The sequence below is a fragment of the Burkholderia sp. COPS genome (genome assembly GCF_019425585.1).
GTDB classification, from domain to species: Bacteria; Pseudomonadota; Gammaproteobacteria; order Burkholderiales; family Burkholderiaceae; genus Burkholderia; species Burkholderia cepacia.
The window spans coordinates 1-56,444 of sequence record NZ_WIXR01000018.1 but is presented as its reverse complement, the minus strand read 5'-3'; the positions used below and the strand labels follow the sequence as shown (position 1 = coordinate 56,444).

54 protein-coding genes and 1 tRNA gene (1 of these 55 running past the window's edge) are annotated in these 56,444 nt (G+C 66.2%); 27 read left to right on the top strand and 28 right to left on the bottom strand.

Annotation, left to right across the window (positions count from 1 at the left end):
* The 3 genes from FOZ70_RS17740 to FOZ70_RS17730 form a co-directional block, all read left to right on the top strand.
* On the top strand, positions 1-1,044 hold the 3' portion of the coding sequence (locus tag FOZ70_RS17740) for an ABC transporter substrate-binding protein (RefSeq protein WP_059855421.1). 114 nt of this gene lie to the left of the window's left edge; the window shows 1,044 of its 1,158 coding nt (coding positions 115-1,158); its start codon lies off the left edge, out of view; the stop codon is at positions 1,042-1,044.
* Positions 1,045-1,140: 96 nt separating this feature from the next.
* A tRNA-Leu gene (locus FOZ70_RS17735) sits at positions 1,141-1,225 on the top strand.
* A gap of 147 nt (positions 1,226-1,372) precedes the next feature.
* Positions 1,373-1,540 carry a hypothetical protein gene (locus FOZ70_RS17730; RefSeq protein ID WP_175895369.1) on the top strand — a complete coding sequence of 56 codons (168 nt, stop codon included), beginning with the start codon at positions 1,373-1,375 and terminating at the stop codon, positions 1,538-1,540.
* Positions 1,541-1,568: 28 nt separating this feature from the next.
* On the opposite strand, the gene FOZ70_RS17725 is transcribed toward FOZ70_RS17730, so the two are convergent.
* Complete coding sequence (locus FOZ70_RS17725; RefSeq protein WP_042975787.1) at positions 1,569-2,471, bottom strand: LysR family transcriptional regulator; 903 nt, start codon at positions 2,469-2,471, stop codon at positions 1,569-1,571.
* Positions 2,472-2,588: 117 nt separating this feature from the next.
* Here FOZ70_RS17725 and FOZ70_RS17720 point away from each other — a divergent pair, with 117 nt between their 5' ends.
* Together FOZ70_RS17720 and FOZ70_RS17715 are read left to right on the top strand one after the other, a co-directional pair.
* Positions 2,589-3,326 (top strand): SDR family oxidoreductase, encoded by a 738-nt coding sequence (locus FOZ70_RS17720; protein WP_042975785.1) that lies wholly within the window; start codon positions 2,589-2,591, stop codon positions 3,324-3,326.
* Positions 3,327-3,366: 40 nt separating this feature from the next.
* Positions 3,367-4,266, top strand: a complete 900-nt coding sequence (locus FOZ70_RS17715; RefSeq protein WP_060049624.1) for an SDR family oxidoreductase — start codon at positions 3,367-3,369, stop codon at positions 4,264-4,266.
* 37 nt (positions 4,267-4,303) lie between these two features.
* On the opposite strand, the gene FOZ70_RS17710 is transcribed toward FOZ70_RS17715, so the two are convergent.
* The gene (locus tag FOZ70_RS17710) at positions 4,304-5,194 is read right to left on the bottom strand and encodes an alpha/beta hydrolase (protein ID WP_219706361.1); all 891 of its coding nucleotides are present in this window, start codon (positions 5,192-5,194) and stop codon (positions 4,304-4,306) included.
* Positions 5,195-5,300: 106 nt separating this feature from the next.
* On the opposite strand from FOZ70_RS17710, the gene FOZ70_RS17705 reads away from it, so the two are divergent.
* A complete protein-coding gene (locus FOZ70_RS17705; RefSeq protein WP_219706360.1) occupies positions 5,301-6,197 on the top strand; it encodes a LysR family transcriptional regulator in 897 nt (298 codons plus the stop codon).
* A gap of 98 nt (positions 6,198-6,295) precedes the next feature.
* On the opposite strand, the gene FOZ70_RS17700 is transcribed toward FOZ70_RS17705, so the two are convergent.
* The 4 genes from FOZ70_RS17700 to copC form a co-directional block, all read right to left on the bottom strand.
* Complete coding sequence (locus FOZ70_RS17700) at positions 6,296-7,225, bottom strand: LysR family transcriptional regulator (protein ID WP_048022592.1); 930 nt, start codon at positions 7,223-7,225, stop codon at positions 6,296-6,298.
* Between the two features lie 199 nt (positions 7,226-7,424).
* Positions 7,425-8,198 (bottom strand): SDR family oxidoreductase, encoded by a 774-nt coding sequence (locus FOZ70_RS17695; protein ID WP_219706359.1) that lies wholly within the window; start codon positions 8,196-8,198, stop codon positions 7,425-7,427.
* Positions 8,199-8,376: 178 nt separating this feature from the next.
* Entirely contained in the window at positions 8,377-8,877 is a 501-nt protein-coding gene (locus tag FOZ70_RS17690) for a DinB family protein (protein WP_021160769.1), read from the bottom strand.
* A 68-nt stretch (positions 8,878-8,945) separates the two neighbouring features.
* Positions 8,946-9,320, bottom strand: a complete 375-nt coding sequence (gene copC / locus FOZ70_RS17685; RefSeq protein WP_021160768.1) for a copper homeostasis periplasmic binding protein CopC — start codon at positions 9,318-9,320, stop codon at positions 8,946-8,948.
* Between the two features lie 114 nt (positions 9,321-9,434).
* Here copC and FOZ70_RS17680 point away from each other — a divergent pair, with 114 nt between their 5' ends.
* Together FOZ70_RS17680 and FOZ70_RS17675 are read left to right on the top strand one after the other, a co-directional pair.
* Positions 9,435-10,151 carry a 16S rRNA pseudouridine(516) synthase gene (locus FOZ70_RS17680; protein WP_219706358.1) on the top strand — a complete coding sequence of 239 codons (717 nt, stop codon included), beginning with the start codon at positions 9,435-9,437 and terminating at the stop codon, positions 10,149-10,151.
* Positions 10,152-10,257: 106 nt separating this feature from the next.
* Entirely contained in the window at positions 10,258-10,446 is a 189-nt protein-coding gene (locus FOZ70_RS17675) for a hypothetical protein (protein ID WP_021160766.1), read from the top strand.
* Here FOZ70_RS17675 and FOZ70_RS17670 read toward each other — a convergent pair.
* Positions 10,429-11,466, bottom strand: a complete 1,038-nt coding sequence (locus tag FOZ70_RS17670; RefSeq protein ID WP_021160765.1) for an NAD-dependent epimerase/dehydratase family protein — start codon at positions 11,464-11,466, stop codon at positions 10,429-10,431. The two genes, FOZ70_RS17675 and FOZ70_RS17670, sit on opposite strands and share 18 nt — an antisense overlap.
* A 107-nt stretch (positions 11,467-11,573) precedes the next feature.
* Here FOZ70_RS17670 and FOZ70_RS17665 point away from each other — a divergent pair, with 107 nt between their 5' ends.
* From FOZ70_RS17665 to FOZ70_RS17655, 3 genes are all read left to right on the top strand, one after another.
* Positions 11,574-12,605, top strand: coding sequence for a CDP-6-deoxy-delta-3,4-glucoseen reductase (locus FOZ70_RS17665; protein ID WP_021160764.1), 1,032 nt, complete (start codon positions 11,574-11,576; stop codon positions 12,603-12,605).
* A 293-nt stretch (positions 12,606-12,898) separates the two neighbouring features.
* On the top strand, positions 12,899-14,083 hold the full coding sequence (locus tag FOZ70_RS17660; RefSeq protein ID WP_027786679.1) for an acetylornithine transaminase: 1,185 nt from the start codon (positions 12,899-12,901) through the stop codon (positions 14,081-14,083).
* Positions 14,084-14,096: 13 nt separating this feature from the next.
* Positions 14,097-14,552: a GNAT family acetyltransferase gene (locus tag FOZ70_RS17655; protein ID WP_021160763.1), complete on the top strand. Its 456-nt coding sequence runs from the start codon at positions 14,097-14,099 to the stop codon at positions 14,550-14,552.
* Between the two features lie 24 nt (positions 14,553-14,576).
* Here FOZ70_RS17655 and FOZ70_RS17650 read toward each other — a convergent pair whose 3' ends face one another.
* From FOZ70_RS17650 to FOZ70_RS17615, 8 genes are all read right to left on the bottom strand, one after another.
* Positions 14,577-15,248: a DUF2278 family protein gene (locus FOZ70_RS17650; protein WP_021160762.1), complete on the bottom strand. Its 672-nt coding sequence runs from the start codon at positions 15,246-15,248 to the stop codon at positions 14,577-14,579.
* Positions 15,249-15,548: 300 nt separating this feature from the next.
* A complete protein-coding gene (locus tag FOZ70_RS17645) occupies positions 15,549-16,265 on the bottom strand; it encodes an ABC transporter ATP-binding protein (RefSeq protein ID WP_042975782.1) in 717 nt (238 codons plus the stop codon).
* A complete protein-coding gene (locus tag FOZ70_RS17640) occupies positions 16,265-17,041 on the bottom strand; it encodes an ABC transporter ATP-binding protein (protein ID WP_021160760.1) in 777 nt (258 codons plus the stop codon). The genes FOZ70_RS17645 and FOZ70_RS17640 overlap by 1 nt, the downstream gene beginning before the upstream one ends.
* A 24-nt stretch (positions 17,042-17,065) precedes the next feature.
* Positions 17,066-18,235 carry an ABC transporter ATP-binding protein gene (locus tag FOZ70_RS17635; protein ID WP_027786675.1) on the bottom strand — a complete coding sequence of 390 codons (1,170 nt, stop codon included), beginning with the start codon at positions 18,233-18,235 and terminating at the stop codon, positions 17,066-17,068.
* A gap of 18 nt (positions 18,236-18,253) precedes the next feature.
* Entirely contained in the window at positions 18,254-19,204 is a 951-nt protein-coding gene (locus tag FOZ70_RS17630; protein WP_021160758.1) for a branched-chain amino acid ABC transporter permease, read from the bottom strand.
* A gap of 211 nt (positions 19,205-19,415) precedes the next feature.
* Positions 19,416-20,159, bottom strand: coding sequence for an amino acid-binding protein (locus FOZ70_RS17625; RefSeq protein WP_196488519.1), 744 nt, complete (start codon positions 20,157-20,159; stop codon positions 19,416-19,418).
* A 204-nt stretch (positions 20,160-20,363) separates the two neighbouring features.
* Positions 20,364-21,344 (bottom strand): 4-hydroxy-3-methylbut-2-enyl diphosphate reductase, encoded by a 981-nt coding sequence (gene ispH / locus FOZ70_RS17620; protein ID WP_021160756.1) that lies wholly within the window; start codon positions 21,342-21,344, stop codon positions 20,364-20,366.
* A 2-nt stretch (positions 21,345-21,346) separates the two neighbouring features.
* Positions 21,347-21,802 (bottom strand): peptidylprolyl isomerase, encoded by a 456-nt coding sequence (locus tag FOZ70_RS17615; RefSeq protein WP_219706357.1) that lies wholly within the window; start codon positions 21,800-21,802, stop codon positions 21,347-21,349.
* A 135-nt stretch (positions 21,803-21,937) separates the two neighbouring features.
* On the opposite strand from FOZ70_RS17615, the gene radC reads away from it, so the two are divergent.
* From radC to nadB, 4 genes are all read left to right on the top strand, one after another.
* Positions 21,938-22,711, top strand: coding sequence for a DNA repair protein RadC (gene radC / locus FOZ70_RS17610; RefSeq protein ID WP_059709626.1), 774 nt, complete (start codon positions 21,938-21,940; stop codon positions 22,709-22,711).
* Between the two features lie 237 nt (positions 22,712-22,948).
* Positions 22,949-23,182, top strand: a complete 234-nt coding sequence (gene rpmB, locus FOZ70_RS17605) for a 50S ribosomal protein L28 (protein ID WP_004186391.1) — start codon at positions 22,949-22,951, stop codon at positions 23,180-23,182.
* 17 nt (positions 23,183-23,199) lie between these two features.
* The gene (gene rpmG / locus FOZ70_RS17600) at positions 23,200-23,367 is read left to right on the top strand and encodes a 50S ribosomal protein L33 (protein WP_006478046.1); all 168 of its coding nucleotides are present in this window, start codon (positions 23,200-23,202) and stop codon (positions 23,365-23,367) included.
* Between the two features lie 160 nt (positions 23,368-23,527).
* A complete protein-coding gene (gene nadB / locus FOZ70_RS17595; RefSeq protein WP_021160752.1) occupies positions 23,528-25,114 on the top strand; it encodes an L-aspartate oxidase in 1,587 nt (528 codons plus the stop codon).
* Positions 25,115-25,203: 89 nt separating this feature from the next.
* Here the strand turns inward: nadB and nadC are convergent, their stop codons facing one another.
* The 6 genes from nadC to purN all read right to left on the bottom strand — a co-directional run bounded on the left by nadC (position 25,204) and on the right by purN (position 32,197).
* On the bottom strand, positions 25,204-26,088 hold the full coding sequence (gene nadC / locus FOZ70_RS17590; protein WP_021160751.1) for a carboxylating nicotinate-nucleotide diphosphorylase: 885 nt from the start codon (positions 26,086-26,088) through the stop codon (positions 25,204-25,206).
* Entirely contained in the window at positions 26,085-27,221 is a 1,137-nt protein-coding gene (nadA, locus tag FOZ70_RS17585) for a quinolinate synthase NadA (protein ID WP_219706356.1), read from the bottom strand. Before nadA ends, nadC begins: the two co-directional genes overlap by 4 nt.
* Before the next feature lie 253 nt (positions 27,222-27,474).
* Positions 27,475-28,668, bottom strand: coding sequence for an acyl-CoA desaturase (locus tag FOZ70_RS17580; protein ID WP_027786669.1), 1,194 nt, complete (start codon positions 28,666-28,668; stop codon positions 27,475-27,477).
* Positions 28,669-28,889: 221 nt separating this feature from the next.
* Complete coding sequence (locus FOZ70_RS17575; protein ID WP_219706355.1) at positions 28,890-30,254, bottom strand: mechanosensitive ion channel domain-containing protein; 1,365 nt, start codon at positions 30,252-30,254, stop codon at positions 28,890-28,892.
* Between the two features lie 18 nt (positions 30,255-30,272).
* On the bottom strand, positions 30,273-31,538 hold the full coding sequence (locus FOZ70_RS17570) for an RsmB/NOP family class I SAM-dependent RNA methyltransferase (protein WP_060218357.1): 1,266 nt from the start codon (positions 31,536-31,538) through the stop codon (positions 30,273-30,275).
* Positions 31,535-32,197, bottom strand: coding sequence for a phosphoribosylglycinamide formyltransferase (gene purN, locus FOZ70_RS17565; RefSeq protein WP_021160746.1), 663 nt, complete (start codon positions 32,195-32,197; stop codon positions 31,535-31,537). The genes FOZ70_RS17570 and purN overlap by 4 nt, the downstream gene beginning before the upstream one ends.
* A gap of 122 nt (positions 32,198-32,319) precedes the next feature.
* Between purN and FOZ70_RS17560 the strand changes: the two genes are divergently transcribed.
* The 5 genes from FOZ70_RS17560 to dut all read left to right on the top strand — a co-directional run bounded on the left by FOZ70_RS17560 (position 32,320) and on the right by dut (position 38,536).
* Positions 32,320-33,312: a bifunctional riboflavin kinase/FAD synthetase gene (locus FOZ70_RS17560; protein WP_021160745.1), complete on the top strand. Its 993-nt coding sequence runs from the start codon at positions 32,320-32,322 to the stop codon at positions 33,310-33,312.
* Between the two features lie 102 nt (positions 33,313-33,414).
* Positions 33,415-36,252, top strand: coding sequence for an isoleucine--tRNA ligase (gene ileS, locus FOZ70_RS17555; RefSeq protein ID WP_219706354.1), 2,838 nt, complete (start codon positions 33,415-33,417; stop codon positions 36,250-36,252).
* Between the two features lie 2 nt (positions 36,253-36,254).
* A complete protein-coding gene (gene lspA / locus FOZ70_RS17550; protein WP_021160743.1) occupies positions 36,255-36,755 on the top strand; it encodes a signal peptidase II in 501 nt (166 codons plus the stop codon).
* Positions 36,756-36,822: 67 nt separating this feature from the next.
* On the top strand, positions 36,823-38,034 hold the full coding sequence (gene coaBC, locus FOZ70_RS17545) for a bifunctional phosphopantothenoylcysteine decarboxylase/phosphopantothenate--cysteine ligase CoaBC (protein WP_219706353.1): 1,212 nt from the start codon (positions 36,823-36,825) through the stop codon (positions 38,032-38,034).
* A gap of 55 nt (positions 38,035-38,089) precedes the next feature.
* Complete coding sequence (gene dut / locus FOZ70_RS17540; RefSeq protein WP_021160741.1) at positions 38,090-38,536, top strand: dUTP diphosphatase; 447 nt, start codon at positions 38,090-38,092, stop codon at positions 38,534-38,536.
* A gap of 52 nt (positions 38,537-38,588) precedes the next feature.
* Here dut and FOZ70_RS17535 read toward each other — a convergent pair whose 3' ends face one another.
* The 4 genes from FOZ70_RS17535 to clpS all read right to left on the bottom strand — a co-directional run bounded on the left by FOZ70_RS17535 (position 38,589) and on the right by clpS (position 43,592).
* Positions 38,589-39,359, bottom strand: coding sequence for a membrane protein (locus FOZ70_RS17535; RefSeq protein ID WP_042975795.1), 771 nt, complete (start codon positions 39,357-39,359; stop codon positions 38,589-38,591).
* A 138-nt stretch (positions 39,360-39,497) separates the two neighbouring features.
* The gene (locus FOZ70_RS17530; protein ID WP_219706352.1) at positions 39,498-40,877 is read right to left on the bottom strand and encodes an amino acid permease; all 1,380 of its coding nucleotides are present in this window, start codon (positions 40,875-40,877) and stop codon (positions 39,498-39,500) included.
* Between the two features lie 103 nt (positions 40,878-40,980).
* Positions 40,981-43,281: an ATP-dependent Clp protease ATP-binding subunit ClpA gene (gene clpA, locus FOZ70_RS17525; RefSeq protein ID WP_021160738.1), complete on the bottom strand. Its 2,301-nt coding sequence runs from the start codon at positions 43,279-43,281 to the stop codon at positions 40,981-40,983.
* The gene (clpS, locus tag FOZ70_RS17520) at positions 43,278-43,592 is read right to left on the bottom strand and encodes an ATP-dependent Clp protease adapter ClpS (RefSeq protein ID WP_006398529.1); all 315 of its coding nucleotides are present in this window, start codon (positions 43,590-43,592) and stop codon (positions 43,278-43,280) included. Before clpS ends, clpA begins: the two co-directional genes overlap by 4 nt.
* Before the next feature lie 545 nt (positions 43,593-44,137).
* Between clpS and FOZ70_RS17515 the strand changes: the two genes are divergently transcribed.
* Positions 44,138-44,341 carry a cold-shock protein gene (locus tag FOZ70_RS17515; protein ID WP_006488945.1) on the top strand — a complete coding sequence of 68 codons (204 nt, stop codon included), beginning with the start codon at positions 44,138-44,140 and terminating at the stop codon, positions 44,339-44,341.
* A gap of 182 nt (positions 44,342-44,523) precedes the next feature.
* Here the strand turns inward: FOZ70_RS17515 and FOZ70_RS17510 are convergent, their stop codons facing one another.
* Positions 44,524-46,131 (bottom strand): multicopper oxidase family protein, encoded by a 1,608-nt coding sequence (locus FOZ70_RS17510; protein ID WP_219706351.1) that lies wholly within the window; start codon positions 46,129-46,131, stop codon positions 44,524-44,526.
* Between the two features lie 672 nt (positions 46,132-46,803).
* Here FOZ70_RS17510 and FOZ70_RS17505 point away from each other — a divergent pair.
* Positions 46,804-47,028, top strand: coding sequence for a hypothetical protein (locus tag FOZ70_RS17505; RefSeq protein WP_006490888.1), 225 nt, complete (start codon positions 46,804-46,806; stop codon positions 47,026-47,028).
* A 123-nt stretch (positions 47,029-47,151) separates the two neighbouring features.
* On the opposite strand, the gene FOZ70_RS17500 is transcribed toward FOZ70_RS17505, so the two are convergent.
* Together FOZ70_RS17500 and icd are read right to left on the bottom strand one after the other, a co-directional pair.
* Positions 47,152-49,380 (bottom strand): NADP-dependent isocitrate dehydrogenase, encoded by a 2,229-nt coding sequence (locus FOZ70_RS17500; protein ID WP_059621138.1) that lies wholly within the window; start codon positions 49,378-49,380, stop codon positions 47,152-47,154.
* A gap of 280 nt (positions 49,381-49,660) precedes the next feature.
* On the bottom strand, positions 49,661-50,917 hold the full coding sequence (gene icd, locus FOZ70_RS17495) for an NADP-dependent isocitrate dehydrogenase (RefSeq protein ID WP_006478026.1): 1,257 nt from the start codon (positions 50,915-50,917) through the stop codon (positions 49,661-49,663).
* 277 nt (positions 50,918-51,194) lie between these two features.
* Here icd and FOZ70_RS17490 point away from each other — a divergent pair, with 277 nt between their 5' ends.
* The 5 genes from FOZ70_RS17490 to FOZ70_RS17470 all read left to right on the top strand — a co-directional run.
* The gene (locus FOZ70_RS17490; protein WP_021163328.1) at positions 51,195-51,773 is read left to right on the top strand and encodes a pseudouridine synthase; all 579 of its coding nucleotides are present in this window, start codon (positions 51,195-51,197) and stop codon (positions 51,771-51,773) included.
* A gap of 280 nt (positions 51,774-52,053) precedes the next feature.
* Entirely contained in the window at positions 52,054-52,269 is a 216-nt protein-coding gene (locus tag FOZ70_RS17485; RefSeq protein ID WP_011352970.1) for a hypothetical protein, read from the top strand.
* A gap of 160 nt (positions 52,270-52,429) precedes the next feature.
* On the top strand, positions 52,430-52,930 hold the full coding sequence (locus tag FOZ70_RS17480; RefSeq protein WP_059590530.1) for a DUF192 domain-containing protein: 501 nt from the start codon (positions 52,430-52,432) through the stop codon (positions 52,928-52,930).
* 237 nt (positions 52,931-53,167) lie between these two features.
* A complete protein-coding gene (fusA, locus tag FOZ70_RS17475; RefSeq protein ID WP_021163325.1) occupies positions 53,168-55,279 on the top strand; it encodes an elongation factor G in 2,112 nt (703 codons plus the stop codon).
* Positions 55,280-55,442: 163 nt separating this feature from the next.
* The coding region (locus FOZ70_RS17470) for a HoxN/HupN/NixA family nickel/cobalt transporter (RefSeq protein WP_219706350.1) at positions 55,443-56,444 on the top strand (1,002 nt) is incomplete at its 3' end.

The window sequence follows — 56,444 nt, the reverse complement described above, 5'->3', positions numbered from 1 at the left end:
GCCGCGATCGGCATCACGAGCAAGAACGCCATCCTGATGTGGCCGAAGACGATCGCCGGGCAGCCCGTGCAGGTGACGGTGCTCGACGATGCATCCGACCCGGGCACCGCGGTGCGCAATATCCGCAAGCTGGTCGACGAGGATCACGTCGACGTCGTGGTCGGGCCGAACATCACGCCGGCCGCGCTCGCGGCGCTCGACGCGGTCGCGGCCGGGCAGACGCCGATGATCACGCTGGTCGGTTCCGGCGCGATCGTCGAGCCGCAGGAAGGCGCGCGGACCTGGGCGTTCAAGATGGCGCAGAGCGACCGCGCAATGGCCGACGTGATGACGCGCTACATGGCGAACCACGGCGTGAAGACGGTCGGCTTCATCGGCTTTGCGGACAGCTACGGCGACAGCTGGCTCAACGAGTTCACGCGCTTCGCGGACCTGCGCAAGATCCGCGTCGTCGCGACCGAGCGCTACAACCGCACCGACGCGAGCGTCACGGGCCAGGCATTGAAGCTGATCGCGGCGAAACCCGACGCGATCCTGATCGCGGGCTCGGGCACGCCGGCCGTGCTGCCCCAGCGCACGCTGATCGAGCGCGGCTACAAGGGCCCGGTCTACCAGACGCACGGGATCGCGACGCCGGAATTCATCAAGCTCGGCGGCAAGGACGTCGACGGGACGCTGTTCCCGACCCAGCCGGTGGTCGTCGCGCGCACGCTGCCGGCCGATCATCCGGCCCGCAAGGCCGCGCTCGCGTTCGTCGACGCATACGAGGCGAAATACGGCGCCGGCACGGTCACGCAGTTCGCGGGCGACGCGGCGGGCGTCTACCCGCGCCTTGCCGATGCGGTCGGCCGCGCGCTGAAGGCCGCTCAGCCCGGCACGCCCGCGTTCCGTGCGGCGCTGCGGCGCGAACTGGAACGCGCGCACGAGCTCGTCGTGCCGAACGGCGTCGTCAATACCAGCGACAAGGATCATGTGGGGCTCGATCAGCGCGCGAGCGTGATGGGGATCGTCAAGCAGGGCCGGTTCGTCTACCTGAGCCAGTGACGTGCACGACCGGCACCGGGGCAGCTTGCCCGGCGTCGGGATTTCAGACATAATCCGCGTTTCGCCGCGCACAATCGCATGCGCGGCCAGGATCAAGCCCAGGTGGTGAAATTGGTAGACGCAGGGGACTCAAAATCCCCCGCCGCAAGGCGTGCCGGTTCGATTCCGGCCCTGGGCACCAGTATTTCGCAGCGTCGTGCGCTGCATCTGTCGAAACCCGCGCAAGCTCGCCGCTTCGCGGGTTTTTTGTTTTTGCCGCCCGCGCCGCAACGCGCGCCCCCGCGCAACAGTCCAAGCATCATGAGGACGCGCGGCACGGAGGCACGCCATGTCCATGCGCACGATTTCATCCCCGCTGCGCCGCCGCGTGCTCGCCGTGGCGCTGTCGCTCATGCTGGGCGGATGCGACGTCCTGACCGCGCCGCCGGTGCCTGACTGGCCCGGCCCGCACGCACCGTATCCGTTCCCGGACAACATCCCGCATCGCACCGAATGAAGCGCCGGCCGCCGGCCGTGCCTCGCGCTCAGGCCATCAGTTCGCGAACGAAGTCGAGAAACACCCTCACCTTCGCCGAGACGAGGTTTGACGCGTGGTGATACGCGTAAAGCGGGAACGTCTCGTCCGCCCATTCCGGCAACAGCAGCACCAGCCGCCCTTCAGCCAGGATGTCCCGCGCATAGAGTTCCAGTAATTGCGCAATCCCCACGCCGCCCAGGCACGCACCGAGCAGCATGCCCGTATCGTTGACCATCAGCCGGCCGGCGGCATCGAACGGCACCACTTCCTTGCCGCGATGGAATTCCCATTCGAATGGCCGCCCCGTCACCGGGTCGCGGATCAGCACGCAACGGTGCCCGTCCGCGAGGTCCCGCGGATGCCGCGGTTCGCCATGACGCGCGACATAGGCTGTCGACGCGCAGGTGAGCACGCGCGTTTCCAGCAGCAGCCGCGCACGATACGACGACGGCTCCGGAACGCCGAATCGCACGGCCACGTCGAACCCGTCGGCGACGAGGTCGCCCATCCGGTCGCGCACGCTGATCTCGACGGACAGGTCGGGGAAGCGGTCGAGAAACTCCGCCATCCTCGGTGCCAGCACGTAGTGGCCGAAGGTCGCGTCGACATTGACGCGCAGCCGCCCCCTGACACGCGCCTTCGACTGGCCGGCGTCGATCGCCGCCTCCTCGATGCCGGCCAGCAGCGGCGCGACCGCCTCATAGAAACGCCGGCCCTCGTCGGTCAGCGTGATCGCGCGCGCCGTGCGGTTGAAGATCCGGATGCCGACGCGCTCTTCCAGCCGGGCAACGGCACGGCTCACCGCCGGCTGCGTCAGCCCCATCGCCTCGCCGGCGCGCGCGAAGGTGCCCGCCTCGATCACCGCCGAGAGTACGCCGATCCCGCTCAAAAGCCTGCTGTCGAATGCCATAAGACATACTTTCAGTCATTCATGATCTTCCGATTATTCATTATTTTTATTGACCGAGGAAGCCTACATTAGTCCTGTCGCCGGATCGCACGGCACTCACAAACCAAGGAGCAGGACATGAGCACATCGGAACAGGTCGCCCTCGTCACGGGTTCGTCGCGCGGCATCGGCGCGGAAATCGCGCGCCAGCTCGCCCGGGACGGCTTCCGGGTCATCGTCAACTATGCAGGGAGCGCCGGCCCGGCCCGCGAAGTGGTCGACGCGATCGTCGCCGACGGCGGCCATGCCGTCGCGGTACAGGCGAACGTCGCCGACCCGGCGGCCGTGGCCGCGCTGTTCGACGCCGCGCAAGAGGCATTCGGCGGCGTGGATGTCGTGGTCAATTCCGCGGGCGTGATGAAGCTGGCGACCATCGCCGACTGCGACGATGCGCTCTTCGACGAAACGATCGCCATCAACGTGAAAGGCACCTTCAACGTATGCCGCGAAGCGGCCAGGCGGGTGCGCGACGGGGGACGCATCATCAACCTGTCGACCAGCGTGATCGGCATGCGCATGCCGACTTACGGCGTGTACGTCGCCAGCAAGGCGGCAGTCGAAAGCCTGACTCAGGTGCTCGCGCAGGAAATGCGCGGGCGCGGCATTCGCGTGAATGCCGTCGCGCCGGGACCGGTCGCGACCGAGTTGTTCCTGCAGGGCAAGAGCCCCGAACTCGTCGATCGGCTCGCGAAGCTGAACCCGCTCGAGCGGCTCGGCCAGCCCGACGACATCGCGCGCGTCGTCGCATTCCTCGCCGGCCCCGACGGCGCGTGGGTCAACGGCCAGATCCTGCGCGCCAACGGCGGCATGTGCTGACGGGCCGCCTGCCTCGCCCCTCGCTTACCGGAGAAAGATCATGAAGGAAGTCATTCTCGTCACGGGTGCGTCCAGCGGCTTCGGCCTGCTGACGGCCCAGGCGCTCGCCCGCGCCGGCCATACCGTCTACGCGTCGATGCGCGAAAGCAGCGGCCGCAACGCGCCGCGCGTCGCCGCCATTGCGGCCTACGCGCAGGAGCACGGGGTCGACCTGCGCACCGTCGAGCTCGACGTCGGCGACGACGCGTCCGTCGCTGCCGCCATCGATCGCGTGATCGCGGACAACGGCCGCCTGGACGTCATCGTCCACAATGCCGGCCACATGGTGTTCGGTCCGGCCGAAGCGTTCACGCCCGAGCAGATCGCCCAGCTCTACGACATCAACGTCGTATCGACCCAGCGCGTCAACCGCGCGGCGCTGCCGCACCTGCGCCGTCAGGGCCGCGGCCTGCTCGTCTGGGTGTCGTCGTCCTCCGCACGCGGCGGCACGCCGCCGTTCCTCGCTCCTTACTTCGCCGCGAAGGCCGCGATGGATTCGCTCGCGGTGTCCTATGCCGCCGAACTCGCCCGCTGGGGTATCGAGACGTCGATCGTCGTGCCGGGCGCCTTCACCCAGGGCACGAATCACTTCGCCCATGCGGGCAAGCCGGCCGATGCGGCCGTGCAGGCCGCCTACGACGACGGCCCCTATGCGGGCGTCGCCGGGCAGGCGCTGCAGGGCCTCGCCGCGCTCGAACCGGCAGACGCCGATGCCGGCACCGTCGCGACGGCGATTGCCGACATCGTCGCCGCACCCGCCGGCAAGCGTCCGTACCGCGTATTCGTCGATCCGTCGCAGGACGGCGCGGAGGAAGTGTTCCGCGTCGGCGATCGCGTGCGCCGCGAGATGTTCAGGAACATCGGCCTCGCCGACCTGCTGGCCGCCCGCGTCGGCAGTTGATCCGGTGCGCGCCCGGCGCCGGGCACGCCGACGCGCATCAGCGCGGCTCGCAGAACCCGAGGATCGCTTCCGCAACCGCCGCCGGCGCCTCGCGCTGCGGAAAGTGGCCGACACCGTCCAGCACCTGCCGCGCGTAGCGGCCCGTGAAGAAGCGCTCACGCCCGGCCGAGCTGTCCGGATGATTGCAGGTATCCGCGCCGCCGTGCAGCACCAGTGTCGGCAATGCCAGCACCGGCGCGGGATTCAAGCGCGCTTCGTCACCGGCGTGGGCCGGCGCGCCCGGCGCGAATCCCCACCGATGCCGATACGAGTGCAGGACGACATCGATCCAGTCGGGCCCGTCGAACGCGGCTGCCGCCGCCTCGAAATCGCCGTCGCGATACCAGCCCGGTGGCGACCACGTGTCCCACATCAAACGGGCAAACGCGCGGCGATCGTCGCGCAACGCCTGCTCGCCGCGCGGCGTCGCCATGAACCAGTGATACCAGTAATTGCGCGCCTGCTGCAGCGACAGCGGCTGCCCGGGGTCGTTGGTGCCGTATCCGACCGACAGCATCACGAGATGCGATGCGGCGTCATCGCGCAGCCCGCACGCGTTCGCGGCCGCCCGGGCGCCCCAGTCGTGCCCGACCAGCACGGGTCGCTCGAGGCCGAGCGTATCGACGAAGTCGAGCACATCTCGACCGAGCGCCGCGAGCTGGCCGCTGCGCGGCACGGATACGTCACGAAAGCGCGTCGGCGCAAAGCCGCGCAGCGCAGGCGCGAGCACGCGGTAGCCGCGCGCGGCAAGCGTCGCCGCCACGGCACCCCAGCCGATCGGGCTGTCCGGCCAGCCGTGCAGCAGTACCGCCACGCGCTCGCCGCGCGGGTTCCATTCGAGATAGGCAATATCGAGCGACGCGGTCGTCGCATGCGCGTAGGTCGTCATCGTGCACTCCGTTGAGTCGATCCGAGTGGACGATGGTAGGCCGATCGTTCATCACGATTCGCGGAGTATCATTGTTCACTCTTCGCATATTGTGTTGAATCGAACCATGGAACCGCTGACCGATCCCGCGTCGACCGCGCTCGACATCACGCTGCTGCGCACCTTCCTCGAAGTCGTCGACAGCCGCGGGTTCGCGCCGGCCGCGGAACGGCTTGCGTTGACACCGTCCGCCGTCAGCGGCCACATCAAGCGGCTCGAACAGGCGGCCGGCACGGTGCTGCTCGCGCGCACGACGCGCCGCATCGCGCTCACGCCGGCCGGCGACACGCTGTACGCATACGCGCGCAACATCGTCGACATGGAGCGCGAAGTGCGCGCGAGGCTGCGCGGCGCGCCGGCGCACGGGCCGCTGCGGGTCGGCGCGTCGGAGGATTTCGCGGGCGCGTGGCTGCCGCATGTGCTGCGCACGTTTCGCGACCGCCACCCGCGCACGTCGATCGAACTGAAGGTCGGCATCACCGCGTCGCTGCTGCGCGAGCAGACGCTCGGCCGGCTCGACGTCGTGTTCGGCAAGCAGTGCCGGCAGGTCGACACGCCGGGCGAACTGCTGTGGGAAGAGCCGCTCGTGTGGGCGTTCGCGTCGGATCGCACGCTCGACGCCGGTGGCGACGTGCCGCTCGCGCTGTTTCCGCAGCCGTGCGTTTATCGCGAAGCCGCCGTCGCGGCACTCGCCGCCGCGCTGCGCCCGTTTCGCGTGCTGTTCGAGAGCGGCAGCATGGCCGGCTGCGTGTCGGCCGCGCTCGCCGGCTTCGCGGTCACCGCGCTGGCGCGCAGCCAGCTGCGCGACGGCTTGCGCGAATGCGGGCCGCAAGACGGCCTGCCGGCGTTGCCGGCCGCGCGCTTTTACGCGTTCGCGTCGAAGCCCGGCGACGCCGGCGCCGCGCTGATCGACGCGGTGCGGGCCACCGGGCGCACGCGGCAGTTCTCCGCACACGCCGACTGAACGCGCGCCGGTCGCAATGGATGTCGAATGCCGCCGGCGCGCCCCCGCCGATCGCGGTCGGCGCGTGCGGGCGCGGCGCCCCTTTCGGTCGCCGGTCCTCAGTCGCCGGTCGCGGTCGCGCCCGTGCCGTTCAGCGCATCCGCCATCAACTCCGCGAACCATTCGATGAACGCGTTGAGCCGTCTCGACCGGTGCCGGCGATGCGGATACACGGCCGACACGTCCATCGGCGCGGCACGGTGGCCGGGCATCACGTCGACCAGCGCCCCGCTGTCGAGCAGATGCTCGACGTCGAAGCGCGGAATCTGGATCAGCCCCATCCCGGCGATGCAGCTGGCGATATAGGTTTCGGCGTTGTTGACGATCACGCGGCTCGGCAGCGTGAGGGTGTACCGCTGGCCGTCCGAACAGTATTCCCAGTCGAGTTCACGCCCGGTCGTCGGCGACGCATAGCCGATCGCCCAGTGTCCGTGCGCGAGCGCATCCGGATGCTCGGGCACGCCGCATTCGCGCAGGTAGTCGGGGCTCGCGCAGTTGATCAGCGTGAACTGCCCGAGCGGCCGCACGACGAGACTGCTGTCCGCGAGCCGCCCGACGCGGATCGCGCAGTCGACGCCCTCCTGCACCAGGTCGATCGACCGATCCGTCGAGCCGAGCGACAGTTGCAGCTTCGGGTAACGGCGAAACAGCGACGGCAGCGCGGGCGCCACCATGCGGCGCGCGATCCGGCTCGGCACGTCGACGTTCAGCCGGCCGATCACGTCGCGGTCGCGGCGGCGGAACAGGCGGTCGAGTTCGTCGGCTTCCGCGAGCAGGCGCCGGCCGCGTTCGAGCAGCAACGCGCCGTCGGCCGTCAGCTGCACCTGGCGCGTCGTGCGATGCAGGAGGCGCGTGCCGAGCCCCGTCTCGAGCTGCTGGACGGCCGCCGACACGGTCGCGCGCGGCACGTCGAGCGCGTGCGCGGCCTTGATGAAGCTGCCCATCTCGGCAACCTGCAGGAAGATTCTGACCTGATCCAGCTTGTCCATCGGCAGGGAACGTAGGTTCGGAAACGCGTCGCCGCCGGCTGTCGCGCGTCGCGGCAAGGTTCGGCGGCACGGAAAAACGGGCGCGCAGCCGCGAGGCCGCGCGCCCGTCCATTGTCCACGCAAACGCGCCATTGCGGTGCACGCCGCACCCCGCGACGTCCGCCGAAGCGGCGCGTTACCCGGCCGGTTACTTGGTCGCTTATTTGGTCGTATAGCCGCCGTTGATCAGGATCGTCTGGCCCGTGATCCACCAGCCTTCGGTGACGAGATGGCGAATGAACGGCACGACGTCCTCGATGTCGGTCAGCCCCGTCTTGCTGAACGGCGACAGCGCGGCCGCCGTCTTGTGATAAGCGACCGCATCGGCGCCCTCGGCCGGATAGAAGAACGGCGTGTCCATCGGACCCGGCCCGACGGCCGTCACCGAGATCCCGCGCGCGCCGTACTCCTTCGACGCCGCACGCGTGAAATGCTCGACCGGCGCCTTCGATCCTTCGTACGCCGCATAGAACGGCGTGAACGCGCCGAGCAGCGACGTCACGAGCGTGACGAGCTTGCCGTGATCCTCGAGGTGCCGCCCCGCTTCCTTGATGAAGAAAAACGCCGACTTGCTGTTGACCGCGAACATCTCGTCGTACTCGGCCTCGCTGATCTCGGTGAACGGCTTCTTCAGCACCTTGCCGACCGTGTTGATCGCGATGTCGATCTTGCCGAAGCGCTGTTTCGCGTCGTCGAACAGCTTCTCGACCGCGGCGGCCGTCGTCAGGTCGCCCTGGAACGTGGCAGCCTCCGCGCCGGCCGCGCGCACTGCGGCAGCCGTCTCCTCGGCCTGTGCCTGCGATGCGGCGCTGTTGTAGTGAATCGCCACTGCCTTCGCGCCGTGGCTCGCCAAATCCCGGGCGATCAGGCCGCCGAGATTCTTTGCGCCGCCTGCGATCAGGACGACCTTGTCTGCGAGCGTATGAATTGCCACGGTGGACTCCTTTTCTCGATGAACGAATCCTGGAGTGTAGGCACGCGCGACGCACCGGTCAGCCGGTCGCGGCTGGATGGATTATCCAGAAAATCCGTCCAATCGCCGCAGCGTAATGTGGCCTGCCGCACCGACAGGATTCCGGAATCGCCGACCGATGCCGCGGATGCCGGCCGGCTCAGCGCGCGTACAGCGCCGCGTCGATCTTGCCGAGCAGCCATTGCATGCCGGCCAGATGCTGCTGGTCGTGGCTGCACAGGTAGTGGACGAGCCCGCGCACGGTCAGCGAGCCGTAACCGTCGAACTCCCCGGTGCGTGCGAGCTGTTCGGGCGTGAGGCGCGACACGAGGTCCAGCGTCTCGCGCCGTGCTTCGCGGATCGCCGCGAGCACGTCGGACGCATACGCGTCGTTGTAGCGGCGCTCGATCGCGAGCGCGTCGCCATCGATCGATACGAGCAGCGGCCGGTCTTCCTCGAGCATCCGCCGCAGCCGCACGTGATAACCGTCGGTCTCGATGTCGCGCACGTGGCAGAGCTGCCCGAGCGGCGAGAAGTGCTCGCTCGGGATTCCGGCCCAGTCATCGGGCGTCCAGCGCGCGTAGCCGTCCGGGACGGCTGCGAAATGCGCTTCGAGCTGACGGGGAAAATCGGCGAGTGCGTCGAGCGTCGTCGGATTCATGCGGGACTCCCTGTCGAATGGAAGCGACGGCAGCCCTGGCACGGGCCTGCCGCCGCCGTTGCGTCACGTCACTTCACGCTGAAGCCGTACGCGCCCTGCGTGCGGTGCCCGTCGGTCGCGACGGCCACCCATTTCACCGTATAGGCGCCCGTGCCGGCCGCCGTGAGCGGCACCGTCATCCGCTTGCGGTTCGACGCGTCGATGCGCGCACGGCCGTCCGACACCGTCTTGCCGTTGCCGTCGACGACGACGATCGAGCTGAACGCCGGCTCCAGCGGCTCGGTGAAATCGATCGTGACGGCTGCCGGTGCGGCGGCCACCGCCGCGCCCGCCGCCGGGTCGCTCTTCGCGAGATGCGCGTGCGCGAACGCAACCGACGAGACGGTTGCGGCGAGGATGACGGCGGCAGCCTTGCGGCCGAACGGGAACGAAGCGAAAGGCATGGACTTTCCGTGAAGAGTGAACGGGCGCCGCGCCCCGCGCGGCGTACCGGCAGCTTACCAGCGCATGCGGGTTCACGCCGGCCGCGCGCCGCCGCTTGATAGAATGCGCGCGCTATGGATCTCGAAAGCATTCTCTACACCCAGGGCTTCGGCTCGCGCCGCCAGTGCCGCGGCCTGATCGAAGCGGGCCGCGTCAGCGTGGCGGGCGCGTGCGCGACCGACCCCGACGCCGCGTTCGATACCGACGGCCTTGTGTTCTCGGTCGACGATACGGCGTGGCCGTTCCACGCGCGCGCATATCTCGCGCTCAACAAACCGGCCGGCTACGAGTGTTCGCGCGACCCCCAACACCACGCGAGCGTGTTCAGCCTGTTGCCCGCACCGCTCGTCGCGCGCGGCGTGCAGTGCGTCGGACGTCTCGACCAGGACACGACGGGCCTGCTGCTGCTGTCGGACGACGGCCAGTTCGTGCACGCGTACACGTCGCCGAAGCGCAAGGTGCCGAAAACCTACATGGCGACCGTGCGCCACCCGCTCGACGACACGCAGCTGAATGCGCTGCGCACCGGCGTGCAGCTGCACGGCGAGCCGAAGCCGATCGCGGCGGTCGCCGCCGACGCGCGCGCACCGCATGCGCTCGCGCTGACCGTCCTCGAAGGCAAGTATCACCAGGTCAAGCGCATGGTCGCGGCGGCGAGCAATCGCGTCGAAGCGCTGCATCGCGAAAGCATCGGCGGCTTCGCGCTGCCGGGCGATCTCGCGCCGGGTGCGTGGCGCTGGCTCGATGACGCCGACCTTTCAGCGCTGCGCAATCCCGTCAAAACCCTGTAAGGGAAAATCCGCACGACCGTTCGGTGCCCGGCCGCGTCTCGGCCGCATGTTCCCCCGCTATACTGAAATTACAAGCTGCACGAGCAGCGATGCAGGGGGAGATACCATGAACGTCAACCATACTTTCGAACTGTCGTACATGATGATCGCGTTCGCGGTCGTCGGTGTCATCGTGATCGGCGGCCTGCTGGCCATGATGCACGCGAAGCACAAATATCATCCGAACCTGATTGGCGCGCTGATCGGCGCGCTGCTGTGCTTCCTGCTGATCGAGGCATTACCGGCGCTGACCTGATGCGCTGCCCGGCGCGAGCGTTTGAAGGAAATCGTCTACGGTCGGATACCGCAACGTCACGCACAATTCGGCCTTGAGCCGTGCGTTGGACAGGCGCCGCGACTCGCGCATGAACGACAGCAGGGTCGGCTCGAGCTGGCGCTCGGCGTCCGCGCGGCTGACGCGTGGCGGCCTCGGCAGGCCAAGCGCCTGCGCGACCCGGTCGAAATATTCCCCCATCCGCAGTTCGCTGTCGTCCGACGCGTGCACGGCGCGCGCCGGCTTGCCGCGTTCGGCCGCGCGGCGCAGGATCGCCGCGAGATCGTCCGCGTGGATGTGGTTCGTGTAGACGTCGTCGGCCGGTTCGAGTGCCGGCGTGCCGCGCTCGAGCCGTGCGACCGGCAGGCGGTTCGCCGCGTAGATGCCCGGAATGCGCACGATGCGCGCGGACAGCACGCCGCGCACCGTCGCCGCGCGCAGTTGCCGCTCGGCCGACACGCGTCGGAACGCGCGCGGATTCGCGGGGCGCAAGGGCTGCGTCTCGTCGATGCGCGCGCCGCCGCAGTCGCCGTATACGCCCGTCGTGCTCGCGTAGACGAGCCTCGGCGCGCGAAGGCCGTCGGGTACAATACGCGCTCCCCGAACGGGTGCGCCGGCCTGCCGTGCAGCGGTGCGCAGCGTTCGGAGCCGGCCGACCGCCGGTGCCGGCGGAGTCGAAGGCCGACGCGCAGGCACGGTCGTTGCGGCAATCAGCGCACGCGTGCGCCGGTCGTCGCGGCCGTCGGATGGCGGCGGCGCGAGATGCAGGATCGTGCGGGCCAGGCCCGCGAGGCGGCCGAGCGTCGCCCGGCGATCGAGGTCGCCGACGATCGGCGTCGCGCCCGCGGCACGCAGTTCGTCGCGGCGGGCCGGGTGGCTCGTCAGCGCGAAGATCCGCAGGTTGCGGTGCGTGTCGCGCCATTGCGCGACGCAGCGCATGCCGACGTCGCCGCAGCCGACGATCAGTGCGCGCGGCCGGCGCAGGATTCGAGTCGCGATCATGTTGGTTGCGAAATCAGTAGCCACCGTTGCGCGACGCGCAACGGGCTTGCATTGTAGCTGCCGTGCCCGACATGCACGGTCCCCACATTTTGTTCTAGTTTGGTTCTATGGCATTCAACGTCACTCTCAAGCAAAGCGGCCGGCAATTCCAGGTCGAGTCGGACGAAACCGTGCTGGCGGCTGCGCTGCGCCAGAACGTCCATCTGCCGTACGGCTGCAAGAACGGCGCGTGCGGCTCCTGCAAGGGCCAGATCGTGTCGGGCCAGATCGAACAGGGCCCGCACGCCGCGTCGGCGCTGTCCAACGACGAGCGCACGCGCGGCCTCGCGCTGCTGTGCTGCTCGAAGGCGCAGTGCGATCTCGAAATCGACGTGCGCGAAATCGCCGGCGTCGACGGCGTGCAGGTCAAGAAGCTGCCGTGCCGGATCGCCGCGCTCGAACGCAAGGCCGACGACGTGATGGTCGTGAAGCTGCAGCTGCCCGCCAACGAACGCCTGCAGTATCTCGCGGGCCAGTACGTCGAGTTCATCCTGAAGGACGGCTCGCGCCGCAGCTACTCGATGGCGAACGCGCCGCACGAGGAAGGCCCGATCGAGCTGCACATCCGCCACATGCCGGGCGGCAAGTTCACCGACCACGTGTTCGGCGCAATGAAGGAGCGCGACATCCTGCGCTTCGAAGGCCCGCTCGGCACGTTCTTCCTGCGCGAGGATTCCGACAAGCCGATCGTGCTGCTCGCATCGGGCACGGGCTTCGCACCGATCAAGGCGATCATCGAGCACGTGAAGCACACGGGCATCACGCGCCCGATGACGCTCTACTGGGGCGCGCGCCGCAAGAAGGACATCTACCTCGACGAGCTCGCCGAGCAGTGGGCACGCGAGATCCCGAACTTCAAGTACGTGCCGGTGCTCTCCGAGCCGGACGCCGGCGACCAGTGGACGGGCCGCACCGGCTTCGTCCATCGCGCGGTGATCGAGGATCTGCCCGACCTGTCGGGCTACCAGGTCTACGCGTGCGGCGCGCCGGTGATGGTCGAATCCGCGCAACGCGACTTCACGCAGCATCACGCGCTGCCGGCTGACGAGTTCTACGCCGACTCGTTCACGAGCGCCGCCGATCTCGCGCATCCGGTCTGACACCCGCGCATCCGCGTCCCGCGTCGCGCACCGCGATGTCACATCCGTGGCATCGCGGCGGTTTACAGTGAGGCGCGGGATGCCTTATGCTTGCGCACATGAACTGCTTCCTGTCCGCCCTTCGACGTCGCCGCTCGCCGCTCCGCCCGGATGCCGCAGGCTCGTCACGGACTCGCGCGTAACCCCCACACCGCTTCACCGGTTACGCACAAGCTGTTCGACCCACCAGCCACGGCCTTCCGTGGCTTTTTTATTGCCTGTTTCCCTTTCAACGCCCGCTGGAGTCTGCTGCCATGCCCCTGAACGATTATCCGATCGACTCGCTGATGTACATCACGAACCGCCCCGACATCGTGTTTACGCACGGCAAGGGTTCGTGGCTCTACGATCACACGGGCAAGCGCTACCTGGACTTCATCCAGGGCTGGGCCGTCAACAGCCTCGGCCACTGCAACGACGGCATCGTCGAGGCGCTGAAGACGCAGGCGGAAAAGCTGCTGAACCCGTCGCCCGCGTTCTACAACGAACCGATGGCGAAGCTCGCGGGCCTGCTCACGCAGCACAGCGTGTTCGACAAGGTGTTCTTCACGAACAGCGGCGCGGAGGCAAACGAAGGCGCGATCAAGCTCGCGCGCAAGTGGGGCCGCAAGTTCAAGAACGGCGCCTACGAGATCATCACGTTCGACCACAGCTTCCACGGCCGCACGCTCGCGACGATGTCGGCCAGCGGCAAGCCGGGCTGGGACACGATCTACGCACCGCAGGTGCCGGGTTTCCCGAAGGCCGAGCTCAACGACATCAACTCGGTCGAGAGGCTGATCACCGACAAGACCGTCGCGGTGATGCTCGAGCCGATCCAGGGTGAAGGCGGCGTGATTCCGGCGACGCGCGAATTCATGCAGGCGCTGCGCGCGCTGACGAAACAGCACAACCTGCTGCTGATCGTCGACGAGGTGCAAAGCGGCTGCGGCCGCGCGGGCACGCTGTTCGCATACGAGCTGTCCGGCATCGAGCCGGACGTCATGACGCTCGCGAAAGGCATCGGCGGCGGCGCCCCGCTCGGCGCGCTGCTGTCGAAGGCCGAGGTCGCGGTGTTCGAGGCCGGCGACCAGGGCGGCACGTACAACGGCAACCCGCTGATGACGGCGGTCGGCTATTCGGTGATCTCGCAGCTCGTCGCGCCCGGCTTCCTCGAAGGCGTGCGCGCGCGCAGCGAATACCTGAAGCGCAAGCTGCTCGAACTGTCGGAAGAGCGCGGTTTCGAAGGCGAACGCGGCGAAGGCCTGCTGCGCGCGCTGCTGCTCGGCAAGGACATCGGCCCGCAGATCGTCGAGAAGGCACGCGACATGCAGCCCGACGGCCTGCTGCTGAACGCCGCGCGGCCGAACCTGCTGCGCTTCATGCCCGCACTGAACGTGACGACCGAAGAGATCGACCAGATGATGGCGATGCTGCGGTCGGTTCTCGACACACTCTGAGGAGAGCCCGCCGATGGATGCCGCCGCCGATGCTGTCGCAATCCGCCCGTTCGAACGCGCCGACACCGATGCCGTGCTCGCGGTATGGCGCGATGCGTTCCCGCAGTACGACGAAGCCGGTGCGCCGCCGCACCGCGATCCGCTGCGATCGATCGAGCTGAAGCTCGCGACGCAGCCGGAGCTGTTTTTCGTCGCGACCAGCGGCGCACGCGTCGTCGGCACGCTGATGGCGGGTTTCGACGGACATCGCGGCTGGCTCTACTCGTTCGGCGTATCGAACGACGCGCGGCGGCTCGGCATCGGCCGCGCGCTGATCGCGCATGCGGAACGCGCGCTCGCCGCGCGCGGCTGCCTGAAGATCAACCTGCAGGTGCTGCCGGGCAACGACGACGCGTGCCGCTTCTACGCGGCGCTCGGCTACCGCGTCGAGGAACGCATCTCGTTCGGCAAGACGCTGCCGGCCGCATGACGCGACAGCCGGCCGCCGGCGATCTCAGCGCGTGATCGGCCCCGCGCCCGGCAGCGGATTGCCGAGCGCGTCGGTCGGCACGGCCTGCTGCTCGAACGCGGCGAAATAGGCGGCCCACTGCGTGTCGCTCACGCGCACGATCAGCGCGCCGTCCTGCCAGACGTCGTTGTGGTCGTTGTGGTCGTCGCCCGCACGGTGCACGTAGTTCGAGCCGGTCGAACCCTGGTTCATGTGCGTGTCGTGGATGCCGTTGCCTTCGGCATACGAGCGGCCGAACACGACGACGTCGAGCCCCTGCGACTGCGCGGCGTTCACGAGCCGCAGCAGCGACGGGATCGGCTCCGGATTCTCGGTGCCGTCCATCACGGCGCTCGCGCGCCACGCCCCCGTTTCGTTCAGGATGTCGCTGCGCAAGTAGTCGAGCGCGGGCAATGCGGCCTGCCCCGTCAGGTCGGTATAACCTTCGGTCGCGGCCGCGAGCGTCTGCGTGATCGGGTGGTGGAAATCGTAGACGAGCTTGTAGTTCAGCAAGTCGTCCGCGTCGCTGGTGCCGACGTTGATCGCGACGTCCCAGTTGCCGCCCGGCAACGCCAGCGTCAGGTGGATGTGATACTGGATCTCGCTGCCGTGCGGCGAGCCCTTCAGCTTCGCCACCGATGTCACCTTCGCCTTCACGAAACCGTAGTCCAGACTCATGCGTGCTCTCCATGTCCCGAGGGGCCGTCGATGCTACACGGCCCGTGTGTCGGTTTGCAGGCGACCGGCTTCGGGCGACCGGCTGCGGACGACCCGCTGCGGGTGGCCGCCCCATCGCCCCCGCGCCGCGTGCGCGGCGTAACAGTCGAATGGAGTCGCATCCGAACGCACAAGTTCGATTCGAATGGCACGACACGAAAAAAAGGCTGTCACGGCATCCCGTGACAGCCTTTCGAAAGCCCGTGTGCGACGCGCCCGGCACCTGCCGTCGCGCGCCATCGGGCCCGCTCATTCACTCACTCATTCACCGAGATACGCGGCACGCACCTTCGGATCGTCGAGCATCTGCTTCGCATCGCCTTCCATCGTGACCGTGCCCGAATCCATCACGTAACCACGGTCGGCCGCCTGCAGCGCGAGGCGTGCGTTCTGCTCGACGAGCAGCACCGTGATCCCCTCCTTCGAGATCTCGCGCACCACTTCGAAGATCTTCTCGACCATGATCGGCGACAGGCCCATCGACGGCTCGTCGAGCAGCAGCAGCTTCGGCTTCGACAGGATCGCGCGCGACATCGCCAGCATCTGCTGCTCGCCGCCCGACAGCGTGCCCGCGAGCTGCGTCGCACGCTCCTTCAGGCGCGGGAAAAAGCCGAACATACGGTCGACGTCCTTCTTGATCTGCTCGGTGTCGTTGCGCAGGTATGCGCCCATCTGCATGTTCTCGACGATCGACATCCGCGCGAAGATCCCGCGGCCTTCCGGCACCATCGCGAGGCCGCGCTTGAGCAGTTCGTGAGTCGGCACGCCCTTGATCGACTTGCCGTCGTACTCGATGTCGCCCGCCGAATACGCCTTGAGACCCGTGATCGCCTTCATCGTCGTGGTCTTGCCTGCGCCGTTCGCGCCGATCAGCGTCACGAGCTCGCCCTGACGGACTTCCATGTCAACGCCCTTGACGGCCTGGATGCCGCCGTAGTTGACCTGCAAGCCCTTGATTTTCAACATTGCCGCTGCCATCAGTGCACCCCTGCGCCGAGATATGCCTCAATCACCTTCGGATTCTTCTGCACGTCCTGCGGCAGACCCTCGGCGATCACCTTGCCGTAATCGAGCACCGTCATCCGGTTGCACAATCCCATCACGAGCTTCACGTCGTGCTCGATCAGCAGGATCGTGCGGCCGTCCGAACGGATCTTGTCGAGCAGGCGCGTGAGTTCGACCTTCTCGGTCGCGTTCATCCCGGCCGCCGGCTCGTCGAGCGCGAGCAGCTTCGGGTCGGTCGCCAATGCGCGCGCGATTTCCAGCCGGCGCTGGTGGCCGTACGACAGGTTGCGCGACGTGTAGTCGGCGTACTGCAGCACGCCGACGTATTCGAGCAGCTCGATCGCGCGTTCCTTGATCTCGCGCTCTTCCTGGCGTTCGGCCGGCGTCTGGAACACCGCGCCGAGCAGCCCGTGCTTGGTGCGCACGTGGCGGCCCACCATCACGTTCTCGAGGGCCGTCATCCCGCCGAACAGGCGGATGTTCTGGAACGTGCGCGCGATGCCCGTCTTCGCGACCTGGTGCACCGCGGTCGGCTTGTATTCCGAGCCGTCGAGCTTGAACTCGCCGGAGTCCGGCGTGTAGAGGCCCGTGATCACGTTGAAGAACGTCGTCTTGCCGGCGCCGTTCGGGCCGATCAGCCCGTAGATCTCGCCTTCCTTGATCTCGAGACCGACGTCGGACAGCGCCTGCAGGCCACCGAAGCGCTTGTTCACGCCCTTGACGGACAGTCGGATTTGCTTGTCGCTCATGTGTATATCCCCTGTGTCCGTAGGTTAAGCGCGCACCGGCTTCTTGCTGTTGCGCTTCGCCAGTTTCGCGATCTTGTCCTCATGCTTCGGCGCGGGCCACAGGCCTTCCGAGCGGTACAGCATGATGACCACCATCGCGAGGCCGTACAGCGCCTGACGGATCACTTCCGTATCGACGACGTCATGACCGAACAGCGCGTGCTGCAGCGGGCTCATCGTCGAGCGCAGGAATTCCGGGAAGATCGCGAGCAGCACCGCGCCCAGGATCACACCCGGGATGTGGCCCATGCCGCCGAGCACCACGCAGGCGAGCACGACGATCGATTCCCAGAACGTGAACGACTCGGGCGACACGAAGCCCTGGAACGCACCGAACATCGCGCCCGACAGGCCGCCGAACGACGCGCCCATCGCGAATGCGAGCAGCTTCACGTTGCGGGTGTTGATGCCCATCGCCTTCGCCGCGATTTCGTCTTCGCGGATGGCTGCCCAGGCACGGCCGATACGCGAGTGCTGCAGGCGCGTACACACCCAGATCACCAGCAGCGAGCACAGCACGAACAGGTAGTAGTACATGTAGACCGACGGCAGCTGCAGGCCGAACAGCGAGTGCGTCTGCGACAGGTTGAAGCCGCCGACGTGCACCGGATCGATGCCCGTGATCCCCTTCGGGCCGTTGGTGATGTTCACCGGACGGTCGAGATTGTTCATGAAGATCCGGACGATTTCACCGAAGCCCAACGTCACGATCGCCAGGTAGTCGCCGCGCAGGCGCAGCGTCGGCGCGCCGAGCAGGATCCCGAAGGTCGCCGCCAGCGCCATCGCGATCGGCACGATGATCAGGAACGGGATGTGCAGGCCGTTCGGCGCGAGCGCCGCGATCCACTCGAACTGCGAGGTCAGGTGCGGCGAGCTCAGCAATGCCGCCGTGTACGCGCCCACCGCGTAGAACGCGATGTAGCCGAGGTCGAGCAGGCCGGCAAAGCCGACCACCACGTTCAGGCCCAGCGCGAGCATCACGTACAGCATCGCGAAGTCGAGCACGCGGACCCAGTAGTTGCCGCCGGCCGAGCCGATGATGATCGGCGCGGCGATCACGAACGCAGCGGTCAGGATGCCGATGATGACGGTCTTGGCGGTGTTGCGCTCTTCGACGAGCGACGTCGAGGATTCAATCGGTTGAATGGATGTCATGTTGTTTGCTCCCTTCCGTTACGCGCGATCCGCGACACGTTCGCCCAACAGGCCGGACGGACGGAACACCAGCACGATGATCAGCACGACGAAGGCGAACACGTCCTGGTAGTTACTGCCGAACACACCGCCCGTGAGGTTGCCGATGTAGCCGGCCCCGAGCTGCTCGATCAGGCCGAGCAGCACGCCGCCGACCATTGCGCCGCCGAGGTTGCCGATCCCGCCCAGCACCGCGGCCGTGAATGCCTTCATGCCGGGGATGAAGCCCATGTAGAAGTGCACGTTGCCGTATTCGGACGCGATCATCACGCCGGCCAGCGCGGCGAGCGCGGAGCCGATCATGAACGTCGCCGAGATCACGAAGTTCGGGTTCACGCCCATCAGGCTCGCGGTGTTCGGGCTTTCGGCGATCGCGCGCATCGCGCGGCCGAGCTTGGTCTTGTGCACGAGCAGCAGCAGGCCGCCCATCACGAGGAACGCCACCGCGATGATCACGATTTCAGTGACCGAGATCACGGCGCCCGGCGTCGTGTCGGTCGCCTTGATCACGTTGATCGGATCGGTCGGCAGCAATTGCGGGAACGGCAGCGGGTTGCGCGACCAGATGATCATCGCGGCGGTCTGCAGCAGGATCGACACGCCGATCGCGGTGATCAGCGGGGCGAGGCGCGGTGCGCGGCGCAGCGGCCGGTATGCGACCCGCTCGATCGTGAAGCCGACGAACGCACAGACGACGGCGGCGATGCCCAGGCCGATCGTCAGCGTCGCGACGTTGCCGAGTCCGGGGAAATGGTTCTGCAGCACGGTGATGGCCGACAAGGCGACCATCGCGCCGATCATCAGCACGTCGCCGTGCGCGAAGTTGATGATGCCGAGAATGCCGTACACCATCGTGTAGCCCAACGCGATGATGGCGTAGACACTGCCGAGCACCAGCCCGTTGAGAACCTGCTGGACGAAAATATCCATTTAAAGCTCCTTGGCCCGTGCTGCCGGAGGACGGTGCGCCCCGCGGGTAAGCGAGGAATCGCGCCTTCTCGGCGACACTGCGGGTACTAGTCGATACCGGTAAGGGTGGATCGTCCCGGCGCGCGCCGCCCGGCCTGTACGGCCGGACCTGCCGCCGGAGCGGATACAGAAACGGCACCGCACTGTTCCGGTGCCGTCATGAGTCCCGTCGCTAAATCGTCACGACATCGAGGACGGTGTTCGTGGCCTCCTTGAAGTCGTGGGGCAGCATGCCGAGACGGCCATCGTCCGGTTGCCCGGCATCCGTGCCTTTTCCCGTCCGGAGCGAGGCGAGCCCCGCATCCGGGCAGATCGGATTCCGTGTCGCGCCGCCCCGCAAGGCACCGCGAACGCCGCGCCCGACATTCGTCAGGACTGCGTCGGAATCCATCGTACGAACCAGACCGCGCGCCGCGACACCATGGCTCGCGGCAACACGCTGTTTCGTCGAATCGAAATGAAAGGGGGCCGGCGACATCGGCACGCTGCCCGCAGCGCCGGGCACCATGGCCGGCCTGCGTCGATCGGCGCGCACGGTCGCTGTCACGCCACGACCGGCGGCTTGCTGCGCTGCAACCTGCGTGCCCGCTGCCTGGCCGTTCGCCAGGCCAAGCGCGTTGATTTCCTCGATCGCCAAACGTGCCCCGTTTTCCTTGTCCTTGCCCAATTGCGCGATGCGGCACGCGAACGGTGCCGCACGACCGGTTCCGGCGACGCGCACGCCGCTGGCCGGCGGTGCCGCGAACACCGCAGCCTCCCTCCCCGCCCCGCCGTCGCTCTTTTTGCTGCAGCCGGCAAGCATTGCAACCGGTGCGGCGACGGACACGGCGTAAGCCAACTTCACATGCATCGAATGGTCTCCCGCGCCTTGCCAAAACCCGATTTCAAAGCCATTCAGGCCTGAAAACGGGCGCATTGTAACTCCATTTATAGGACGCCAATAATCCTGATTCGATGGGGTTTTCCTGCATTGCAACCAATTTTGAGAGACGCTTGAAAACGATGGGAGCAACCCGGTTGCACCATGAATGCGGAGAATGGTTGCGATTGCAATTCCGACGGGTAAAAAAAAGCGCGCCGGGAGGCGCGCTTCGGTGTGTCCGCAGGTGCGCTGCGTCAATCAGGCGGCGGGCGGCAGGTTCAACCCGCGCGGCAGCGGAAACGACACGTTTTCCTCGATGCCTTCGAGCGCGCGGACGTTGCGCACGCCGAGCTCGCGCAGACGCGCGATCACGGCCTGGGCGAGCACTTCAGGTGCCGACGCGCCGGCCGTCACGCCGATGCGGCGCTTGCCCGCGACCCATGCCGGGTCGATCTGGTCGGGTGCATCGACCATGTAGGCGTCCACGCCGCGCTTCTCGGCCACTTCGCGCAGGCGGCTCGAATTCGAGCTGTTCGGGCTGCCGACGACGATCACGACATCGCATTGCGGCGCCATGAACTTCACTGCGTCCTGGCGGTTCTGCGTCGCGTAGCAGATGTCCTGCTTCTTCGGCTCGCGGATTTTCGGATACTTGGCCTTCAACGCGCCGATGATCTCGGCTGCATCGTCGACGGACAGCGTCGTCTGCGTGACGAGCGCGATGCGCTCGGGATCGGCGAGCTCGAGCTTCTGCACGTCCTCGACGCTCTCGACGAGATGCATGCCGCGCTCGACCTGACCCATCGTGCCTTCGACTTCCGGATGGCCCTTGTGGCCGATCATCACGATGTCGACGCCATCCTGGCGCATCTTCGCCACTTCGACGTGCACCTTCGTGACGAGCGGGCAGGTTGCGTCGTAAATGCGCAACCCGCGCACGTCGGCCTCGTCGCGCACGGCCTTCGACACACCGTGCGCACTGAAGATCACGGTATTGCCGGCCGGCACTTCCTCGAGTTCCTCGACGAAGATCGCGCCTTTCTTCTTCAGATCCTCGACCACGTACTTGTTGTGGACGATCTCGTGACGAACGTAGATCGGCGCACCGTGCATCGCGATTGCGCGCTCGACGATCTCGATCGCGCGATCGACGCCCGCGCAGAAACCGCGCGGCTGGGCCAGCAGGATTTCGGCGTCGGCTGCGACGGTCTGCCCGGACAGCGTATCGGTGGTGCTCATGATTACAGGATTCCGATGATTTTCACTTCGAACGTGAGCGCTTGGCCCGCGAGCGGATGATTGAAGTCGAACAGTGCCGAGGTCTCGCTGACTTCCTTCAGCACCCCCGCGTACCGGCCGCCGTCCGGCGCATTGAACTCGATCAGTTCGCCCGGCGTGAAATCGTCGCCGACCATCCCGTTCTCGCGCAGCGTCGACAGCGTGACGCGCTGGAGCATGTCGGGATTGCGGGGACCGAACCCCTGTGCGGGCGATAGCTGAAAAGTCGAATGGTCGCCGACCCTGAGCCCGATCAGAATCTGTTCCAGCGACGGCGCCAGTTGCCCCGCGCCGAGCAGCAGCGTGGCCGGCTTGTCGGTGAAGGTGTTGACGATGTCGGCGCCGTCGGCCAGTGCCAGCCGGTAATGCAACGTGACGTGGGAACCGGGCTTCACTTCGGATAGATCGATGAGGCTCATGAATTACTCGTTCGGTCGGCGCCCGATACGGCCGAAAGGCCCGGCGCAAAGCCAATATTGTAAGTCACCTGAGCGCGCAAGGCGGAAAGTGCGACGACGTCGCGCATACCGCCCGCCGCCAATGGAGTTTCGAGCATGCTGTCACCCTGCCTCACCCTGCCGCCCGTCGAATGCCGCGACACCGCCGATCTGCCGGCCGATCCGCCCGGCCGCGGCCTCCCGATCCGCCGGCGCAAGCGCCGCCCGCGCGACTGGCGGCCCGAGCGGCCGCGCGAGCGATTGCTGGAGCGCGGGCCGGCCGCGCTGACCAACGACGAACTGATCGCCCTGTTGCTCGGCACCGGCAAGCCGGGGCACGACGTGTTCGTCACGGCCCGCGCGCTGGTCGGGCAGTTCAAGACGTTGCGCGGGCTGCTCGAGGCAACCGCCGACGATTTCGAGGCGCACCCCGGCATCGGCCCCGCGCGCTCCGCGCGGCTGGTTGCGGTCACCGAGATCGCGCGGCGCGTACTGAAGGAGAAAGCGCGCGAGAAGCGGCTGATCGATTCGCCCGGCGCGGTCGAGGACTATCTGCGGATGAAGATCGGCGCGCGCCCGTACGAAGTGTTCGCCGCGGTCTACCTCGACGCGCGCCACGGCCTGATCGACACCGAGGAAATCACGCGCGGTTCGCTGACGCGCATGGCCGTCTACCCGCGCGAGATCGTGCGCAGCGCGATGGCGCACAACGCCGCCGCGCTGATCGTCGCGCACAACCATCCGTCGGGCGCGGTGCAGCCGAGCGCCGAGGATCGGCGCCTGACCCGCGTGCTGTACGACGCGCTCGCGCTCGTCGACGTTCAGCTGCTCGATCACGTCGTCATCGGCACCAGTGATACTTTTTCGTTCGCACGGGCCGGTTGGCTGTAGACTGTGCGGTTGCGGCCCGCCTGAGGGCGCCGCAACGGCGATGCGAAATTAGGTTTGATTTTTCTGAACTTTTTCTGCTAGAATCGCCGTCTGTCTTTTTTCCAACCAGTTCTAGCCATCGAAGGGCCTTGTCTGTAAGGGCTTCGGCGTTCTGAGTGCAGCCATGGATCACGTGGCGGTACGATGGAACCTTCATCGGCGATCGAACCCCGAATTTAGCGTATTAGGAGTGCTCTCATGGCACGCGTATGCCAAGTAACTGGGAAAGCGCCGATGAGCGGCAACAACGTTTCCCACGCCAACAACAAGACGAAGCGCCGCTTCCTGCCGAACCTGCAAAACCGCCGGTTCTGGGTAGAGAGCGAAAACCGCTGGGTGCGCCTGCGCGTCTCGAACGCCGGCCTGCGCCTGATCGACAAGAACGGCATCGATTCCGTGCTCGCTGACCTGCGCGCACGCGGCGAAGCCTAAGCCCAAGGAGCACAATCATGGCAAAAGGCGCACGCGACAAGATCAAGCTCGAGTCGACCGCTGGTACGGGTCACTTCTACACGACCACGAAGAACAAGCGCAACATGCCGGAAAAGATGGCGATCAAGAAGTTCGATCCCGTCGTCCGCAAGCATGTGGAATACAAAGAAACCAAGATCAAGTAATCTCCGGTTTCTGCCAGCCTGACGGCGACCGAAAAGCCCCGCACATGCGGGGCTTTTTGTTTTGCGCGCACGCTCCGGCGCGACGCGGTATGCTCTCCCCTTTCCGCGGCTGCGGCCGCCGGAACGCACAAGATCAAAAGCGTAACGATGGAGATGCAGCATGAAATTCGACGTGGCGATCGTCGGCAGCGGCCTGGCAGGGCTGTCGGTCGCACTCAACCTGGCCAGCACGCGACGTGTCGCGCTGATCGCGAAACGTTCGATGATGGAGGGGGCAAGCGATAACGCGCAAGGCGGCATCGCGGCCGTCCTCGATTCGGCGGACAGCATCGAGAACCACGTCGACGACACGCTGGTCGCCGGCGGCGGGCTGTGCGACGAAGGCGCGACGCGCTACATCGTCGAGCACGGCCGCGAAGCGATCGAATGGCTGATCTCCCAGGGCGTGCCGTTCACGAAGGACGACGCTGCCGAGCTCGGCTTCCACCTCACGCGCGAAGGCGGCCACAGCCACCGCCGGATTATCCACGCGGCCGACGCGACCGGCCACGCGGTGCTCGCGACGCTGTCGGCGCGGGCGCGCCAGCATCCGAACATTACGTTCTTCGAGAACCACCACGCGATCGACCTGATCACGTCGGACCGCCTCGGCCTGCCCGGCCGCCGCTGTCACGGCCTGTATGCGCTCGACGTCGACAACGACCGCACGATCACGATCGAGGCACCGCATACGGTGCTCGCGACCGGCGGCGCCGGCAAGGTCTACCTGTACACGACGAACCCCGACACCGCGACCGGCGACGGCATCGCGATGGCGTGGCGCGCGGGCTGCCGCGTGTCCAACATGGAATTCATCCAGTTCCACCCGACCTGCCTGTTCCATCCGTATGCAAAGTCGTTCCTGATCTCGGAAGCCGTGCGCGGCGAAGGCGGCCTGCTGAAGTTGCCCGACGGTACGCGCTTCATGCCCGCGCACGATCCTCGCGCCGAACTCGCACCGCGCGACATCGTCGCACGCGCGATCGACTTCGAGATCAAGAAGCGCGGGATCGACTGCGTATATCTCGACATCAGCCACCAGCCGGAAGCGTTCCTGCGCGAGCACTTCCCGACGATCCACGCGCGCTGCCTCGAATTCGGCATCGATATCGCGAAGCAGCCGATTCCCGTCGTGCCGGCCGCACACTACACGTGCGGCGGCGTCGTCACCGATCTCGCCGGGCGCACCGATCTCGCGGGCCTGTATGCGGTCGGCGAAACGTCGTACACCGGGCTCCACGGTGCGAACCGGCTCGCGAGCAACTCGCTGCTCGAATGCCTCGTGATCGGCCGCGCGGCGGCCGGGGCGATCGAGGCGGCCGGCTTCGATGCCGAAACACCCGCCACGCTGCCCGCATGGGACGAAAGCCGCGTGTCGGATGCGGACGAGGAAGTCGTCGTTGCGCACAACTGGGACGAGCTGCGCCGCCTGATGTGGAACTACGTCGGCATCGTGCGTACCGACAAGCGCCTCGAACGCGCGAAGCACCGGCTGTCGCTGCTGCGCGACGAGATCCAGGAGTACTACGCGAACTTCCGCGTGACGCGCGACCTGCTCGAACTGCGCAACCTCGTCGACGTGGCGACACTGATCGTGAAAAGCGCGTACTCGCGCCGCGAAAGCCGCGGGCTGCACTACAGCCGCGACTGGCCGAACACGCTGCCGAAGGCGCTGCCGAGCGTGCTCACGCCCCGCTCGCGCCGCTGACCGCCACGCCGTTCCGGCTGCGGCCCACAAAAAAGCCGCTGGCGTTTGCGCGCCAGCGGCTTTTTTTCGTCAGACGGTATGTCGCGCGGTCAGTCGACGATACGCATCGAATAGTCCGTCGCGCGCACGTCCTTCGTCAGCGCGCCGATCGAGATACGGTCGACACCCGTTTCCGCGAACGCACGCACCGTATCGAAATTGACGCCGCCCGACACTTCGAGCACGGCCTTGCCGTTCGCGACACGCACCGCTTCACGCATCATGTCCAGCGTGAAGTTGTCGAGCAGTACCGACTGCGCGCGATGCGCGAGCGCCGTATCGAGTTGCGCGAGCGTCTCGACTTCGACCTGCACGGGCACGCCCGACTCCAGCGCGAACGCCGCGTCGAGCGCCTCGCCGACACCGCCTGCCGCTGCGATGTGGTTCTCCTTGATCAGGATGCCGTCATACAGCGCGAGACGCTGGTTCTCGCCGCCGCCGACACGCACAGCGTATTTCTGCGCGAGCCGCAGGCCGGGCAGCGTCTTGCGCGTATCGAGAATCTTCGCACGCGTGCCTTCGACGCGCTCGACGTAACGGCGCGTCGCAGTCGCGACCCCCGACAGCAATTGCAGGAAGTTCAGTCCGTTGCGCTCGGCCGTCAGCAGTGCACGCGCCGGCCCTTCGAGTTCGCAGACGGTCGAATCGGGCGTCATCCGGTCGCCTTCGCGATAGCGCCATTGCACGACGATTGCCGGATCGATTCGCGCAATCACGGCCTCGAACCACGGTACACCGCACAACACGGCGTCTTCCCGCACGATGATGCGCGCCCGGCGACGCCCGCCGGCCGGTACGAGCCGCCCGGTCTGGTCGCCCGTGCCGACGTCTTCCGCGATCGCATCGGCCACGTTGCGCGCGATCGCGTCGTCGAATGCCGCACCGTATTGCTCCCGGACGACGTCGAACAGCGGGGATACGGCTGCGTTCGTCATGCAGCCCCCACGTTCGCAAACAGTTGCTGGTCGCGCTGCAGATCGCCGCTCGCCTGCACGCGCTTCTTGTGCGCCGCTGCGAAGTCGAGCATCCGGTCGATCGGCAGACGTGCACGCTCGCCGATCGCGGGATCGACGAAGATCTCGTTGTGACCGCGTTCGAGCACGTCGGCGAGGTTCGCGAGGCCGTTCATCGCCATCCACGGGCAATGTGCGCAGCTCTTGCAGGTTGCGCTGTTGCCGGCCGTCGGTGCGGCGATGAAGGTCTTGCCCGGCGCCGCGATCTGCATCTTGTGCAGGATGCCGAGATCGGTCGCGACAATGAAGCGCGTCGCGTCAAATTTCACGGCTGCGTCGATCAATTGCGTCGTCGAGCCGACGACGTCCGCCTGTGCGACGACGTTTTCCGGCGATTCGGGGTGGACGAGCACCTTCGCGTCCGGATACTCGGCGCGCAGCAGGTCGAGTTCGATGCCCTTGAACTCGTCGTGGACGAGGCACGAGCCTTGCCACAACAGCATGTCCGCGCGGGTTTTCTTCTGGATGTAGCTGCCGAGATGGCGATCCGGTGCCCAGATGATCTTCTCGCCGCGCGCATGCAGGTCGGCCACGATCTCGAGGCCGATCGACGACGTGACCATCCAGTCCGCGCGCGCCTTCACGGCGGCGCTGGTATTCGCGTAGACGACGACGGTACGGTCGGGATGCGCATCGCAGAACGCCGAGAATTCGTCGACCGGGCAGCCGAGGTCGAGCGAGCAGGTCGCATCGAGGTCGGGCATCAGGATCCGCTTGTTCGGGCTCAGGATCTTCGCGGTTTCGCCCATGAAGCGCACGCCGGCGACGACCAGTGTCTGCGCGTCGTGATCGCGGCCGAAGCGGGCCATTTCGAGCGAGTCGGCGACACAGCCGCCCGTTTCGTCGGCCAGTTCCTGCAATTCGGCGTCGACGTAGTAGTGCGCGACCAGGACGGCCTTTTCACGAACGAGCAGCGCCTTGATACGTGCCTTCAGTGCAGCGCGCTCTTCGGCGGACGGTGCGTCGGGCACCTTGGCCCATGCCTGCCCCACGCCGCACACGGTCCCTGCTGCGACGGGCCGATCGTATTCGACGGGTTTGATCGTCGATTGCATCTCCATATCTCCTGTCGATCCAAGTTAGCGCTTTGGCGCTCACCTGGATCCCATGCTTCGCGGTCGACCAGCATCGGCGCCTTCGCGCCCCCTCCGGCCTCACCCCTGTGCTCGCCCCGGGGCAACCATTCGCCGCCGCCCCAAGCCTCATACAAATCCGGCCCAACCGGTCACCTTCAAAAACCGGAAGTCCAAATAAAAAACCCCGCCAACGCGGGGTTTTTGACGTCCTTAGATTCTAATCGATTTCGAATCAGGCGTAGCGGCGCAGGCGCGTCGCGAATTCCTGCAGCGCCTTGATGCCGCTTTGTTCTGCGCGATGGCACCAATCCTGCAATTGCGCGAGAAGCTGTTCGCGCGATGCAGTCGAACGATCCCAGATCGCGGCCAGATCCTGGCGGAGCTGGAAGTACGTGTGCAGCTTCTGGCTGTTCGCGAAGATTTCCGGCAGCAGCTTCTTCTGCGGCTCGTCGAGGCCGTCGGCATCCTTGTGGAACCACTTGCGCGCACCACGCATCAGCTGGTACTTCTCGCCGCCGATTTCCTTCAGGTGCGCAAGCTCCTGGCGGTATGCGCGCTTCACGGCCTTGCCGTAGCGCGCCATCACTTCGTAGCGGTTCGACAGCACGGCCTGCAGCGTTTCCTGGTCGAGCACCGTCTTCGGCTTGTTCAGGCGCGGCGTCGGTGCGACCTTCTTCACCTTCGCGAGACCGAATGCCGACATGATGCGGATGTACATCCAGCCGATGTCGAACTCGTACCACTTGTTCGACAGCTTCGCCGACGTCGCGAACGTGTGGTGGTTGTTGTGCAGCTCTTCGCCGCCGATCACGATGCCCCACGGGAACAGGTTCGTGCTCGCGTCGGCCGAGTTGAAGTTGCGATAACCCCAGAAGTGACCGAAGCCGTTGACGACGCCAGCCGCCCAGAACGGAATCCAGACCATCTGCACGGCCCAGACGGTCAGGCCGAGCACGCCGAACAGCGCGACGTCGATCACCATCATCAGGCTCACGCCGAGGATCGGGTACTTCGAGTAGATGTTGCGTTCGATCCAGTCGTTCGGCGTGCCGTGGCTGAACTTGCGCATCGTCTCTTCATTCTTCGCTTCCGCGCGATACAGCTCGGCGCCCTCGAGGAACACCTTCCAGATGCCGCGCGTCTGCGGGCTGTGCGGATCTTCCTCGGTCTCGCACTTCGCATGGTGCTTGCGGTGAATCGCGGCCCACTGGCCCGTCAGCATGCCGGTCGTCATCCACAGCCAGAGGCGGAAGAAGTGGCTCGCGATCGGATGCAGCTCGAGTGCGCGATGCGCCTGGCAGCGGTGCAGGTAGACCGTCACGCCGATGATCGTGACGTGCGTGACGGCGAGCGCGAACAGCGCGACCTGCCACCACGAAAAATGCAGGAGCCCGTGGGAAAGAAAATCGAGCAGGGAATTCAACAAGGCAGTTACCTGTGATGAGAGCGACGCCGGCCCGCGCCAAGCGTCAGAAAAATGAAAGCATACCGCGTGTAGACCAGAATTTTACTTCAACCGTTCCAAGTCTTTGTAAAAAATGAACATTTTCTTGCCCTGACGCAACCAGCGCAGTCCATGGGCGGACTCGGAACGGCCCGCGATCCGGTTTCGACCGCGGGGTCGATACGTTTGGCGGCCAGCTTGCGCTACGCAGCCGGTGCGCGCCCGTCCACCGCGCCGTTGCCGACCGCCACGCCCGTAGCAGGAAAGCTGTCCGGCAGCCCCACGACCCGCACTTCGCGCTGCGGGAACGGGATCGAAATCCCGTGCTCGCTGAACAGCCGCCAGATATTGCGGTTCACGGTCGAACGCACGCCGGACGTCCCTTTCGCCGAGTCCTCGATCCAGAAACCGAGCTCCAGGTCGATCCCGTCCGCACCGAAACCCACCAGATACGGGGTCGGAGCCGGTTCCGCCAGCACGCGCGGCACGTCCCTGGCCGCCTCGGCGAGCAACACGAGCGCGTGCTCGACATCGCTGGTGTACGCGACCTGCACCGCGACCTTCGCGTAGCCGCGCGTCAGGTACGACGACTGGTTCTGCACGACGTCGGTGATCAGTTTCTCGTTCGGAATCAGCGTCTCGTTGCCGTCGAGGCCGCGCACGACCGTGTAGCGTGTGCGAATCTGCGTGACGACGCCCTGCAGCCCGCCGACGCTGATCGCGTCGCCGAGCCGCAGCGAGCGGTCGAGCAGGATGATGAAACCCGACACGTAGTTGCTGGCGATCTTCTGCAGCCCGAAACCGAGGCCGACACCCACCGCGCCGCCGAACACGCCGAGCACCGTCACGTCGATGCCGACCAGCGACAGCCCGATCAGGATCGCCGCGAATACCAGCAGCGCGCGGCCGACCCGCGACAGCACGACCTTCAGGTTCGCGTCGAGCGTGCTTGCGCGCGTGAGGCGGTCCTCGAGCACCGAGCCCAGCCACATCGCGACCATCAGCGTCACGCATACCCACAGCGCGCCGGAAATCACCGACAGCAGCGTGAGGTGCGCGTTGGCGACGCGGAACTGCACGCTGTCGAGCCAGCCCAGCACGTCGCGCTGAATGCCCAGCACGGTCAGCACCATCGCGGCCCACACGACGGTCGACACGATCTTCTCGACGATCGACAGCCACGCATGCGTGTGGCCGTCGCGCGCGAACACGCGCCGCGCGAAGAAGAACAGCACGTAGATCAGCCCGATGCCGAACAGCGGCACGAGCGCCAGCGACAGCAGCGACGTCGACATGAACGGGTCGAACGCGAGTTGCGCGGCGCCGACGAAGACGCTGCCGAACAACGGGAACAGCGCGCGCTTCAGGCTTTGCGCGCCCGCGCCGGGCGCGCGGCCGGCCGCCCGGCGGCGTGCATCGATGCGGCCGTGCACGAAGCGCGCGGTCACCCATGCGAAACACAGCGCGCCGACGAGGATCGCCGCCTGCCAGATCATCACCGGCTGGTGGAAGTCACGAATGACCGATTCCAGCCGGTGCGACAGCAGGCGGCTCTGCAGGTTTTCCATCGTCAGTCCGGGCAGTCGTTACTGCGCGGCGCGCCGTTCGAGAACCGCGGCGAAGAAGCCGTCGGTCGCGTGACGGTGCGGCCACAACGACAGGTAGTCGCCGGTCTCGAGCGCGATGCGCTGGTCATCCAGCACCTTCTGCGCCGGCACCAGCACGAACTCGGGATGATCGGCCAGGAACTGCTCGACGATGCGTTCGTTCTCGGCGTCGAGCACGCTGCAGGTGGCGTAGACGAGCCGGCCGCCCTTCTTCACCAGGCGCGCGGCGCTCGCGAGGATCGACGCCTGCTTCGGCGTGAGTTCGTCGATCGCGGTGCGCGTCTGGCGCCACTTCAGGTCCGGATTGCGGCGCAGCGTGCCGAGGCCGCTGCACGGCGCGTCGACCAGCACGCGGTCGATCTTGCCGGCGAGCCGCTTGATCTTCGCGTCGTGCTCGCTGTCGATCAGCACCGGGTTCACGTTCGACAGCCCGCTGCGCGCGAGGCGCGGCTTCAGCTTCGCGAGGCGCTTCTCCGACACGTCGAACGCATAGAGGCGCCCGGTCGAGCGCATCATCGCGCCCAGCGCGAGCGTCTTGCCGCCCGCGCCCGCGCAGAAATCGACGACCATCTCGCCGCGGCGCGGCGCGACCAGCGAACACAGCAGCTGGCTGCCTTCGTCCTGCACCTCGATCGCGCCTTCCTCGAACAGCTTCAGGCGCGTCAGCGCCGGCTTGCCGACCACGCGCACGCCGAACGGCGCGAACGGGGTCGCGCCCGCGTCGATGCCGCTCGCGCGCAGCCCGTCGATGACCTGGTCGCGGCTCGCCTTCTGCGCATTGGCGCGCAGGTCGAGCGGCGCCGGATAGTTCAGCGCGGCGGCGAGCTGCGCGAGCTCATCGGCATCGAAACGGGCCGACAGCGCCTGGTAAATCCAGTCGGGCAGGTTCGTGCGAATGCGCACCGGCAGGCTCGCCGGGTCGATTTTCGACACGTGCTCGAGCCAGGCCGACTCGGTGTCCGACAGAAATGGCTTCAGCGCATTGCGGCCGACCGTCTGCATCAGGCCGAGCAGCGTGAGGCGTCGTGCCGGCGTACCGGTGCCGCTCTCGGCGAGGTGCGAAAACTCCATTTTCCGGCGCAGCACCGCGAACACCGCCTCGGCGATCACACCGCGTTCGGCATGCCCGAGCTTCGGGTGCGCGCGGAAGAACCGGCTCGTCGTCGCGTCGGCGGGGCCGGCGAACTTCAGCACCTCGGCCAGCAAAGTCTCGGTCTGGCCGATCAGGAATCCGTGCAGCTTCATACGCCCTCACTCGTTTCGGTATGCGGTTGATCCGCGAAAATCCAGCGCGCCTCTTCCGGCGCCACCACTGCACGGCCGTTCTCGAGGCGCAAACGGCCCTCGATGAACCAGCGCACCGCGCGCGGATACAGCACATGCTCGACCGCCAGCACGCGCTGCGCGAGCGCCGCCGCGTCGTCGCCCGCGCGCACGGGCACCGCGCCCTGCGCGACGATCGCGCCGCTGTCGAGCTCGGGGATGACGAAATGCACGCTCGCGCCATGCAGCGCGACACCCGCGTCGAGCGCCTGCTGATGCGTGTGGATGCCCTTGAAGCTCGGCAGCAGCGACGGATGGATGTTCAGCAACCGGCCTTCGTATCGTCTGACGAATGCGGGCGTGAGGATGCGCATGAAGCCGGCGAGGACGACGAGATCGGGCGCGAACCGGTCGATCTCGGCGGCGAGCGCCGCGTCGAAGCTGTCGCGGCCGTCGAACGAACGGTGGTCGACCACCGCCGTCGCCACCCCGTGCGACGCGGCAAAAGCCAGTCCGGCCGCGTCGGGCCGGTTGGCGATCACGGCGGCAATCTCGGCCGGCCAGCGTTCCTGCGCGCACGCGCGGACGATGGCCTCCATGTTGCTGCCGCGACCGGAAATCAGGATCACGAGTTTTTTCATCCGCGAATTTTACCATTCGCCCCCGCGTTTCCCGCCTTCTCGGCCGCCGGCCCGCCCGAACGTTTATAATCTTCTGCTTTGCGGCATCCCACCGCCCATTCCCCGACGCTGCATCCGCTATCGTGAAAGTCTTCCGCGGCCTGCCCAACGCCGAGAGCCGCGCCCCGTGCGCGCTGACGATCGGCAACTTCGACGGTGTCCATCGCGGCCACCAGGCCCTGCTCGCGCGCGTGCGCGCGGCAGCGGACGCGCGCGGCCTGCCCGTGTGCGTGATGACGTTCGAGCCGCACCCGCGCGAATTCTTCAACCCCGCCGGCGCGCCGCCGCGCATCGCGATGCTGCGCGACAAGCTCGAGGCGCTGCGCGACCACGGTGTCGACCGCGTCGTCGTCGAGCACTTCAATCACACGTTCGCGAGCCAGTCGCCGCAGGCGTTCGTCGAACGCACGCTGGTGAACGGGCTGCACACGCGCTGGATGATGGTCGGCGACGATTTCTGCTACGGCGCGAAGCGCGCGGGCACCTTCGACACGCTGAAGGCGGCCGGCGAACAGTACGGCTTCGAGGTCGAGCAAATGGGTACGGTCGCGGGCAGCGACGGCACGCGCATCTCCAGCTCGGGCGTGCGCGCCGCGCTCGCCGCGGGCGATCTCGACGCGGCCGCGCAGGCGCTCGGCCACGGCTATGCGATCAGCGGCCACGTCGCGCACGGGCTGAAGCTCGGCCGCGACCTCGGCTTCCCGACGCTGAACCTGCCGATCGCGCACAAGCGTCCGGCGCTCGCGGGCATCTTCGTCGTGCAGGTGCACGGCCTCGGCCCCACCCCGCTGCCGGGCGTCGCGAGCCTCGGGCTGCGCCCGACCGTCGACGATTCCGGCCGCGTGCTGCTCGAGGTCCACCTGCTCGACTGGCACGGCGACGCGTACGGCAAGCTCATCCGCGTCGAATTCCTGAAAAAGCTGCGCGACGAGGCGAAATTCGACGATCTCGAGGCGCTGTCGCGCGCGATCGCGCTGGACGTCGCGAATGCACGCGCGTACTTCATCGAGCGCGACCGTGCGCCGGGCAGCCGCGCCACGGGCTTCTCGACGTCGGCCACCGACCGAATTAGCTGATCCGGACGGCGGCGCCTGGCGCCGCACCCTCGCGCCGCTCACTCGCGCGCATCCCCGATTCACGACGCTCGCGCGTCTCCCGATTTAGATAGCGACCCCATCATGAGCAACAAGAAAGCCGATTCGAAACCGCAGGCCAAGTATCCGGTCAACCTGCTCGACACGCCGTTCCCGATGCGCGGCGACCTGCCCAAGCGCGAGCCGCAGTGGGTCAAGGAATGGGAAGAACGCGGCCTCTACGAGAAGATCCGCGCGGCCAGCAAGGGCCGGCCGAAATTCATCCTGCACGACGGCCCGCCGTATGCGAACGGCGACATCCACCTCGGCCACGCAGTCAACAAGATCCTGAAGGACATCGTCGTCAAGTCGCGCAACATGGCCGGCTTCGACGCGCCGTACGTGCCCGGCTGGGATTGCCACGGAATGCCGATCGAGATCCAGATCGAGAAGCAGTTCGGCAAGTCGCTGCCGGCGGCCGAAGTGATGAGCAAGGCGCGCGCGTACGCGACCGAGCAGATCGAGAAGCAGAAGGTCGGCTTCAAGCGTCTCGGCGTGCTCGGCGACTGGGCCAACCCGTACAAGACGATGAACTTCGTCAACGAGGCGGAAGAGCTCCGCGCGCTCGGCAAGATCATCGAGAAGGGTTACGTGTATCGCGGGCTGAAGCCGGTGAACTGGTGCTTCGACTGCGGCTCGGCGCTCGCGGAAGCGGAAGTCGAGTACAAGGACCGCACCGACCCGACGATCGACGTGATGTTCGCGTTCGCGGAACCGGAAAAGACCGCGCAGGCGTTCGGCCTGCCGGCGCTGCCGCGCGCCGACGGCGGCATCGTGATCTGGACCACCACGCCGTGGACGATCCCCGCGAACCAGGCGCTGAACCTCCATCCGGAAATCGTCTACGCGCTGGTCGACACCGAGCGCGGGCTGCTGATCATCGCGGAAGAACGCGTCGAAGCCTGCATGTCCGACTTCAAGCTGACCGGCCGCGTCGTTGCAACCGCGCCGGGCGTGAAGCTCGCGAACCTGCGCTTCCATCACCCGCTCGCATCGGCCCACCCCGGCTACAAGCGCACCGCGCCCGTCTACCTCGGCGACTACGTGACGACCGACACGGGTACCGGCGTCGTGCACTCGTCGCCGGCATACGGCATCGAGGACTTCCAGTCGTGCAAGGCGCACGGGATGACCGACTCAGACATCATCAACCCGGTGATGGGCGACGGTCGTTACATCGAATCGCTGCCGCTGTTCGGCGGCCTGTCGATCTGGGACGCGAACCCGAAGGTCGTCGACGCGCTGCGCGAAGCCGGCTCGCTGCTGCGCAGCGAGCACTACAAGCACAGCTACATGCACTGCTGGCGTCACAAGACGGCGATCATCTACCGTGCGACGTCGCAGTGGTTCGCCGGCATGGACGTGACGCCGCGCGACGGCGGCAAGACGCTGCGCGAAACCGCGCTCGAAGGCATCGACGCCACCGCGTTCTACCCGTCGTGGGGCAAGCAGCGCCTGTTCAGCATGATCGCGAACCGTCCCGACTGGACGCTGTCGCGCCAGCGCCAATGGGGCGTGCCGATGGCGTTCTTCGTGCACAAGGAAACCGGCGAGCTGCACCCGCGCACGCTCGAGCTGCTCGAGGAAGTCGCGAAGCGCGTCGAGCAGTCGGGCATCGAAGCATGGCAAACGCTCGACCCGCGCGAGCTGATCGGCGACGACGCGAACCTGTACGAAAAGAACCGCGACACGCTCGACGTGTGGTTCGACTCGGGCACGACGCACTGGCACGTGCTGCGCGGCTCGCACAAGGATCAGCTGCAGTTCCCGGCCGACCTCTACCTCGAAGGCTCGGACCAGCACCGCGGCTGGTTCCACTCGTCGCTGCTGACCGCGTCGATGATCGACGGCCGTGCGCCGTACAAGGGCCTGCTCACGCACGGCTTCACGGTCGACGGCGAAGGCCGCAAGATGAGCAAGTCGCTCGGCAACGGCATCGATCCGCATGAAGTCGCGAACCGCCTCGGCGCGGAAATCATCCGCCTGTGGATCGCATCGACCGACTATTCGGGCGAGCTCGCGATCTCCGAGGAAATCCTGAAGCGCGTGACCGAAGGCTATCGCCGCATCCGCAACACGCTGCGCTTCCTGCTCGCGAACCTGTCGGACTTCGACTTCGCGCAGCACGCGGTGCCCGTCGAGGACTGGCTCGAGATCGACCGTTATGCGGTCGCGTTCTCGCAGCAACTGCAGACGGAACTGCTCGGCCACTACGAGAAGTACGAATTCCACCCGGTCGTCGCGAAGCTGCAGACGTACTGCTCGGAAGATCTCGGCGGCTTCTACCTCGACGTGCTGAAGGACCGCCTGTACACGAGCGCGGCCGATTCGCGCGCGCGCCGCTCCGCGCAGACCGCGCTGTACCATCTCACGCACGGCCTGCTGCGCGTGCTCGCGCCGTTCCTGTCGTTCACGGCGGAAGAAGCGTGGAAGGTGTTCCAGCCGGCCAGCGACACGATCTTCACGGAAACCTACTACGCGTATCCGGAAGTCGCCGACTCGGCCGCGCTGATCGAGAAGTGGGCGCTGCTGCGCGACGTGCGCGGCAACGTGACGAAGGCGCTCGAGGAAGCGCGCACCGCGAACCGCATCGGTTCGTCGCTGCAGGCCGAAGTCGCCGTGCATGCGAGCGGCGCACGCTACGACGCGCTCACGAGCCTCGGCGACGATCTCAAGTTCGTGCTGATCACGTCGGCCGCGACGGTCGTCAAGGTCGACGACGAAGCGCAGGAAAGCGTCGACGTCGCAGCGTCGAAGTACCAGAAGTGCGAACGCTGCTGGCACTACCGCGAAGATGTCGGCGCGCACGCCGATCACCCGACGCTGTGCGGCCGCTGCTTCTCCAACCTGTTCGAAAACGGCGAAATCCGGAGCGCTGCTTGAATATGGCGAAAACCCTGTCGAAACCGGCCAGCGGCGCGCTTGCGCCCTGGCTGGGCATTTCGCTGATCGTGATCCTGTTCGACCAGCTGTCGAAGATCGCGATCCTGAAAACGTTCGTGTACGGCGCGCAGCACGCGCTGACGTCGTTCTTCAACCTCGTGCTGGTGTACAACCGCGGCGCCGCGTTCGGCTTCCTGTCGACCGCGAGCGGCTGGCAACGCTGGGCGTTCACCGCGCTCGGCATCGGCGCGACGCTCGTGATCTGCTTCCTGCTGAAGCGCCACGGCCACCAGCGGCTGTTCAGCGTGTCGCTCGCGCTGATCCTCGGCGGCGCGCTCGGCAACGTGATCGACCGGCTCGTCTACGGCCACGTGATCGACTTCCTCGATTTCCACCTCGGCGCCTGGCACTTCCCGGCGTTCAACCTCGCCGATTCCGCGATCACGATCGGCGCGGTGCTGCTGATCTACGACGAACTGCGTCGCGTGCGCGGCTCGCGCTAAGCGCGCATACTCGGCGTCGACGGCCGGCTTCGCGCCGGCCGTTCCGTTCGACCCTTGGAGGCCTGAGTTGGCACAAGCAGAACTCGCAGGAAAACACCTCGTTCTCGGCCTGACGGGCGGCATCGCCTGCTACAAGATCGCCGAGCTCGCGCGGCTGCTCGTGAAGGCAGGCGCGACCGTGCAGGTCGCGATGACCGAAGCCGCTACCCAGTTCATCACGCCCGTCACGATGCAGGCGCTGTCGGGCCGGCCCGTCTATACGAGCCAGTGGGACGCGCGCATCGACAACAACATGGCGCACATCGACCTGTCGCGTGAAGCCGACGCGATCGTGATTGCGCCGGCGTCGACGGATTTCCTCGCGAAGCTCGCGCACGGGTTCGCGGACGATCTGCTGTCGACGCTGTGCGTCGCGCGCGATTGCCCGCTGCTCGTCGTCCCCGCGATGAACCGCCAGATGTGGCAGAACCCGGCCACGCAACGCAACGCCGCGCAACTGCGCGCGGACGGCGTGTCGGTGCTCGGCCCGGATTCGGGTGCGCAGGCGTGCGGCGAAGTCGGCGACGGCCGCATGCTCGAGCCCGAGGCGATCTATGAAGCGATCGTCGCGCACTTCGCGCCGAAGGTGCTCGCGCACCGGCGCGTGCTGATCACGGCCGGCCCGACGTTCGAGCCGCTCGACCCGGTACGCGGCCTCACGAACCGCTCGAGCGGCAAGATGGGTTTCGCGCTCGCGCGCGCCGCGCAGCAGGCCGGCGCCGACGTGCATCTCGTCGCGGGGCCGGTCGCGCTCGACACGCCGTGGGGCGTCTACCGCCAGGACGTGCAGACGGCCCAGCAGATGTACGACGCGGTAATGCAGGCCGTGAACGACGCCGACATCTTCATCGCGGTGGCCGCGGTCGCCGACTGGCGCGTCCCCCAGCCGGCCGAGCACAAGATGAAGAAGACGGCCGACCGCAAGATGCCCGCACTCGCATTCGTCGAGAACCCGGACATCCTCGCGTCGGTCGCGGCGCTGCCCGATCCGCCGTACTGCGTCGGGTTCGCGGCCGAAAGCGGCGACCTCGACGTGCACGGCGACGAGAAGCGCAAACGCAAGAACGTGCCGCTGCTCGTCGGCAACCTCGGCCCGCTGACGTTCGGCCGCGACGACAACGAAGTCGTGCTGTTCGAGGCAACCGGCCTCACGCGCCTGCCGCGCGCACCGAAAGACGAACTCGCGCACACGCTCGTCGCGGAAATCGCGAAACGCCTGCCCGACAACCGCCTGATCTGATCTCCCGCGCGGCGGTGCTTGCTGCCGCGCCCTTCCCGACCGATTCGACGACCGCATGAAACTCGACCTGAAGATTCTCGACGCGCGCATGCGCGACTACCTGCCCGCCTATGCGACCACCGGCAGCGCGGGCCTCGACCTGCGCGCATGCCTCGACGCGCCGGTCACGCTGCAGCCGGGCGAAACGACGCTCGTGCCGACCGGCCTCGCGATTCACCTCGCCGATCCGGGCTACGCCGCGCTGATCCTGCCGCGCTCGGGCCTCGGCCACAAGCACGGCATCGTGCTCGGCAACCTCGTCGGCCTGATTGATTCCGACTACCAGGGCCAGCTGATGGTCTCGACGTGGAACCGCGGCCAGACCGAGTTCGTGCTGAATCCGTTCGAACGGCTCGCGCAACTCGTGATCGTGCCGGTCGTGCAGGCGCAGTTCAACATCGTCGACGACTTCGCGGAAAGCGATCGCGGCGAAGGCGGCTTCGGCAGCACCGGCCGTCACTGAACGGCGCAATGACAAAGGGGCCTCGCGGCCCCTTTTTTTCTGTCCGTCGCCGTCACTCTTCGACGGGTTGCGCGATCCGCGCGGGCGCAAGGTCGCGCTGCCGCGCCTGGGCGACGATCGCGTAGATCACCAGTGCGACCAGCACGCCGAGCAGCACCGCCGACGAACCTACCGTCCCGAGCGCGAGGCCACCCTTCGCAACCGGCTTCGTCAGCAGATCGCCGACCGTCGCACCGAACGGCCGCGTGAGCACGAACGCGGCCCAGAACAGCAGCACGCCCGAGATCCGCGTGAAATAGTGCGCAAGCACGATCGCCGCGAGCAACCCGCCGATCAGCAGCGCGCCGCCGCCGAAACCGAGCCCCGAGCTGTCCGCGAGGAAGTCGCCGAGCGCGGTGCCCAGCGTGTTCGAGAACAGGATCGCGATCCAGTACAGCAGCTCGACCTTGCGCGTGCGGATCAGGTCGACCGACAGCGATTCGCCGCTGAGCCGCCACACGGCGAAGATGGCCAGCAGGATCGCGACCAGGATCGACGAGCCGGCCGCATAACCGAGGCCGAGCGTGCGATCCATGAAATCGGACATCGTCGTGCCGGCCGTGCTCGTCGCGACGATCACGGCCCAGTAGATCGCCGGGCGATAACGCGTCGTCCTGAGCTGCGCGCCCAGCGTCACGAGAAAAAAACCGAACAGCAGGATCGAGCTCACCGCATAACCGACGTTCAGCGTCATCGACAGCAGGTCGCCACCGGTTTCGCCGAGCGTCGTCGCGCAGATCTTCATGATCCAGAACGCGAGCGTGATTTCGGGAAGTTTGTTCATTCGCACCCCTTTTTGCAGGAAAGCGGCGAGCCGGCGCATGCCGCGCCCGCCTTGCAGGCAGGATCGAATGTAGTCGCCGCGGGCTTAACGGAACCTTAGCGACCGGAAAAAACGGCGCGGGCGGCCGCGCCGGTACCGTCAACGAGCGTGTTGGTGCCGGTAATGCAGCGCGTACGCGAGCGTGAGCAGCACGACGAACACGACGCCGACCACCATCGTCATCCGGAATTCGCGCGTGAACGCGGTCGTGAACAGGATCGCCGCGACGAGCCCCGCACCGAGCAGGCTGCCGAACGGGTGCCCCCACATCCGGAACGCGAGCGCGGGGCCGCGGTACCGCGAACGGAAGCGCAGGTGCGTGACGAAGATCATCAACCATGTGAACAGCGCGCCGAACATCGCGATCGCCATCATCACCGTGAACGCGGTGTCGGGCGCGAGCGCGACCAGCACGGCCGCGACTGCGACGCCGCTGGTCGAGATCCACAGCGCCGCGCGCGGCACGCCGTTCGTGCCGAGCCGGCCGAACATCGCGGGCGCGAGCCGCGCGCGCGACAGGCTGAACATCATCCGCGTCGTCACGTAAAGCTGGCTGTTCATCGCCGACAGCGCCGCGATCAGCAACACGAAGTTGATCACGCCTGCCGCGTACGGCACGTGGGTCGCGGCCATCACCTTCACGAACGGGCTTTCGTCGGTGCCGGCCTGCGTCCAAGGCACGATCGCGAGCATCAGCGACAGCGTCAGCAGGTAGAACAAGACGAGCCGGAACACGGTCGAGCGGAATGCGCGCGTGACCGCGTGCTGCGGATCGCGCGCCTCGCCGGCCGCGATCGCGACGGCTTCGATGCTCATGTAGCTGAAGATCGCGACGATCACCGCGACCCAGGTGCCCCACGGCCCCTTCGGCATGAAGCCGCCGTGCGCGGTGTAGTTCGCGAACCCGATGCCGGATGCGGCCGGCGCCGACCACACGAGATACGCGCCGAGCACGATGAACACGACGATCGCCGCGATCTTCAGCAGCGAGAATGCGTATTCGACCGTGCCGTACAGTGTGACGCTCGCGAGATTCACGGCGATCAGCAGCGCGGAGAAGCCGATCACCCAGTACCAGCCGGGCACGGCCGGGAACCAGTACTTCATGAACACGGCGATCGCGCTGATCTCGGTGCCGATCGCGAACACCACCGCGAACCAGTACGCATAACGCACCAGGAAGCCGGCGAGGGGGCCGACGTAGTGCTCGGCATACGCGCCGAACGAGCCGGCGGTCGGATGCGCGACCGTCATTTCCGCGAGCGCGCCCATCAGCAGCAACGCGATCAGCGCGCCGATCGCATACGAGACCAGCACGCTCGGGCCGGCGAGCCCGATCGCGAACCCGCTGCCGAGGAACAGGCCCGTGCCGATCGCGCCGCCGATCGCGATCATCGCCATCTGCCCCGACGTCAGCGCATGGCGCAACCCTTGTTCGCGCGCGACGATGTCGTCGAACGTCCGTTGTTGTTGTGTCACTGCGTTACCACTCCCCTGCACCACCATCGCGCCGCCGGCGCCGGATAAAACGAAACGGCGCGGAGAACTTCCCGCGCCGTTCGCATGAACAACGAATTATCGCTTACTCGACTTCGACCGTCTCTTCGTTCGGCTTGTGCGGCGGATTCGCCAGCTTGTCGAACGACAACTGCACCTTGTCGTTTTCGTCGACATCAACCGTCACGTGGCCGCCGTTGACGAGCTTGCCGAACAGCAACTCGTCGGCCAGCGCGCGCCGGATCGTGTCCTGGATCAGCCGCTGCATCGGCCGCGCGCCCATCAGCGGGTCGAAGCCGTGCTTCGCGAGATGCTTGCGCAACGCGTCGGTGAAGAGCGCGTCGACCTTCTTCTCGTGCAGCTGTTCCTCGAGCTGGATCAGGAACTTGTCGACCACACGCATGATGATTTCCTCATCGAGCGAGCGGAAGCTGATGATCGAATCCAGGCGGTTGCGGAACTCCGGCGTGAACAGGCGCTTGATGTCGGTCATCTCGTCGCCCGTCTCGCGGCGCGTCGTGAAGCCGATCGTCGCCTTCTGCATCGACTCGGCACCCGCATTCGTCGTCATGATGATGATGACGTTGCGGAAATCCGCCTTGCGGCCGTTGTTGTCCGTCAGCGTGCCGTGGTCCATCACCTGCAGCAGCACGTTGAAGATGTCCGGATGCGCCTTCTCGATTTCGTCGAGCAGCAGCACGCAGTGCGGCTTCTTCGTGACGGCTTCGGTCAGCAGGCCGCCCTGGTCGAACCCGACGTAGCCGGGCGGCGCGCCGATCAGCCGGCTCACCGCATGACGCTCCATGTATTCCGACATGTCGAAGCGGATCAGCTCGATGCCGAGCGTGAACGCGAGCTGGCGCGCCACTTCGGTCTTGCCGACACCCGTCGGGCCGGAGAACAGGAACGCGCCGATCGGCTTGTCCATCTTGCCGAGGCCCGCGCGCGCCATCTTGATCGAGGCCGCGAGCGCGTCGATCGCCGGATCCTGGCCGAACACGACGCTCTTCAGGTCGCGGTCGAGCGTCTGCAGCTTGCTGCGATCGTCCTGCGACACGCTCTGCGGCGGCACGCGCGCGATCTTCGAGATGATTTCCTCGATCTCGCTCTTGCCGATCGTCTTCTTCTGCTTCGACTTCGGCAGGATGCGCTGGGCGGCGCCCGCCTCGTCGATCACGTCGATCGCCTTGTCCGGCAGGTGACGGTCGGTGATGAAGCGCGCCGACAGTTCGGCCGCGGCCGACAGTGCGCCCGACGAATACTTGACGCCGTGATGCTCCTCGAAGCGCGACTTCAGCCCGCGCAGGATCGCGACCGTCTGCTCGACGCTCGGCTCGCTCACGTCGACCTTCTGGAAGCGCCGCGACAGCGCCGCATCCTTCTCGAAGATGCCGCGATATTCGGTGAACGTGGTCGCGCCGATGCACTTGAGCGTGCCCGACGACAACGCCGGCTTCAGCAGGTTCGACGCATCGAGCGTGCCGCCCGACGCGGCGCCCGCGCCGATCAGCGTATGGATTTCGTCGATGAACAGGATCGCGTGCGGACGCTCCTTGAGCTCCTTCAGCACCGTCTTCAGACGCTGCTCGAAATCGCCGCGATACTTGGTGCCCGCCAGCAGCGCCCCCATGTCGAGCGAATACACCTGCGCGTTCGCAAGGATGTCCGGCACTTCGCCGCGCGTGATGCGATAGGCGAGCCCTTCGGCGATCGCGGTCTTGCCGACGCCGGCTTCGCCGACGAGCAACGGATTGTTCTTGCGGCGACGGCACAGCACCTGCACGACGCGCTCGACCTCGGGCTCGCGACCGATCAGCGGATCGATGCGGCCGTCCTTCGCCATCTGGTTCAGGTTCTGCGTGAACTGCGCGAGCGGCGTTTCCTTCTGCGCATTCGCGTCTTCGCTTTCCGCATTCGCGTCGGTCGACTTAGCGGCTTCGCCACTGTTCGTCTTCGCGATGCCGTGCGAAATGAAGTTCACCACGTCCAGGCGCGTGACGCCCTGCTGCTGCAGGTAGTACACGGCGTGCGAATCCTTCTCGCCGAAGATCGCGACCAGCACGTTCGCGCCGGTCACTTCCTTCTTGCCGTTCGACGTCGACTGGACGTGCATGATCGCGCGCTGGATCACGCGCTGGAAACCGAGCGTCGGCTGGGTATCGACATCGTCGGTACCCGGGACGGTAGGTGTGTTGTCGTGGATGAAATTGCGCAGGTTCTGACGCAAGTCCTCGATGTTGGCCGCACACGCGCGCAACACCTCGGCTGCCGTCGGATTATCCAGCAGGGCCAGCAGCAGGTGCTCGACCGTAATGAACTCATGGCGCGCCTGGCGTGCTTCCATGAACGCCATGTGCAGGCTGACTTCCAATTCCTGGGCAATCATGCTTCCTCCATCACGCACTGCAGCGGATGCCCTGCCTGCCGCGCATGGGTAACGACTTGCTCAACCTTGGTCGACGCGATGTCCCGCGTATAGACCCCACAAACCCCTCGCCCTTCGCGATGGACCTTCAGCATGATCTGCGTGGCCGTCTCGCGATCCTTCTTGAAATACTCCTGGACCACCATCACGACGAATTCCATCGGCGTGAAGTCGTCGTTCAGCAGCACCACCTTGTACATCGAAGGCGGCTTGAGCTTCTGCTGCTTGCGTTCCAGGACGGTGCTGTCCTGCTTGTCCGGGATAATCGCCATACACCCATTCTAAACAACTCGGACAGGCCCGCAATCCTGCCATTACCCGACCGACCGGCCGGCGCCCTCCCCGGTATCCCGGAACACGCGATCTTCTTCGTGCCATACGAAAGCCGGCTGCGGTGCCGGCTTTCACGCGTGGCGCGGAACACGAACCGTCAGGGGGAACCGCACCGGAACGTCGTGTCCGCATCCAGTATCCCACAAGCCGGGACGACTCGAACGCGTGTCACTCGAGCCTGGTATATGAGCCGATTATGCGGCTTTTCAAGTCCTCGCGCTTGGCCGCGTGCTGCCAAGCAAAGCCGGAAAAACCCTGAAAATGGGTTCTTTACAACGTCCCTCTAAACGTCTAAAAATTCCACTTGACACTCCAATAAAGAGCGCCAACAATCAAGCTGGCACTTTTTTCAATTCGTCGGTTGGCAAGTTGAAAGAGGCCGAGGTGAGCTTGTGAGGGGGGAACGGCTGCATTTTCCGGTCGTTTAGCTTTTCGAGCGTGCTCGTGGTAAGTAGCAGCGACTGTGTGACAGGGGAAGTAGGAAATGGCAACTGGTATCGTTAAGTGGTTCAACGACGCGAAGGGCTTCGGTTTCATCACTCCCGATGAGGGCGGTGAGGATCTGTTTGCGCACTTCTCGGCTATCACCATGAATGGCTTCAAGACGCTGAAGGAAGGCCAGAAGGTGAGCTTTGACGTCGTCCAAGGGCCGAAGGGCAAGCAAGCGTCGAACATCCAGGCCGTATAAGGCACCGGATATCAGACGAAGAAACCCGGCGCATTGCGCCGGGTTTCTTTTTTTTCGAGGCCGGCCAGTCGATTATCGATTGGCCGGCCTTTTCGTTCAATCCCGATAATTGAACACGTATTGTCTTGTCACACACGCAGATCGGATACTCATCCGGCACGTGAAACATAATCGTCACTTCGTTACACGACCTTCAGCGTGCCCATCATGCCGAGATCCTCGTGTTCGAGAATGTGGCAATGAAACATGCGCTCTCCACGCATGTCCTGCGTGACGAGAATCGTCACGGTTTCGCCGCTGCGCACGTTCACGGTATCGCGCCATGCACGGAACGGTTCGCTCGTGCGCGAATCGCCCGATGCCCGCTCGATCACCTGGAACTGCGTGCCGTGCAGGTGGAACGGGTGATCCATGTCGGTGGTATTGCGAATCTCCCAGCGTTCGACGTCGCCGCGACGGCTCGTCAGCGTCGCGCGGTGCGCCGCGTAGGTTTCGCCGTTGATCGTGAAGCGCATGCCGGCCGGACGGCCGTGCGCCGGTCCCTTCATCATCGCGTCCATGTCCATTTCCTCGCCGAACGCGACCGTCTTTTGCGCAACCGGCTCGCCCAGCGGCGGCACCGCACGCAATGTCGTCGGCAACACACGTGCGGTGGCCGGCGCAAACGCGACGTCGGCCAGCGCCAGTGCCGGATCGGCCGGCAGGCTGCCGTGCCCGTCATCGTGCGACATCGACATCTTGCGGCGGTCGTATTCTGCCGCCTGCAGCACCGCGCGCGACGCGCGATCGCCGGCGCGCACCAGCAGCTCCGCACGCTCGCCCGGCGCGATCAGCAGCGACGTGACGCGGCGCGGCGCGTCGAACAGCCCGCCGTCGGTCCCCGCGTGCTCGAATGCACGGCCGTCGTCGAACGCGATACGCAAGTAGCGCGCGCTGCACGCGTTCCACACGCGCCAGCGCTCGTCGCCCGCGACGTCGATCCGCGGCCGGCGTGCGCCGTTGACCAGCACGAACTGGCCTTCGCGGCCGTTCATCCAGTCCATCATGTCGTTCGGTGCAATTGTGCCGTCGCGCGCAAGCTTCAGGTCCGACACGAACAGGTTGCGCTCGGGCCAGCCTGCCAGCGGATCGTCCGCGGCGCGCACGACGAACGGGCCGGCGAGCCCGCGAAACACCTGCTCGGCCGTCATCATGTGCGGATGCGGGTGGTACCAGTAGGTACCGGCGCTCCCCTTCGGCAACGTGAAGCGGTACACGCGCGACGCGCCGGGCGCGACGGGATCGGACGGGTTGCCGTCCTGATCTGGCGGCACCGGCAGGCCGTGCCAGTGGATCGTCGACGGTTGCGGCAGCTTGTTCACGAACTTGATCTCGACCGTGTCGCCCTCGCGCACGTCGATCATCGGACCCACGACGGGGCCCTGCGTGCCCGCGCCGAACTGCCAGAACGTGGTCGGCCGCGCACCCTGCAGCATCGGGCGCGCCACCGGCTGCGCCACCAGCGTGGCCCGGAACGTGCCGGCCTCGCGGCTTTCGTTCGCGAGCGTACGCAGTGCCGCGAGCGGCGCGCCGGCCGGCAGCGCGTCGGCGGCAGCGAGCGCGGCCGGGGCGGACTTGCCGTGCTGCCCGTGACCCGCCATTCCTGACATGGACGACATGCCGGGCATGTCGTCCATCGATTCCATGCCGGCCATGCCGGCGTGACCGGCATGCTGCGCCCACGCGGCGCGGGCGAACAGCGACGCGGCCGCGACTCCGATGGCGCGCGACAGGAAGGTTCTCCGTATCATCAAATCGTTCCTCGTTATCCATGCTGCGTCGCGCGGCCGCCGCGACACCCGCGCCAGCCGACCGAAGCGCCGATGCGCGACGCCAATCCTGATGCCCGCGTCATCATAACCGCAGGCTCATATCGAGACGCTTCGCCGCCGGGCGGGCGGCGATACGCCGCACACTCGACAACGCCGCGCTGGATTCAGCACGCATCGCCCGGCATCGTCGATCGGCGATCCGCAGCCCTTGACTCACTCCCCCAACAGCAGTCGCCGCCCGCCCCATCCAGTCTCCAGGCGGCCGCCCAGCGCCTGCCGTTCAGCCGCGCCCCGGCGTCGGACGCGTCACCGGGTCGCAAACCCGTCAATATTTCACGATGCGGAACAAGTCTCTGCGTTGTAAAAATTCGTGGTGCAGGGCACAAATTTCCCGTTTCGCGATGCCAAAAAACGTTCCGCAATACAAAACGACGAATATAAATATTTGTTTTTGAAAGATAATTTTTGTTTAGTGGAGCCGTTCGACATGCACCATCCAACCGGGTCGCGGACGTAGACTTTGTCCCATGCACTGACGCTTCGCCACGACGTTCGATACGGAACGCGGCGCAAGCAGCCGGTCGGGCCACAGCCGGTCGAACCGGCAGGCGGCACAACAGAATCGCTTGTGATCAGAAAGGGAGAACGGAAATGAAGGGATTTCGCTTTGGTTCAGCGCTCGGGTCGTTCTACATCCTGCCGGGTAACGGCGGCTGGGAAGCGACGTTCGGAAACGCCCTGCTCGGCGCATTCTCGTGCCCCGAAGTGGCGGCCGACCACATCTCCCGCGGCGACTGCGAGCAACTGTCCGAACTGGACACGGCAACGCTCGAAGTGCCGCACGAAATCGCCGAATGGGAAATCGTTCACGTCTGAATGGCAAGCCTGCAACAAAAAACGCCCCGGGCGACCGGGGCGTTTTTTTCTTGTAACGGGCGGAGGGCAGTCTGGCCCGCCGCGCCGTCACTGGCTTCGACCCGCGCGATCGCGCGGCCTGCGTCAGGCGACCGCGTCGACGATGGCGTTCAGCGTCGCGCTCGGGCGCATCGCCTGGCTCGTCAGGTCGACGTTCGGACGGTAGTAGCCGCCGATGGCCTGCGCCTTGCCCTGCGCGGCAGCCAGTTCTTCCAGAATGCGCGCTTCGTTGTCGGACAACGACTTCGCCACGCCTTCGAACTGCGCCTTCAGCGCCGCGTCCTCGGTCTGCTCGGCCAGCGCCTGCGCCCAGTACAGGCACAGGTAGAAGTGGCTGCCGCGGTTGTCGAGGCCGCCGACCTTGCGCGCAGGCGACTTGTTCTCGTCCAGGAACTTGCCGGTCGCCTGGTCGAGCGTCTTCGCGAGCACGAGTGCCTTCGGGTTCTGGTACGCGTTGCCGAGGTGTTCGAGCGATGCCGCGAGCGCGAGGAATTCGCCGAGCGAATCCCAGCGCAGGAAGCCTTCCTCGACGAACTGTTGCACGTGCTTCGGCGCGGAGCCGCCCGCACCCGTTTCGAACATCCCGCCGCCGGCCATCAGCGGCACGATCGACAGCATCTTCGCGCTGGTGCCGAGTTCCATGATCGGGAACAGGTCGGTCAGGTAGTCGCGCAGCACGTTGCCGGTGACCGAGATCGTGTCCTTGCCCGCACGGATGCGTTCGAGCGAGAAGCGCGTCGCGTCGACCGGCGTCATCACGCGGATGTCGAGGCCGTTCGTGTCGTGATCCTTCAGGTAACGCTCGACCTTCGCGATGATCTGCGCGTCGTGTGCGCGTGCCGGATCGAGCCAGAACACGGCCGGTGCGCCGGTCGCGCGCGCGCGGTTGACCGCGAGCTTGACCCAGTCCTGCACCGGTGCGTCCTTCGTCTGGCACATGCGCCAGATGTCGCCCGATTCCACCGCATGCTCGAGCAGCACGTTGCCCGCTTCGTCGGTGACGCGCACGACGCCATCCGCCGGAATCTGGAACGTCTTGTCGTGCGAACCGTATTCTTCAGCCGCCTGCGCCATCAGGCCGACGTTCGGCACGCTGCCCATCGTGACCGGATCGAACGCGCCGTGCTGCTTGCAGTCCTCGATCACGGCCTGGTAGACACCGGCGTAGCAACGATCCGGAATCACGGCCTTCGCGTCGTACAGTTGGCCGTCCGGGCCCCACATGCCGCCCGAATCGCGGATCATCGCCGGCATCGATGCGTCGACGATCACGTCGCTCGGCACGTGCAGGTTCGTGATGCCCTTGTCCGAGTTGACCATCGCAAGGCGCGGACGCACCGCGTATTCGGCCTTGATGTCGGCTTCGATCGCTTCGCGCGTGTCGGCCGGCAGGTCCTTCAGGCGCGCGTACAGGTCGCCGATCCCGTTGTTCGGGTTGAAACCGGCCTGCGCCAGCACGTCTGCGTGTTTCGCAAGCGCGTCGCGGTAGAACACCGACACGAAGTGACCGAACAGGATCGGGTCCGAGACCTTCATCATGGTCGCCTTCAGGTGCACCGAGAACAGCACGTCCTGCGCCTTCGCGTCGGCGATCTGCGCTTCGATGAAGCTGCGCAGCGCGTTGCGGCTCATCACCGATGCGTCGATGACTTCACCGGCCTTCACGGCCGTCTTTTCCTTCAGCACCTTCTTCGCGCCGTCGGTCGTCGTGAGTTCGATCTTCACGCTGCCGGCTTCGGCGATCAGCGCCGACTTCTCGCTGCCGTAGAAGTCGCCTTCGCTCATGTGCGCGACATGCGCCTTCGACGTGGCTTTCCAGGCGCCCATCTTGTGCGGATGCTTGCGTGCGTAGTTCTTGACCGACAGCGGCGCGCGGCGGTCGGAGTTGCCTTCGCGCAGCACCGGGTTCACCGCGCTGCCCTTGATCTTGTCGTAGCGGGCCTTGACCGCTTTCTCTTCGTCCGTCGACGGATCTTCCGGGTAGGCCGGCAGCGCGTAGCCCTGCGCCTGCAGTTCGGCGATCGCGGCCTTGAGCTGCGGCACCGATGCGCTGATGTTCGGCAGCTTGATGATGTTCGCTTCCGGCTTCAGCGTGAGCTGGCCCAGTTCGGCCAGATCGTCGGAACCCTTCTGCTCGGGCGGCAGGATGTCTGCGAATGCCGCGACGATGCGGCCGGCGAGCGAGATGTCGCGCGTTTCGACGGCGACGCCGGACGAACGCGTGAAGGCCTTGACGATCGGCAGCAGCGAATAGGTCGCGAGCGCGGGCGCTTCGTCAGTGAGGGTGTAGATGATCTTGGGCGAAGTGGACATGGTCGATGCGTTGCTACGTGAAAATTTGGACTGAGGAGCGCCGGCGGTAACCGGCGGGGAGCGACCGGGTCGGTCGCGAAAGGGGCGCGCCGGCTCAGCCGGGCGGTGGTGTTGCGAGGGCCGTCATGTTCTACCTTGCAGGGCCTCCGGGCCGCATCGCGGCGCCGCGGCCCGCATGCCGGACCGCCCTGCCAACAAACCTGCCATCCACGAAACGCTCCGGCGCCGGCAGTCAGCGCCGGGGCGGCCGGCAACCTGCCGGCCCACCCCGGAAGGGGTCTTACATGTTCTCGATCAGCACTTCACCGAAGCCCGAGCACGACACCTGCGTCGCACCTTCCATCAGGCGCGCGAAGTCGTACGTGACGCGCTTCTGCAGGATCGACTTCTCCATCGCGGCGATGATCGTGTCGGCTGCTTCCGTCCAGCCGAGGTGGCGCAGCATCATTTCCGCCGACAGGATCTCGGAACCCGGGTTCACGTAATCCTTGCCCGCGTACTTCGGTGCCGTGCCGTGCGTCGCCTCGAACATCGCGACCGAATCTGACAGGTTCGCACCCGGTGCGATCCCGATGCCGCCGACCTGCGCGGCCAGTGCGTCGGAGATGTAGTCGCCGTTCAGGTTCAGCGTGGCGATCACGTCGTATTCGGCCGGGCGCAGCAGGATCTGCTGCAGGAACGCATCGGCGATCGAATCCTTGATGACGATCTCGTTGCCCGTCTTCGGGTTCTTCACGCGCATCCACGGGCCGCCGTCGATCAGCTCGCCGCCGAATTCCTTCTGCGCCAGCGCGTAGCCGGCGTCACGGAACAGGCCTTCCGTGAACTTCATGATGTTGCCCTTGTGCACCAGCGTGACCGACTTGCGATCGTTGTCGATCGCGTACTGGATCGCCTTGCGCACGAGACGCTCGGTGCCTTCGGTCGACACGGGCTTGACGCCGATGCCCGAGGTTTCCGGGAAGCGGATCTTCTTCACGCCCATCTCGTCCTGCAGGAACTTGATGACCTTCTTCGCCTGCTCGGAGCCCGCGGCCCATTCGATGCCCGCGTAGATGTCTTCCGAGTTCTCGCGGAAGATCACCATGTCGATCTTTTGCGGCTCGCGCACCGGCGACGGCACGCCCTTGAAGTACTGCACCGGGCGCAGGCACACATACAGGTCGAGTTCCTGGCGCAGCGCGACGTTCAGCGAACGGATGCCGCCGCCGACCGGGGTCGTGAGCGGCCCCTTGATCGACACCACGTATTCCTTGAGCACCTGCAGCGTTTCGTCCGGGAGCCACACGTCCGGGCCGTACACCTTCGTCGCCTTCTCGCCCGCGAAGATCTCCATCCAGTGGATCTTGCGCTTGCCCTTGTAGGCATGCGCGACCGCCGCGTCGACAACCTTGATCATGACCGGCGTGATATCGAAGCCCGTACCGTCGCCTTCGATATAGGGAATGATCGGCTGATCGGAAACGTTGAGCGAGAAGTCCTTGTTGACGGTGATCTTGTCACCGCCTTCCGGAACCTTGATGTGCTGATACGGCATGATCGACTCCAGTGACGTGGCTGAGCAGGTGATGCTGGTCGAAGCTGCGCGCGCGGCGGGGGCGCGGCATGGCCACCCCGTGACGGCAACAGCGAGCCGCTATTCTAGCGCCCCAACCGGGCACTTCGGCATGAAGCGCGGCACTGCGTATCAAGACCCCACTTATGTCTTATATAAGACAGAGGACTTGGCGTTCCGTATTATGCATTAAGATTCCGCCATTTGCCATAGACCGCCCGCCCCCGCCTCCCGCGGCGCGCCGGGCGGGCGACCCGCCATGAACCTGATCGCCCTCAACAAGCCGTTCGGCACGATTTGCCAGTTTTCCGCGCACGAGACGCGCCCGTCGCTCGGCGACTGGGTAAAAACGCCCGGCGTCTACGCGGCCGGCCGGCTCGACGCGGACAGCGAGGGGTTGCTGCTGCTCACCGACGACGGGGCGCTGCAGGCGCGCATCGCCGAGCCGCGCCACAAGCTCGTGAAGCGCTACTGGGCACAGGTCGAGGGCGCGCCGGGCGCCGCCGACCTGAAGGCGCTCGCGCGCGGCGTCGACCTCGGCGACTACGTGACGCGGCCATGCCGCGCCGAATTCATCGAACCGCCCGACGCGCTGTGGCCGCGCAACCCGCCGATCCGCTACCGCGCCGCGATCCCGACGACGTGGATCGAACTCGCGATCACCGAAGGCAAGAACCGGCAGGTGCGCCGGATGACGGCGGCCGTCGGCTTCCCGACGTTGCGCCTGGTACGCGTCGGCATCGGCGCACTGGATATATTCGCGCTCGACATTGCACCGGGAGAAACAATCGCACTGCCGCCGCGCGCGCCGTGGGACGGTTTCGCGCCCGCCGGATGACGGATTCGGGACGGGCGAATTTTTCGTCATCTTTTTCGTCAACCGCCCGCGAAGATCGCGCGTTAAACCACGCAGATGCCAACCTTAGCTATCCGGCATTGGCAGCCGAGCCGTGTTTGCGTCACGAAAGCGACGTTTTTATCGAATACGATTCGGCGCCCGCAGCGCAATGAGAAATTTCTCGAAGCGTCTGTCAACCGAAAGGTGGATGGCACCGTTAGACGACATGACTCCTATTGCCGGGTCATTTGGTTAATTAACTAAAGCTGAGGAACACAACATGAACAAACTGATCGCCGCTCTGGTCGCTGGCCTCTTCGCAACGGCTGCATTCGCACAAGCATCGGCTCCGGAAGCTGCTCCGGCTGCTGCTGAAGCTGCTTCGGCACCGGCTAAGCACGCTGCCAAGAAGCACCACGCAGCCAAGAAGCACCACAAGGCATCGAAGAAGGCTGCAGCAAGCGACGCAGCAGCACCGGCAGCTGCTTCGAACTAAGTAAGCTTGCTGTAATAACGCAGTCAAGAACACGCAGTCTTGCCGTTCTTACGGCGTTGAAAGGCAGATCACCGCAAGGCGATCTGCCTTTTTCTTTTGTGTGCCCGTCGGCGCGCATCGCGTACCATGCGGGTCTTGTTTTCCAGATAGGAGCCTTGCTGTGCAATTCTCCCTGCGCTCGTCGCTCGGCCGCCTTGCGCGCGCCGCCGTGTTTCCCGCCGCGCTCGCCGTGCTCGCGCTCGGCATGCAGGCCGCCGGCGCGCAAGTGCCGCCCGGCGCCAAGCAGCCGAGCGAATTCCCGCGCGTGAAGCTGCGCGCCGGCATGTACGTGATCGACGCGGCCGTCGCCGCGAACGACCCCGACCGCGAACAGGGGCTGATGTACCGTTCGCAGCTCGCGCCGAACGAAGGCATGCTGTTCGTGTTCAACGAGAACGCGGTGCACTGCTTCTGGATGAAGAACACGCTGATCCCGCTGTCGATCGCGTTCATCCGCGCGGACGGCACGATCACCGACATCGACGAGATGAAGGCCGAGACGACCGACAACCACTGCCCGCGCAACAACGGCGTCTATGCCCTCGAAATGAGCAAGGGCTGGTTCGCGGCGAAGGGCATCAAGCCCGGCATGAAGCTCGAAGGGCTGCCGCAAGCCCAGTAACGGATATCGCCGCGCCGCCGACCCGACCCGCGTCACGTCGCGCCGCGTACCGACCGAAGCCGGCCGCCCGTTGCGCGCCGGCTTTTTTTCGCCTGCCGCCGGCGGCGCCCGCCTTGATTCGGCAAACACTGCCCGCATCTGCAAAAGCCACGGACAAGCGCTATCCTTTAAATCTCGCTAGTCCAGCCCGGGCCGGCCCAGCCGGCCCGCTTACGATCCGAACCTAAGGAGGTTCACGTGCCCCGCAAAACCCCCATCGAGCGCTATCGCAATATCGGGATCAGTGCTCACATCGATGCCGGCAAGACCACGACGACCGAGCGCATCCTGTTTTACACCGGCGTGAGCCACAAGATCGGTGAAGTGCACGACGGCGCGGCCACGATGGACTGGATGGAGCAGGAGCAGGAACGCGGCATCACGATCACGTCGGCCGCGACCACGGCTTTCTGGAAGGGCATGGCCGGCAACTATCCGGAGCACCGGATCAACATCATCGACACGCCCGGGCACGTCGACTTCACGATTGAAGTCGAGCGCTCGATGCGCGTGCTCGACGGCGCGTGCATGGTCTACGACTCGGTCGGCGGTGTGCAGCCGCAGTCCGAAACCGTCTGGCGCCAGGCCAACAAGTACAAGGTGCCGCGCATCGCGTTCGTCAACAAGATGGACCGCATCGGCGCCGATTTCTTCCGCGTGCAGCGGCAGATCGGCGAGCGCCTGAAAGGCGTCGCCGTGCCGATCCAGATTCCGATCGGCGCGGAGGATCATTTCCAGGGCGTCGTCGACCTCGTGAAGATGAAGGCGATCGTGTGGGACGACGAAAGCCAGGGCGTGAAGTTCACGTACGAGGACATCCCCGCGAACCTCGTCGAGCTCGCGCACGAATGGCGCGAGAAGATGGTCGAGGCCGCGGCCGAAGCGAGCGAAGAACTGCTCGAGAAGTATCTGCACGACCATGAATCGCTGACCGAGGACGAGATCAAGGCCGCGCTGCGCCAGCGCACGATCGCGAACGAGATCGTGCCGATGCTGTGCGGCAGCGCGTTCAAGAACAAGGGTGTGCAGGCGATGCTCGACGCGGTGATCGACTACCTGCCGTCGCCCGTCGACGTGCCCGCGATCCTCGGCCACGACTTCCACGATCCGGAAAAGCCGGCGGAACGTCATCCGAGCGACGACGAGCCGTTCTCGTCGCTCGCGTTCAAGATCATGACCGACCCGTTCGTCGGCCAGCTGATCTTCTTCCGTGTGTATTCGGGCGTCGTCGAGTCCGGCGACACGGTGCTGAACGCGACCAAGGACAAGAAGGAACGGCTCGGCCGGATCCTGCAGATGCACGCGAACGAGCGCAAGGAAATCAAGGAAGTGCGCGCCGGCGACATCGCGGCGGCTGTCGGCCTGAAGGAAGCGACCACCGGCGACACGCTGTGCGACCCGACGAAGCCGATCATCCTCGAGAAGATGGAATTCCCGGAACCGGTGATCTCGCAGGCCGTCGAGCCGAAGACGAAGGCGGACCAGGAAAAGATGGGCCTCGCGCTGAACCGTCTCGCGCAGGAAGATCCGTCGTTCCGCGTGCAGACCGACGAAGAGTCCGGCCAGACGATCATTTCGGGGATGGGCGAGCTTCACCTCGAAATCCTGGTCGACCGGATGAAGCGTGAATTCGGCGTCGAAGCGACGGTCGGCAAGCCGCAGGTCGCGTATCGCGAGACGGTGCGCACGACGGCGTCCGACGTCGAGGGCAAGTTCGTCAAGCAGTCGGGTGGCCGCGGTCAGTACGGCCATGCGGTGATCACGCTCGAGCCGAACCCCGGCAAGGGCTACGAGTTCCTCGACGAGATCAAGGGCGGCGTGATTCCGCGTGAATTCATCCCGGCCGTCGACAAGGGCATCACCGAAACGCTGAAGAGCGGCGTGCTCGCGGGCTACCCGGTCGTCGACGTGAAGGTGCACCTGACGTTCGGCTCGTACCACGACGTCGACTCGAACGAAAACGCGTTCCGGATGGCCGGCTCGATGGCGTTCAAGGAAGCGATGCGCCGTGCGAAGCCGGTGCTGCTCGAGCCGATGATGGCGGTCGAGGTCGAAACGCCCGAGGAATTCATGGGCAACGTGATGGGCGACCTGTCGAGCCGTCGCGGCATCGTGCAGGGGATGGAAGACATCGCGGGCGGCGGCGGCAAGCTCGTGCGCGCCGAGGTGCCGCTCGCGGAGATGTTCGGCTATTCGACGTCGCTGCGTTCGGCCACGCAGGGCCGCGCAACCTACACGATGGAGTTCAAGCAGTACGCGGAAACGCCGGCCAACGTATCGGAAGGCGTGATCAGCGCGAAAGTGAAGTAAGCGCGGCGCGATCTCGCGCTGTCGCACGCAGCAAGGCCCGTCCGGAACCGGACGGGCCTTTTTTCATGCGTGCACGCCGTGCGCGCGGCTTTTTTGATCGGCACGGCCGGTATTTTTTTCGCGTGCCACAATGCAGCGCGATTCGTCAGATGGAACCATCCCGATGCCGCCCACCCCTGCCCTGCGCCGCCTGCTGATCCTCTATGCCGGCCTGATCGCCGCGAACGCCGCCGTCTGGCTGTGGGCGCTCGCCGTGTTGCGCGATCATCCGCTGCTGCTCGGCACCGCGGCGATCGCTTACGGGCTCGGGCTGCGTCACGCGGTCGACGCCGATCACATCGCCGCGATCGACGTTGCGACGCGCAAGCTGATGCAGGACGGCCAGCGACCGGTGAGCGTCGGGCTGTTCTTCTCGCTCGGCCATTCGACCATCGTGATCGCCGCGACGCTCGGCATCGCGCTGACGGCATTCGCGCTGCGCGACCGGTTCGATGCGTTCCGCGAGATCGGCGGCACGATCGGCACGGCGGTGTCGGCCACCTTCCTGCTCGTGCTCGCGTGCGTGAACCTGGCGATCCTGCGCGACGTGTGGCGGCGCTATCGCGGCACGCACGGCCATGGGCATGGGCACGCGCACGATGCGGCGCACGTGCACCGCCCGGCCGGGCTCGTGTCCCGGCTGCTGCGTCCGCTGTTCCGGTTCGTGTCGAAGAGCTGGCACATGTATCCGGTCGGCGTGCTGTTCGGGCTCGGTTTCGATACTGCAACCGAAATCGGCCTGCTCGCGATCGCGGCCGCACAGGCGAGCCAGGGGCTGCCGGTCTATACGGTCATGCTGTTTCCCGCGCTTTTCACCGCCGGCATGACGCTGATCGACTCGACCGATAACGTGCTGATGATTCACGCGTACGGTTGGGCAATGGACGATCCGCAGCGCAAGCTGCTCTACAACGCGAGCATCACGTTCGTGTCGGCGGCCGTCGCGCTGGCGATCGGCGGGATCGAGGCAGCCGGCCTGCTGGCCGACAAGCTGTCGCTGACGGGCCCCGTGCGCGACGCGCTCGATGCGGTCGGCGAGCGCTTCGGCTCGATCGGCTACGGCATCGTCGCCCTGTTCCTCGTCTGCTGGATCGCATCGATCCTGTTCCACCGCTGGCAGCGCGCG

Bases quoted from the DNA above. Each gene is read 5' to 3' on its own strand.
- FOZ70_RS17615 (WP_219706357.1), bottom strand. From the start codon at position 21,802: ATGAGCCTCATCGATCTATCCGAAGTGAAGCCCGGTTCCCACGTCACG.
- FOZ70_RS17500 (WP_059621138.1), bottom strand. From the start codon at position 49,380: ATGTCCACTTCGCCCAAGATCATCTACACCCTCACTGACGAAGCGCCC.
- FOZ70_RS17575 (WP_219706355.1), bottom strand. From the start codon at position 30,254: ATGGAAAACCTGCAGAGCCGCCTGCTGTCGCACCGGCTGGAATCGGTC.
- clpA (WP_021160738.1), bottom strand. From the start codon at position 43,281: ATGATTGCCCAGGAATTGGAAGTCAGCCTGCACATGGCGTTCATGGAA.
- copC (WP_021160768.1), bottom strand. From the start codon at position 9,320: ATGCCTTTCGCTTCGTTCCCGTTCGGCCGCAAGGCTGCCGCCGTCATC.
- FOZ70_RS17505 (WP_006490888.1), top strand. From the start codon at position 46,804: ATGAAGGGATTTCGCTTTGGTTCAGCGCTCGGGTCGTTCTACATCCTG.
- FOZ70_RS17650 (WP_021160762.1), bottom strand. From the start codon at position 15,248: ATGAGTCTGGACTACGGTTTCGTGAAGGCGAAGGTGACATCGGTGGCG.
- FOZ70_RS17730 (WP_175895369.1), top strand. From the start codon at position 1,373: ATGTCCATGCGCACGATTTCATCCCCGCTGCGCCGCCGCGTGCTCGCC.
- FOZ70_RS17635 (WP_027786675.1), bottom strand. From the start codon at position 18,235: ATGACATCCATTCAACCGATTGAATCCTCGACGTCGCTCGTCGAAGAG.
- ileS (WP_219706354.1), top strand. From the start codon at position 33,415: ATGAGCAACAAGAAAGCCGATTCGAAACCGCAGGCCAAGTATCCGGTC.
- FOZ70_RS17535 (WP_042975795.1), bottom strand. From the start codon at position 39,359: ATGAACAAACTTCCCGAAATCACGCTCGCGTTCTGGATCATGAAGATC.
- FOZ70_RS17625 (WP_196488519.1), bottom strand. From the start codon at position 20,159: ATGCGCCCGTTTTCAGGCCTGAATGGCTTTGAAATCGGGTTTTGGCAA.
- FOZ70_RS17715 (WP_060049624.1), top strand. From the start codon at position 3,367: ATGAAGGAAGTCATTCTCGTCACGGGTGCGTCCAGCGGCTTCGGCCTG.
- FOZ70_RS17690 (WP_021160769.1), bottom strand. From the start codon at position 8,877: ATGAATCCGACGACGCTCGACGCACTCGCCGATTTTCCCCGTCAGCTC.
- rpmB (WP_004186391.1), top strand. From the start codon at position 22,949: ATGGCACGCGTATGCCAAGTAACTGGGAAAGCGCCGATGAGCGGCAAC.
- FOZ70_RS17515 (WP_006488945.1), top strand. From the start codon at position 44,138: ATGGCAACTGGTATCGTTAAGTGGTTCAACGACGCGAAGGGCTTCGGT.
- ispH (WP_021160756.1), bottom strand. From the start codon at position 21,344: ATGAGCACCACCGATACGCTGTCCGGGCAGACCGTCGCAGCCGACGCC.
- nadB (WP_021160752.1), top strand. From the start codon at position 23,528: ATGAAATTCGACGTGGCGATCGTCGGCAGCGGCCTGGCAGGGCTGTCG.
- FOZ70_RS17665 (WP_021160764.1), top strand. From the start codon at position 11,574: ATGGCATTCAACGTCACTCTCAAGCAAAGCGGCCGGCAATTCCAGGTC.
- FOZ70_RS17705 (WP_219706360.1), top strand. From the start codon at position 5,301: ATGGAACCGCTGACCGATCCCGCGTCGACCGCGCTCGACATCACGCTG.
- radC (WP_059709626.1), top strand. From the start codon at position 21,938: ATGCTGTCACCCTGCCTCACCCTGCCGCCCGTCGAATGCCGCGACACC.
- FOZ70_RS17655 (WP_021160763.1), top strand. From the start codon at position 14,097: ATGGATGCCGCCGCCGATGCTGTCGCAATCCGCCCGTTCGAACGCGCC.
- FOZ70_RS17510 (WP_219706351.1), bottom strand. From the start codon at position 46,131: ATGATACGGAGAACCTTCCTGTCGCGCGCCATCGGAGTCGCGGCCGCG.
- FOZ70_RS17680 (WP_219706358.1), top strand. From the start codon at position 9,435: ATGGATCTCGAAAGCATTCTCTACACCCAGGGCTTCGGCTCGCGCCGC.
- FOZ70_RS17485 (WP_011352970.1), top strand. From the start codon at position 52,054: ATGAACAAACTGATCGCCGCTCTGGTCGCTGGCCTCTTCGCAACGGCT.
- FOZ70_RS17645 (WP_042975782.1), bottom strand. From the start codon at position 16,265: ATGGCAGCGGCAATGTTGAAAATCAAGGGCTTGCAGGTCAACTACGGC.
- FOZ70_RS17630 (WP_021160758.1), bottom strand. From the start codon at position 19,204: ATGGATATTTTCGTCCAGCAGGTTCTCAACGGGCTGGTGCTCGGCAGT.
- dut (WP_021160741.1), top strand. From the start codon at position 38,090: ATGAAACTCGACCTGAAGATTCTCGACGCGCGCATGCGCGACTACCTG.
- FOZ70_RS17670 (WP_021160765.1), bottom strand. From the start codon at position 11,466: ATGATCGCGACTCGAATCCTGCGCCGGCCGCGCGCACTGATCGTCGGC.
- FOZ70_RS17710 (WP_219706361.1), bottom strand. From the start codon at position 5,194: ATGACGACCTACGCGCATGCGACGACCGCGTCGCTCGATATTGCCTAT.
- nadA (WP_219706356.1), bottom strand. From the start codon at position 27,221: ATGCAATCGACGATCAAACCCGTCGAATACGATCGGCCCGTCGCAGCA.
- FOZ70_RS17570 (WP_060218357.1), bottom strand. From the start codon at position 31,538: ATGAAGCTGCACGGATTCCTGATCGGCCAGACCGAGACTTTGCTGGCC.
- FOZ70_RS17675 (WP_021160766.1), top strand. From the start codon at position 10,258: ATGAACGTCAACCATACTTTCGAACTGTCGTACATGATGATCGCGTTC.
- icd (WP_006478026.1), bottom strand. From the start codon at position 50,917: ATGCCGTATCAGCACATCAAGGTTCCGGAAGGCGGTGACAAGATCACC.
- rpmG (WP_006478046.1), top strand. From the start codon at position 23,200: ATGGCAAAAGGCGCACGCGACAAGATCAAGCTCGAGTCGACCGCTGGT.
- purN (WP_021160746.1), bottom strand. From the start codon at position 32,197: ATGAAAAAACTCGTGATCCTGATTTCCGGTCGCGGCAGCAACATGGAG.
- FOZ70_RS17490 (WP_021163328.1), top strand. From the start codon at position 51,195: ATGAACCTGATCGCCCTCAACAAGCCGTTCGGCACGATTTGCCAGTTT.
- lspA (WP_021160743.1), top strand. From the start codon at position 36,255: ATGGCGAAAACCCTGTCGAAACCGGCCAGCGGCGCGCTTGCGCCCTGG.
- nadC (WP_021160751.1), bottom strand. From the start codon at position 26,088: ATGACGAACGCAGCCGTATCCCCGCTGTTCGACGTCGTCCGGGAGCAA.
- FOZ70_RS17725 (WP_042975787.1), bottom strand. From the start codon at position 2,471: ATGGCATTCGACAGCAGGCTTTTGAGCGGGATCGGCGTACTCTCGGCG.
- clpS (WP_006398529.1), bottom strand. From the start codon at position 43,592: ATGGCGATTATCCCGGACAAGCAGGACAGCACCGTCCTGGAACGCAAG.
- FOZ70_RS17700 (WP_048022592.1), bottom strand. From the start codon at position 7,225: ATGGACAAGCTGGATCAGGTCAGAATCTTCCTGCAGGTTGCCGAGATG.
- FOZ70_RS17720 (WP_042975785.1), top strand. From the start codon at position 2,589: ATGAGCACATCGGAACAGGTCGCCCTCGTCACGGGTTCGTCGCGCGGC.
- FOZ70_RS17660 (WP_027786679.1), top strand. From the start codon at position 12,899: ATGCCCCTGAACGATTATCCGATCGACTCGCTGATGTACATCACGAAC.
- FOZ70_RS17640 (WP_021160760.1), bottom strand. From the start codon at position 17,041: ATGAGCGACAAGCAAATCCGACTGTCCGTCAAGGGCGTGAACAAGCGC.